Annotated in this window: 40 protein-coding genes, 2 tRNA genes, 2 rRNA genes and 8 pseudogenes (2 of these 52 running past the window's edge); 26 read left to right on the top strand and 26 right to left on the bottom strand. The window is 65.9% G+C overall.

Annotated elements, in window-relative coordinates:
* Positions 1-362 carry the 5' portion of a TonB-dependent receptor gene (locus tag QP181_RS09115; RefSeq protein ID WP_333928329.1) on the bottom strand. Its footprint begins 2,194 nt before the window's first position, so only the first 362 of its 2,556 coding nucleotides appear in the window; its start codon is at positions 360-362; the stop codon falls past the left edge of the window.
* Positions 363-475: 113 nt separating this feature from the next.
* On the opposite strand from QP181_RS09115, the gene QP181_RS09110 reads away from it, so the two are divergent.
* Positions 476-1,594 carry an ROK family transcriptional regulator gene (locus QP181_RS09110; RefSeq protein ID WP_333928328.1) on the top strand — a complete coding sequence of 373 codons (1,119 nt, stop codon included), beginning with the start codon at positions 476-478 and terminating at the stop codon, positions 1,592-1,594.
* Here the strand turns inward: QP181_RS09110 and QP181_RS09105 are convergent.
* The 3 genes from QP181_RS09105 to QP181_RS09095 all read right to left on the bottom strand — a co-directional run bounded on the left by QP181_RS09105 (position 1,569) and on the right by QP181_RS09095 (position 4,291).
* On the bottom strand, positions 1,569-1,856 hold the full coding sequence (locus tag QP181_RS09105; RefSeq protein ID WP_333928327.1) for a hypothetical protein: 288 nt from the start codon (positions 1,854-1,856) through the stop codon (positions 1,569-1,571). The genes QP181_RS09110 and QP181_RS09105 overlap by 26 nt on opposite strands.
* A 10-nt stretch (positions 1,857-1,866) precedes the next feature.
* Complete coding sequence (locus tag QP181_RS09100; RefSeq protein ID WP_332754458.1) at positions 1,867-2,643, bottom strand: SDR family NAD(P)-dependent oxidoreductase; 777 nt, start codon at positions 2,641-2,643, stop codon at positions 1,867-1,869.
* A gap of 88 nt (positions 2,644-2,731) precedes the next feature.
* Positions 2,732-4,291: a GH39 family glycosyl hydrolase gene (locus tag QP181_RS09095; protein WP_333928326.1), complete on the bottom strand. Its 1,560-nt coding sequence runs from the start codon at positions 4,289-4,291 to the stop codon at positions 2,732-2,734.
* A 258-nt stretch (positions 4,292-4,549) separates the two neighbouring features.
* Here QP181_RS09095 and QP181_RS09090 point away from each other — a divergent pair, with 258 nt between their 5' ends.
* A complete protein-coding gene (locus QP181_RS09090; RefSeq protein ID WP_333928325.1) occupies positions 4,550-5,455 on the top strand; it encodes an SMP-30/gluconolactonase/LRE family protein in 906 nt (301 codons plus the stop codon).
* Positions 5,456-5,596: 141 nt separating this feature from the next.
* On the opposite strand, the gene QP181_RS09085 is transcribed toward QP181_RS09090, so the two are convergent.
* The 4 genes and pseudogenes from QP181_RS09085 to QP181_RS09070 all read right to left on the bottom strand — a co-directional run bounded on the left by QP181_RS09085 (position 5,597) and on the right by QP181_RS09070 (position 13,495).
* Positions 5,597-6,070, bottom strand: coding sequence for a cupin domain-containing protein (locus QP181_RS09085; protein WP_333928324.1), 474 nt, complete (start codon positions 6,068-6,070; stop codon positions 5,597-5,599).
* Positions 6,067-7,068, bottom strand: a pseudogene (locus tag QP181_RS09080) (Gfo/Idh/MocA family protein); the annotation flags it as partial. The pseudogene QP181_RS09080 and the gene QP181_RS09085, both read right to left, overlap by 4 nt.
* 159 nt (positions 7,069-7,227) lie before the next feature.
* Positions 7,228-10,245, bottom strand: a pseudogene (locus QP181_RS09075) (TonB-dependent receptor domain-containing protein); the annotation flags it as partial.
* Positions 10,246-10,411: 166 nt separating this feature from the next.
* Positions 10,412-13,495, bottom strand: a complete 3,084-nt coding sequence (locus tag QP181_RS09070; protein WP_443027532.1) for a glycosyl hydrolase family 28-related protein — start codon at positions 13,493-13,495, stop codon at positions 10,412-10,414.
* A 230-nt stretch (positions 13,496-13,725) separates the two neighbouring features.
* On the opposite strand from QP181_RS09070, the gene QP181_RS09065 reads away from it, so the two are divergent.
* Complete coding sequence (locus QP181_RS09065; protein WP_333928323.1) at positions 13,726-14,253, top strand: gluconokinase; 528 nt, start codon at positions 13,726-13,728, stop codon at positions 14,251-14,253.
* 32 nt (positions 14,254-14,285) lie between these two features.
* Here QP181_RS09065 and QP181_RS09060 read toward each other — a convergent pair whose 3' ends face one another.
* A complete protein-coding gene (locus tag QP181_RS09060; protein WP_132741607.1) occupies positions 14,286-14,963 on the bottom strand; it encodes a FadR/GntR family transcriptional regulator in 678 nt (225 codons plus the stop codon).
* A gap of 43 nt (positions 14,964-15,006) precedes the next feature.
* On the bottom strand, positions 15,007-16,365 hold the full coding sequence (locus tag QP181_RS09055; RefSeq protein WP_333928322.1) for a GntP family permease: 1,359 nt from the start codon (positions 16,363-16,365) through the stop codon (positions 15,007-15,009).
* Positions 16,366-16,658: 293 nt separating this feature from the next.
* Here QP181_RS09055 and QP181_RS09050 point away from each other — a divergent pair, with 293 nt between their 5' ends.
* Together QP181_RS09050 and QP181_RS09045 are read left to right on the top strand one after the other, a co-directional pair.
* Positions 16,659-16,928 (top strand): helix-turn-helix domain-containing protein, encoded by a 270-nt coding sequence (locus QP181_RS09050; protein ID WP_243643467.1) that lies wholly within the window; start codon positions 16,659-16,661, stop codon positions 16,926-16,928.
* A gap of 146 nt (positions 16,929-17,074) precedes the next feature.
* Positions 17,075-20,082, top strand: a pseudogene (locus tag QP181_RS09045) (glycosyl hydrolase family 28-related protein).
* Here QP181_RS09045 and QP181_RS09040 read toward each other — a convergent pair.
* Together QP181_RS09040 and QP181_RS09035 are read right to left on the bottom strand one after the other, a co-directional pair.
* The gene (locus QP181_RS09040) at positions 20,083-20,985 is read right to left on the bottom strand and encodes an SGNH/GDSL hydrolase family protein (protein WP_333928321.1); all 903 of its coding nucleotides are present in this window, start codon (positions 20,983-20,985) and stop codon (positions 20,083-20,085) included. It lies immediately after the preceding pseudogene.
* Positions 20,986-21,327: 342 nt separating this feature from the next.
* Positions 21,328-22,464, bottom strand: coding sequence for an endo-1,4-beta-xylanase (locus tag QP181_RS09035; protein WP_333928320.1), 1,137 nt, complete (start codon positions 22,462-22,464; stop codon positions 21,328-21,330).
* A gap of 266 nt (positions 22,465-22,730) precedes the next feature.
* Between QP181_RS09035 and QP181_RS09030 the strand changes: the two genes are divergently transcribed.
* Positions 22,731-22,934 (top strand): hypothetical protein, encoded by a 204-nt coding sequence (locus QP181_RS09030; protein WP_333928319.1) that lies wholly within the window; start codon positions 22,731-22,733, stop codon positions 22,932-22,934.
* 109 nt (positions 22,935-23,043) lie between these two features.
* Here the strand turns inward: QP181_RS09030 and QP181_RS09025 are convergent, their stop codons facing one another.
* Positions 23,044-23,688, bottom strand: coding sequence for a PfkB family carbohydrate kinase (locus QP181_RS09025; protein ID WP_333928318.1), 645 nt, complete (start codon positions 23,686-23,688; stop codon positions 23,044-23,046).
* 46 nt (positions 23,689-23,734) lie between these two features.
* Complete coding sequence (locus QP181_RS09020; protein WP_333928317.1) at positions 23,735-25,858, bottom strand: alpha-glucuronidase family glycosyl hydrolase; 2,124 nt, start codon at positions 25,856-25,858, stop codon at positions 23,735-23,737.
* 154 nt (positions 25,859-26,012) lie between these two features.
* On the opposite strand from QP181_RS09020, the gene QP181_RS09015 reads away from it, so the two are divergent.
* The 5 genes and pseudogenes from QP181_RS09015 to QP181_RS08995 all read left to right on the top strand — a co-directional run bounded on the left by QP181_RS09015 (position 26,013) and on the right by QP181_RS08995 (position 33,779).
* Positions 26,013-28,382: a glycoside hydrolase family 3 N-terminal domain-containing protein gene (locus QP181_RS09015; RefSeq protein ID WP_333929602.1), complete on the top strand. Its 2,370-nt coding sequence runs from the start codon at positions 26,013-26,015 to the stop codon at positions 28,380-28,382.
* 10 nt (positions 28,383-28,392) lie between these two features.
* A complete protein-coding gene (gene manD / locus QP181_RS09010; RefSeq protein WP_333928316.1) occupies positions 28,393-29,604 on the top strand; it encodes a D-mannonate dehydratase ManD in 1,212 nt (403 codons plus the stop codon).
* Positions 29,601-30,882, top strand: a pseudogene (locus QP181_RS09005) (MFS transporter). Before manD ends, QP181_RS09005 begins: the two are co-directional and overlap by 4 nt.
* Positions 30,879-32,289: pseudogene (uxaC, locus tag QP181_RS09000) on the top strand (glucuronate isomerase). Before QP181_RS09005 ends, uxaC begins: the two co-directional pseudogenes overlap by 4 nt.
* Positions 32,286-33,779, top strand: coding sequence for a mannitol dehydrogenase family protein (locus QP181_RS08995; RefSeq protein WP_333928315.1), 1,494 nt, complete (start codon positions 32,286-32,288; stop codon positions 33,777-33,779). The pseudogene uxaC and the gene QP181_RS08995 overlap by 4 nt, the downstream one beginning before the upstream one ends.
* A 29-nt stretch (positions 33,780-33,808) precedes the next feature.
* On the opposite strand, the gene QP181_RS08990 is transcribed toward QP181_RS08995, so the two are convergent.
* Positions 33,809-34,174, bottom strand: coding sequence for a DUF4440 domain-containing protein (locus QP181_RS08990; RefSeq protein WP_132741704.1), 366 nt, complete (start codon positions 34,172-34,174; stop codon positions 33,809-33,811).
* A 238-nt stretch (positions 34,175-34,412) separates the two neighbouring features.
* On the opposite strand from QP181_RS08990, the gene QP181_RS08985 reads away from it, so the two are divergent.
* Positions 34,413-35,339, top strand: coding sequence for an L-lactate dehydrogenase (locus QP181_RS08985; protein ID WP_333928314.1), 927 nt, complete (start codon positions 34,413-34,415; stop codon positions 35,337-35,339).
* Positions 35,340-35,404: 65 nt separating this feature from the next.
* Here QP181_RS08985 and rpsU read toward each other — a convergent pair whose 3' ends face one another.
* A complete protein-coding gene (rpsU, locus tag QP181_RS08980; protein WP_031393196.1) occupies positions 35,405-35,605 on the bottom strand; it encodes a 30S ribosomal protein S21 in 201 nt (66 codons plus the stop codon).
* A 317-nt stretch (positions 35,606-35,922) separates the two neighbouring features.
* Here rpsU and QP181_RS08975 point away from each other — a divergent pair, with 317 nt between their 5' ends.
* The 4 genes and pseudogenes from QP181_RS08975 (at position 35,923) to QP181_RS08955 (ending at position 40,542) form a co-directional block, all read left to right on the top strand.
* Positions 35,923-36,606: an NAD(P)H-dependent oxidoreductase gene (locus tag QP181_RS08975; RefSeq protein ID WP_333928313.1), complete on the top strand. Its 684-nt coding sequence runs from the start codon at positions 35,923-35,925 to the stop codon at positions 36,604-36,606.
* A 115-nt stretch (positions 36,607-36,721) separates the two neighbouring features.
* Positions 36,722-39,116, top strand: a pseudogene (locus tag QP181_RS08965) (phosphoketolase family protein).
* The gene (locus tag QP181_RS08960; RefSeq protein ID WP_333928310.1) at positions 39,104-40,129 is read left to right on the top strand and encodes an acetate/propionate family kinase; all 1,026 of its coding nucleotides are present in this window, start codon (positions 39,104-39,106) and stop codon (positions 40,127-40,129) included. The pseudogene QP181_RS08965 and the gene QP181_RS08960 overlap by 13 nt, the downstream one beginning before the upstream one ends.
* 128 nt (positions 40,130-40,257) lie before the next feature.
* Positions 40,258-40,542 carry a hypothetical protein gene (locus QP181_RS08955; RefSeq protein ID WP_333928309.1) on the top strand — a complete coding sequence of 95 codons (285 nt, stop codon included), beginning with the start codon at positions 40,258-40,260 and terminating at the stop codon, positions 40,540-40,542.
* Positions 40,543-40,613: 71 nt separating this feature from the next.
* On the opposite strand, the gene QP181_RS08950 is transcribed toward QP181_RS08955, so the two are convergent.
* The 5 genes from QP181_RS08950 to QP181_RS08930 form a co-directional block, all read right to left on the bottom strand.
* A complete protein-coding gene (locus QP181_RS08950) occupies positions 40,614-41,051 on the bottom strand; it encodes a response regulator transcription factor (RefSeq protein ID WP_333928308.1) in 438 nt (145 codons plus the stop codon).
* 69 nt (positions 41,052-41,120) lie between these two features.
* Positions 41,121-41,753 carry a response regulator transcription factor gene (locus QP181_RS08945; protein ID WP_333928307.1) on the bottom strand — a complete coding sequence of 211 codons (633 nt, stop codon included), beginning with the start codon at positions 41,751-41,753 and terminating at the stop codon, positions 41,121-41,123.
* Complete coding sequence (locus tag QP181_RS08940; RefSeq protein ID WP_333928306.1) at positions 41,746-43,320, bottom strand: PAS domain-containing sensor histidine kinase; 1,575 nt, start codon at positions 43,318-43,320, stop codon at positions 41,746-41,748. Before QP181_RS08940 ends, QP181_RS08945 begins: the two co-directional genes overlap by 8 nt.
* 123 nt (positions 43,321-43,443) lie before the next feature.
* Positions 43,444-43,578: a hypothetical protein gene (locus QP181_RS08935; protein ID WP_279388908.1), complete on the bottom strand. Its 135-nt coding sequence runs from the start codon at positions 43,576-43,578 to the stop codon at positions 43,444-43,446.
* Positions 43,579-43,581: 3 nt separating this feature from the next.
* On the bottom strand, positions 43,582-44,400 hold the full coding sequence (locus QP181_RS08930; RefSeq protein ID WP_333928305.1) for a universal stress protein: 819 nt from the start codon (positions 44,398-44,400) through the stop codon (positions 43,582-43,584).
* Positions 44,401-44,572: 172 nt separating this feature from the next.
* On the opposite strand from QP181_RS08930, the gene QP181_RS08925 reads away from it, so the two are divergent.
* Both QP181_RS08925 and QP181_RS08920 read left to right on the top strand, forming a co-directional pair.
* A complete protein-coding gene (locus QP181_RS08925; protein ID WP_332754432.1) occupies positions 44,573-45,223 on the top strand; it encodes a BON domain-containing protein in 651 nt (216 codons plus the stop codon).
* A gap of 9 nt (positions 45,224-45,232) precedes the next feature.
* Complete coding sequence (locus QP181_RS08920; RefSeq protein WP_333924225.1) at positions 45,233-45,925, top strand: VIT1/CCC1 transporter family protein; 693 nt, start codon at positions 45,233-45,235, stop codon at positions 45,923-45,925.
* A gap of 30 nt (positions 45,926-45,955) precedes the next feature.
* Here QP181_RS08920 and QP181_RS08915 read toward each other — a convergent pair whose 3' ends face one another.
* The 3 genes and pseudogenes from QP181_RS08915 to QP181_RS08905 all read right to left on the bottom strand — a co-directional run bounded on the left by QP181_RS08915 (position 45,956) and on the right by QP181_RS08905 (position 48,266).
* Positions 45,956-46,498 carry an amidohydrolase family protein gene (locus tag QP181_RS08915; protein WP_333928304.1) on the bottom strand — a complete coding sequence of 181 codons (543 nt, stop codon included), beginning with the start codon at positions 46,496-46,498 and terminating at the stop codon, positions 45,956-45,958.
* Between the two features lie 16 nt (positions 46,499-46,514).
* Positions 46,515-46,982: pseudogene (locus tag QP181_RS08910) on the bottom strand (amidohydrolase family protein); the annotation flags it as partial.
* 501 nt (positions 46,983-47,483) lie between these two features.
* Positions 47,484-48,266 (bottom strand): annotated as a pseudogene (locus tag QP181_RS08905) (FadR/GntR family transcriptional regulator).
* A gap of 109 nt (positions 48,267-48,375) precedes the next feature.
* Here QP181_RS08905 and QP181_RS08900 point away from each other — a divergent pair.
* The 4 genes from QP181_RS08900 to QP181_RS08885 are packed head-to-tail and all read left to right on the top strand — an operon-like array spanning position 48,376 to position 52,119.
* On the top strand, positions 48,376-48,534 hold the full coding sequence (locus QP181_RS08900) for a hypothetical protein (protein ID WP_333928303.1): 159 nt from the start codon (positions 48,376-48,378) through the stop codon (positions 48,532-48,534).
* A gap of 57 nt (positions 48,535-48,591) precedes the next feature.
* Complete coding sequence (gene araD1, locus QP181_RS08895) at positions 48,592-49,584, top strand: AraD1 family protein (protein WP_333929601.1); 993 nt, start codon at positions 48,592-48,594, stop codon at positions 49,582-49,584.
* 2 nt (positions 49,585-49,586) lie between these two features.
* Entirely contained in the window at positions 49,587-50,513 is a 927-nt protein-coding gene (locus QP181_RS08890; RefSeq protein WP_333928302.1) for a Gfo/Idh/MocA family protein, read from the top strand.
* A gap of 7 nt (positions 50,514-50,520) precedes the next feature.
* Positions 50,521-52,119: an alpha-N-arabinofuranosidase gene (locus QP181_RS08885; RefSeq protein WP_333929600.1), complete on the top strand. Its 1,599-nt coding sequence runs from the start codon at positions 50,521-50,523 to the stop codon at positions 52,117-52,119.
* A 109-nt stretch (positions 52,120-52,228) separates the two neighbouring features.
* On the opposite strand, the gene QP181_RS08880 is transcribed toward QP181_RS08885, so the two are convergent.
* A complete protein-coding gene (locus tag QP181_RS08880; protein WP_333928301.1) occupies positions 52,229-52,561 on the bottom strand; it encodes a hypothetical protein in 333 nt (110 codons plus the stop codon).
* Positions 52,562-52,591: 30 nt separating this feature from the next.
* Entirely contained in the window at positions 52,592-53,485 is an 894-nt protein-coding gene (locus tag QP181_RS08875; protein ID WP_443027587.1) for an alpha/beta hydrolase, read from the bottom strand.
* 905 nt (positions 53,486-54,390) lie between these two features.
* Here QP181_RS08875 and QP181_RS08870 point away from each other — a divergent pair.
* The 4 genes from QP181_RS08870 to QP181_RS08855 form a co-directional block, all read left to right on the top strand.
* Positions 54,391-55,881: ribosomal RNA gene (locus QP181_RS08870) — 16S ribosomal RNA — on the top strand.
* Positions 55,882-56,111: 230 nt separating this feature from the next.
* Positions 56,112-56,188, top strand: a tRNA-Ile gene (locus tag QP181_RS08865).
* Between the two features lie 15 nt (positions 56,189-56,203).
* Positions 56,204-56,279: transfer RNA gene (locus QP181_RS08860), tRNA-Ala, on the top strand.
* A 463-nt stretch (positions 56,280-56,742) separates the two neighbouring features.
* Positions 56,743-57,671 (top strand): 23S ribosomal RNA (locus QP181_RS08855) (it continues 1,867 nt past the right edge of the window).
* Together the 16S and 23S rRNA genes with 2 tRNA genes alongside form the textbook arrangement of a ribosomal RNA operon.

Raw genomic sequence — 57,671 nt, 5'->3', positions numbered from 1 at the left:
ATGATGTTCTGAACCTCACCGCCGGTGTTCTCGACCGCGAAGCCGGGCAATTTGCCGAGCAGGTCGGCGAAGTTGATCGGCGCTAGCTTCTGGATGTCGGCGTTGCTGAGCGAGTTGACCGCGTAGGAGACGTCGAAGCGACGCTGCTGGCGGGCGGAGCCGGTGACGATGATGTCGCCGCCGGCGTCAGGCGCGGCGGCGTCGGGTGCGGATGCTTCCGGGACTGTATCAGCCGGAACTGCATCGGCCGGGGGCGTGGCCGCAGGCGGCGTGGTGGGGGCGGTCTGGGCCCAGGCCGGCGACTGCGCGGCGATGCTCAACGCGAGAATGGCGCAACCCGTGCGCAAGCCAAATTTGGTCATCTGTTCGTCCCCAACCCTGTTCGTTGCCACGCCGCTGGACGTGGAATATGACGATTTTAATTAATTTCACGAAATAAACTAATCGACTATCGGCAGCGTCAAGGGAGCGGGCGATGGCTTATGCGAAGCTGAGACTGGACGATGACGAGCGGCGGATCATCCAGGTCCTGCGCTCGGTCGGTGCACGATCGCGCAAGCAGCTCGCCGCCGATCTCGCGATGAGCGCGTCGAAGCTGACGCGGCTGTCGAGCAACCTCCTCGCGCACGGACTGATCGAGGAATGTCCGAGTTCGGAGCCGGTGACGCCCGGTCGGCCCGCCGTGCCGCTGCGGATCTCGCCCGATGCCGGCTATGCGGTCGGTGCGATGCTCCACCGCGGGCTGATGGAGGTGGCGCTCGTCGACTATGCGGGCGGGGTGATCGCGCACAGCTCGCAACCGTTCGACGATCCCGATCCGCGTGTGTTCGCCGCACGCGTGACGGCGGCGATGCACGCCATGGCGATAGAGAACCGCCTGCTCGGACGGCGGCTGCTCGGGGTTGGGATCGGCGTGCCCGGGTCGTCGCTATCGCCCGAGGGGAACCGGCGCTGGACCGTCGACAGCCTTGGGGCATGGCGCGGGATCGATCTGAAGACGCTGTTCGAGGAGCATATCGGCCACCGGATCTGGATCGAGAACGATGCCAACACCGCCGCGCTGGCGGAATATTATGTCGGTGGGCTGATGCGGCGCTGCTCGACCGCGGTGGTGATCCTGCTCGGCCACGGGATCGGCGCGGGGATCATCGTCGAGGGGCGCATCCTGCGCGGCGCGATGGCGAGCGCGGGGGAGATCGGCTGCCTCTATCCCAACGACCGGCCACGCCCCTCGACGCTCGACCTGTTGATGACGTTGCGTGAAGCCGGTTGCGATATCCACTCGCTGGTCGATTTCGAGGCGGTGGTCGCGGGGTACGAGGACGTTGTCGATGCCTGGGTGCGCCGTGCCGCCAGCCAGATCGCGCCAATCATAAACTGGGGGTTGGCGTGGATCGATCCGGGCGAGTTCGTAATCTCAAGCCCGCTGCCGAACCGCATCCTGCGTGCGCTCGTCGAGCATATCGACTTCGGCGCGATGCACATCGGCGATCATGTCAGCGGCGTGCCGATCATCTCGGTGTCCACGCTGGAGGGTGCCGCCGCGACGATCGGTGCGGCACTCCTGCCTATCCACGCGACGGCGGTGGCGTGAGCCGCACCGGATCGGGCGTGTAGCCGAGTATGAAGGCGATCACGGTTTCGGCGGGCATCTCGCAGGGGCGTAGCAGGGGCCGGTCCGCCAACCTGTAAAGGTTGAAACTGATCCGTGCCTTGCCGCCCAGGTGTTCGCCCCAGACCCAGCACCGCCGACGATCCGCCGAAAGATCGACCGTGACGCCCCAGCGACGGCCAGCGAACAGACCCTCGCTATAGCCGGTCGGCAACCGGTCGAGCGCAGCGAGAAACGGATCCACCGGTGCCGTGTCAGAGCGTGTCGATCACGCCGCCATCGACGCGCATCGCTGCCCCCGTGGTGGCGGAGGCAAGCGGGGAGGCCAGATAGACGACCATGTTCGCGACCTCCTCGACCGTGGCGGCACGGCGGATGATCGAGCTTGGTCGATGCGTCTGGACGAATGTCGCGGCGACCTCGTCGATCGGCTTGCCGGTCTTGGCGCGCTCGTCCTCGAGCATCGCCTCGACGCCTTCGGACAAGGTCGGGCCGGGTAGCACCGAATTCACCGTCACGCCGGTGCCTGCCATCCGCTTGGCGAGGCCCCGTGCGAGCGCGACGTCGGCGGTCTTGCTGACGCCGTAGTGGATCATCTCGACGGGAATGTTGAAGGCGGATTCGGACGACAGCAATACGAGGCGTCCCCAGCCGTTCGCCGCCATGCCCGGCAGGTATGTACGGGCCAATCGGACGCCGGCCATCACGTTGACCTGCCAGTGCCGGTCCCAGGTCGCGTCGTCGACGTCGAAAAAGTCGGCGGGTTGGAAGATGCCGAGGTTGCTGACGACGATATCGGCGTGCGGCACCGCGGCGACGAGCACGTCATGACCGTCGGCGTTGCCGAGGTCTGCGGCCACCCCGCGCGCATTGCCGCCGATCTTCTCGACCGCCATGTCGACCTTCGCCTGCGTACGGCCATTGACGATGACGGTCGCGCCCGCCCGTGCGAGCCCTTGCGCGATGCCGAAGCCGATGCCTTCGGTAGAGCCGGTGACGAGCGCGGTCTTGCCGGTAAGATCGATGCGCATGACGGTGTCCTGTGGTCTGTGCGGGGTGGTGCTCCAATCCTCGAACGCGACGAAAGTGTCCGACTGTTTGGGCCGGATCGCGCTCGGTTCAGGCCGGTGTCAGCTCGATCATCACGACATCGTGATCGCGCATCGGCAGGTCGATCGTCGCCTTGCCATCGGCGCGGACCCGAAGCGTGCTGGTGGTCGGCAAATCCCGCGTCGCTGCCTGCAACTGCGCAAGCTGCGCCCCGGTCAGCGCCGCGGGCCTGCCCATTTCGAGATACGCGGTATAGGCATCGTTCTGGCGAAAGCCGGTGCGGCGTACCGTGACGCGGTACGATCCCGGCTTCAGGTTGCCGAGCTTGATATCGAGCGGCGCCGCGGCGGCGGGAACGCGGACCTTGGTGAAGAACGGGCGATTGCTCACGGGCTGATCGGGCAGGACGTCGCGCCATGCGAGCAGCTGGATCGTCCGCCCCTTGATCGCGGCGATGCTCTGGGCGTCGCCGGTCGGCACTTCACGGTCGCCTAGCTCGGCGAGGTATTTATAGGCGAACCACGTCGCTTTGCGCACACCCTGCGGCGTCATCAGCCCGAAGCCGCCCTCGAACGGCTTGGCCTGCGGCCCGGGTTCCTCGAACAGGTCGCTGAATGTCCAGTAGCTCATGCCCTGCGCCAGCCCCTCGGTGCGCCGCAGCTTGGAGAGCACATAGGCCGCGCCGAGATAATCGTCGTGGATCGGATCGCGTGGATTGTAGCTGGTGCTCCACTCGGTGAAGAACAGCGGCAGTCCGGGGCGGCCGGCGGCATCGATCTGCGCGCGCACGGCGCGGACGTCCTTCACGACGGCATCGGGATCGCGCGACAGTTTGTTGTCGCCTTCGCCCTTCTCGTCGAGAAAGCCGCCCTCGACGCCGTAGGTATGCGTGCTGACGAAATCGACCGGGAGCGCATTGGCTTTCGCATAAGCGAGAAATTCGGGCACCCAGCCAGCGCCTGCGGTTGCCGGTCCACCGACGCGCAACGCCGGGTCGATCGCCTTGATCGCGCGCACGGTGCGTTTGTAATAGTCGAAATAGGCGGCTTGATCGGCGCCTTCCCAGAAGCCGGCGAGATTGGGTTCGTTCCAGAATTCGAAATACCAGCTGCGGACTTCCTTGGCGCCATAGCGGTCGATCATGTGACGCGTGAACGCATCGACCAGTGCGGTCCACTTCTCCGGCTGGGGATGCGAGGTGTTGCCCTTCCAGTAGAAGATCGTCTGGTCGGACGTTTTCATCGCGTCGGGCGTGAAACCGAGTTCGACGAACGGCTTGAGCCCCATGCCGAGCAACCGGTCGTAGAGCCGATCAAGCTTGCGCCAGTCGTAGACCGGCTTGCCGTTCACCTCGCGGTACACGCCCAATTGGTCCGCAAAGACGTTGTGGAAACGGATGTAGCGGAAGCGCAGGTCCTTCTGGACGAGCCCGAGCTGCGCCAGACTGTCCTCGCGTTGCAGCGTGCCGGGAAAATCGGCGCCGATGGAAAGCTCGGCCATGCGGTCGCGCGGCGTCGTCGGTGCCTGTACGTCGACCGCGATCGTACGCGCGGTGGCCGCGAAGACCGGGCTGGCGAGAACGACGCTGACTCCGAACGCCGTGGCGTATCCCCATTTCGGTATCGACACAGTGATCCTCTCGCTTTTATCGTAGCATCTTGGGCGATAGCGCTACCAAGTGCAACGCGGAGGATGACGGCATGACGTGGGAACCAACCGGACAGGGTCGTTCGTCGTCCGAAGTGCGTAACGGCATCGCGCTGGATCGACGCAGCGTCATGATCGGCGGACTGGCGCTGCTCGGCTCCGCGCGCCGCGACGGCTGGCGCTGCGGAGGCGCGTGCCGTCGTCCCGCGGATCGTCCGTCTGTCGCCGGCACTCGACCGCATGATCGCGCCGAACGCGGTCATCGAGACGATCGCCACCGGGATTCGCTGGGCAGAGGGGCCGTTGTGGGTCGAGGCCGGCCAAGACTCGGGAGCGTATCTATTGTTCTCCGATCCCGCGGCCAATATCGTCCGGCGCTGGCGCAAGGGTGGCCGTGCGACGCCGTTCCTCGATCCGTCCGGCGCCGGTGGAGCCGATCCCAGACGAGTCCGAGAGCCGGGCGCCAATGGTCTTGCGCTCGATCGGGCGGGCAAGCTTCTGATCGCGAACAGCGGCGGCCGCTCGATCGACCGCGTCGACCTGGTCACGCGCCGTCGCGAGGTGCTGATCGACCGGTATCGCGGCAAGCGCTTCAACAGCCCGAACGACCTGCACGTCGCGCGCGACGGTGCGATCTACTTCACCGATCCGCCTTATGGACTGGTCGACGGCGACGCCTCGCCGGACAAGGAGATGACGATCAACGGTGTCTATCGCTGGACCCGCGGCGGCGGCGTCGAACTGCTCGACGGCGGCCTGACGCGCCCCAACGGTATCGCGCTGTCACCCGACGAACGGCGGCTCTACGTGTCGGTATCGGACGAAACCGCGCCGCGGATCATGGTCTATGATCTCGACGCCAGCGGGCGACCACGACGCGCGCACGTCTGGCTCGATGCCAGGCCGATGCAGGCGCGCGGTGGCGTAGGGCTGCCCGATGGCATGAAGGTGGCGCGCGACGGTACGCTGGTCTGTTCGGTGCCGGGCGGGATGATGATCCTCACGCCCGAGGCCGAACCGTTGGGGCTGATCTCGACCGGGGCGCCGATCGCGAACTGCGCGTTCGGCGAGCGGGGGAGGGCGCTGTACCTGACTGCGAACGACCGCGTCCTGCGCGTGCCGCTGCGGCCTGGTTGGCAGGGGTGACCTTGATCCCTGAATTTTTCCCGTGGCGGGGGGGCGAAGCGGCGGAGGGGGAGGCCTACGCAACCGAAGCCATTCCTTACCGCCCCCTCCGTCAGGCTGCGCCTGCCACCTCCCCCTGGCGGGGGAGGATTAGAAGGTCCCTCACCGCCGCACGGGCAGCTTCGTGCCGAGCAGGACGAGGCGGCCGCCGGTGATGCCGAACCAGTGCGGCACGCCCGCCGGGATCAGCATGACGTCGCCCGGCTTCAACGTGCGCGTGGTGCCGCCGACGATGCGGTCGCCTTCGGTGAGGTCGGGCTTGACGGATTTTGCTGCCTCTAGCGTGCCACCCGATATCAGCGTCCCGGCACCGGCGATGACGATCGCGTATTCGGCCTGGTCCGGATGCACGGCAGGGCGTCCCGGCGTCTTCCAATATTCGAGCGCGGCCACCGTTTCGCCGTCGCGCACCAAGGGCTGCCACGCAAAGCCCTGTCCAGGCTTCATTGCCTTCGCCATCGCCGCGACCTGCGCCGTCACGTCGGCACCCGAAGCGAAGGCGGTGGGATCCGTGGTCTGCGCCGTTGCAGCAACCGACACGAGCGCGAGGGCAACGGCCACCAGACGCGCGATCATGCGCGACCGTCCAGGCGGATGGTCCGCCCTTCGCGCGCGGAACGGTAGATCGCCTCGACGATGCGCATGTCGCGCAGGCCCTCTTCGCCCGACACGATCGGTTCGCGCCCGGTGCGGACGCAGTCGACGAGGTGATCGAGTTGCCCTGCGAACTGCGTCTTGCCGGGGCCGGGCGGCGGCGTGACCGCGCGCTCGCGGCCGTCCTTGCCGACCCACATCTGGTTGCCGTCATAGCGCGTTGCCGGCTCGAGCTCGATCCGGCCGGCGTCGCCCATCAACAGGATGTGGTTCTGGTTGGCGCTGTACATCGACTGGCACCCGGCAATTGCGCCCGAGGGGAATTCCAGCGTCCAGTCGATCATGTCCTCGACCTCGGTAAAGCGCGGATCGCGGCGGTCGGTGGATTCGCGTGCGGTCACCGCGATCGGTTCCTCGCCGGTCATGTAGCGCGCCGCCTGGAGGCTGTAGATGCCCATGTCCATCAGCGACCCGCCGCCCGACAGCGCGCGTTTCAGCCGCCATTTCGACGGATCGCGCTGGACGAAGCCGTGCTCGGACCGGACATAACGGATCTTCCCCGCGGCGCCGGTATGCGCCAGCCGCATCGCCTCGAGGTTATAGGCCTCGAAATGGCAGCGATAGCCGATCATCAGCTTGCGGTTCGCGGTCTTGCACGCGGCGATCATCGCCTCGCATTCCGCGACCGAGACCGCCATCGGCTTTTCGCACATCACGTGCTTGCCCGCCTTCGCCGCGCGGATCGTGTACTCGGCGTGCAGCGCGTTGGGCAGGCAGACATAGACGATGTCGACATCCGGATTGTTTCGGATCGAGTCGAAATTGGCGTAGGAATAGACCGCGCTGGCGGGCAGGCCGTGCTCGGCGGCGACCCGCTTCGCCTTGACGGGATCGCCGCTGACCACGGCGGCCAGCCGGCTGTGCGTGCAATTGGCGAACTGGGGTATGATGACGTCGAGCCCGTACGAGCCGAGCCCGACGATTGCATAGCCGAGCTTGCGGTCGGGCCGCCCTGCGCCGCACGCCGCCGAACTGAGCGCCAGTGCGGCGGCGGACAGGATGATATCGCGTCGTGCAAAATCCATGAAAGAGCGTCCCGGCGTTTGGAAGGATAGGCGATCCGGACCCGTCAGAACCGCGCGTACGCCGATCCGGTAGAACCGGCCCAATGTGTCGTACAATGCCGGGTTCACGTCGAGCCCCGTATTGGTCTGTGGCGACGGTTCGGGATCGTGATCGAACAGATTGTCGACCTTGAAGAACATGCTGACCTGCTTGGTGACGTTCAGCGCGCCGCCGACGTCGAAATAGAATGCGCCCTTCATCTTATTATAGTCGATCGTCGGGTTGTTCGCGGTCGATACCGGGCAGTTGCCGGGCTGGCAGACGACATATTGATGGCCGATCACGCCATCGCTGAACCAGCGCTGCTGCAGCGTGAGACTGAACTGATCATTGTCGTAGCTTTCGGTCGCGAGCCATTTCCAGTCGGGGGTCGCACCCGAATTGGCACCCGCCGTATCCACGGGAATGGTACCGGGCAGGCCGGGATCGGTTACGTACTTCATGACGTGGGTGGCAAGCGCCCGGACCGTGAAATTGCCGTCGATCCCGAGCGGCTTGCGCCACTGATAGCTGCCCTCGATGTCGAAGCCGTTGGTCTTGATCGACGCTAGGTTGAAGGACTGCACGTTGACGAAGTTCGGCCCGGCGGTGTTCTGAAGATTGAACGCGCTGCAGGTGTCCGTATTGCCCTGGAAGCAAAGATTGACGATCTGCGCCGCGGTCAGGCTGGAGACGACGTCCTTCAGCTTGATCGTGTAATAGTCGAACGACAGGCTGAGCCCAGGCAACCATGTCGGCCGCGACAGGACGATGCCCGCCTCGGTGCTGCGCGCGATCTCGGGGCGGAGCGCCGAATTGCCGATCGTGTTCTGGATGATCAGCACCTGCGTGTTGCGGAACGGGTCGGTGAAGTTGGGGACGGTCGTGGTGGTCGGCGCGGCGAACAGCTCCGACAGGTTCGGTGCGCGAACGTCACGCGACGTCACCGCGCGCAGGCGGAAGCCGTCGAGCGGCGTCTCCCACGTGCCGCCGACCTTCCAGGCATAGACCACGCCCGAGGTCGAATAGCGCGTGGCGCGTCCCGCGGCGTTGACGTTCGCCCGGCCCAGCGTCTTGGAATCGAGGATCGGCAGGTTCATCTCGAGGAAGCTCTCGAGAACCGTGTATTTGCCCGTCCCGTTCTTGTAATTGCCCGCGTACCAATTGCTGCCGATCGTCGAATTGAGGTTCGGATCGGACGGATACAGCGTCGAATTCGGACTGACGTCGGAAACGCCCGCGCCATACGGATCTGCGTTGACGCGGTAGAACTCACGGCGCCATTCGATACCTGCCGCCAGCGCGAGCGGACCTGCCCACAAGGTGATCGGCTCGCCCGAGATGCTGCCCGCGGCGGCATCCTGGGTCTGCTTGGTATGCTGGAACGGTCCCGCGGCCGGCGTGATGTACGCCAGCGCCGCCGCCGACGGCGTGGTGCCGCCGAAGATGTTGATCGGCTGACACCCGGCGGCGCGCGCGGCCGCATCGGCGCAGACGATCTGGCCGTTGATCCGCGTCGCGTTGATCGCCTGGTTGTAGCGTCCGGTCAGGCTGACATTGTCGACGTTGATGTCGGTGATATTGATGCCGTGCTCGTACGATGCGTCATAGGTCCAGCTGGTACCCAGCAGATCGGACTTGCCCTTCAGGCCCCCGACGAAGCGATATTGGCGACGATCGGTGTTGACCTGGATGTTCGGCAGGATCGCGTTGCTGAGGCCGTACTGGAAATTGGTGATGCCGTTCGCCGCACAGGCTGCCGAGATCGACGCGGGCAGATACGGGTTGGCGCACTGGATGGTCAGCCCGGTCTTGGATGCGCCAGGATTGGGCTGGTTGTGCGTCTTCACCTGCGCGACGTTGGCGGTCATGTAGACCTCCATGTCGGGCGCGACGTCGTAGCTGATGCGCGTATAGCCGTTGAGGCGCTGGATCGCGGATTGCAGCGACGTGCCCGATCCGACATGCCCCGACTGGTCGCCGCCGACGCAGAAGCCGACATAGCAGCCGGTGACGTTGCCCGCCGCGTTCTTCGCCGGCACGCCGTTCGAGCCGTAATTGAACGCGAACGGCTGGCCGTTGACGTCGAACGCGGTGCCTTGCAGCGGCCCGGCGCTGATCAGCCCGTATTTGGTGTATTGATAGGCCTGGCCGTGGTCGCGGTAGAGGAGCTGCGGCGAGCCGTTGTTGCGGATGCCGGTGTCGACCAAGGTCGTCGCGCGGTACCAGTCGCGGCTGCCGGCGAGATCCTCGCCGAAATTGCCGGGGCCGACGCCCTGCTCCTTCGAATATTCCCCGCTCAGGATGACGTGGAGCTTGTCGTTGGCGAAGCTCTTGCCGACCGCGGCCTGGAACAGCACCTGGCCGTCATCGCCGTAGGTGGTCACGCCGGTCTGGACGTTGGCCTTGAACCCGGTGAACTTGGTGTCGGTGATGAAGTTGATCACGCCGCCGACCGCGTCCGAGCCATAGGATGCCGAGGCGCCGCCAGTGACGATGTCGACGCGCTTGATCAGCAATTGGGGGAACTGGCTGATGTCGGGAACGCCGGTGACGTTGGCGCCGACGACGCGCTGGCCGTCGAGCAGCGTCAGCGTGCGGATCGTGCCGAGGCCGCGCAACGAGAACGAACTCAACCCCTGCGATCCGCTCGATGTGCTGAAGGTGCCCGTGGTGGCACCGGTCGAGCCCTGCAGCGAGGGCAATTGCGCCACCGTCGTGAAGATGTTGGGTTGCGCGTTCTTGAGGATCTGCTCCTCGCCGATCACCGTCGTCGGCGTCGGCGCGTTGAAGCCGCTCGACGTGATGCGCGTGCCGGTGACGACGATGTCGTTAACCGAGGCGGGGGCCTGCGCGTCACCGGCGGGGCTGGCGGGGGAGGCTTGCGGCGCAACCGGATCGAGTGTCGGCTCGGCCTGGTCACTGACCGGGGCAGGCGGCGGTGCGACGGTCTGGGCCGATACAGGCGTACAGGCCAGCACGGTCGCCAGCGCGACCAGGCTGGTAGCGATACCATCAAATCGTCCAAACGATAGTCGGTCGCGCGTCGCCATTGTCATCGATCCATCCCCTGTGCCCACGGTACGTGCCGGTGATCCGGCTTGTCAGTCCATCGTGTCTACCGGGGTCTACCGCATCGTGACCGGCGCGGCATCTACGACCAAGGTCGCAATCTGCGCCCTATCGACGGAGCACAGGGTCGCGAGGGAAGGGCGGGGCTCAGGGGCGGGCGGTATAGAGCGCGTGATGCGTCAGGATGAACAGCGTGCGGCCGTCCTCGCCGCCGAACAGCAATTGCAGCGGGCGGTCGGGCACGTCGATCCGTCCCTGCTCGCGGCCGTCCGCCGCGTAGACGAAGACCTGACCATTGGCGACGTAGACGCGACCGTCCGGCCCTGCCGCGACGCTTTCGCCGCCACGCGAGGCGAACGGTCTCAGGTCGGTGATCGCGCCGCCGCTCCCAAGCAGCCCGCTATAGGTTCGATCCTCCGATCCGTTGACCAGGTACAGACGCTCGCCGACGCGTCCCGTGACCAGCCCGTAGGTGTCGAGCGTATCGGAAAAGCGCCAGCCAAGATGATCGGCCGGTCCCTGTTGCCAGACCCGGTAGGCGGGCAGGGCGAGGCTGCCATCGGCCGATACGTATTCGAGCGGCTTGGCGACCCCGACATCGCGCGCAAACATCTCCGCCAGGGTCGTGAAGTGATCGCGCGTCGCGTCATATTGATCGCGGAACTCGCCATTGTTCCATACGCTCCCTGGGAGCACGACCCGCGCGTTGGCGTGGGGCCCGACCGGCGTCGGCGTGATGACCTTGATCGCCTGCGGAGCCTCGGGTCGGAGGCCGTATACCGTCGCGGCCGGGCCCGCCGAGGACAGCACCAGCAAGCCCCCCGAACGGTCCACCGCGAGATTGACGGGATCGAGCGGCGCATCCGCGACGATCGACAGACCCTCCGTCTCGGACCAGCCATGGATCCGGTGGAACTGGCGATCGACGAAGTACAGCTTGCCTTTCGCATCGACCGCGCCGCCGCCCAGCGAGTAGAAGCCGTCCGCAACCTTGCGGACGTCTGCCAAGGGCGACGCGGCGGCGGGGATTGGTGCGGTCGTGACGTCGAGCACGGCAAACTCGCGTTCGCGCATCACGCGACCCTGCGTGATGTCGACGATCGCATTCTCGTACGGATATTTGCTCGCACGCAGATAGGTCCCGCAGCCGTTCGCGTCGCACGTCGAGAAGCCGCTTTCGGCGTTCACATGGACATTGCGGAAACGAATGTCGGTCGATCCGTACAGAGTCACCGCCGCGGGTGCCGGTTCGAGCGACCGCGTCACGCGGTAGGCATGGAGGTTGGCGAACAGGATGTCGCGCGAATTGCGCACCTCCAGCGCGACCGCGGCGCGGCTTTCACCGGCTTCCTCCTCGGTCTGCGGGGCGAGGAACTGCCAGTTGCGGACGCCGTCGAGGACGATCTCCGCCCGCCGGTGATGCTCGGCCGACATCTGGTACACATAGCCCGGCGTGCTCGTGTTCGAGACGTGGAGCCCGGCCTGCGCGTAGGTGTTCGGCGTCCACACGCCATTGAACGTGCCGCCGCCGCCATCCGTCACCCACAGGCTCGCATATTGCCCGTCCCAGCGCTTGGCCGGATCGAGGTCGGCGGTATGCGTCGCGTTGTAGGGATCGAAGCGCGTGCCGTCGGCGCGAAAGCTGCCATGCCCGCCGCCGAACTTGACGTCGTCGACCAGCGATTGTTCGCCGGCGCGCCACAGCAAGGCCGTCGCGCGCGGATTGCGTCCACCGGTCGACAGCCCGAGCCCGGAAACGATCGCCGCGCCGCCTTTCGCACTTTCGATCAAGGCACGGGCGCTACCGACGCCGCGATAGGCGGGGCTGTCCTCCGCGAGCACGATCTGCGTCAGGCTGGGGTGGAGGCCGATCAGGACAGTGTCGGCGCGTAGCTTCAACGTATCGGTGACGCGGTAGAAGCCGGCGGGGAAATACAGCACGCGGTGCGTATCGATCGCGCGCTGCAGCGCCGCGGTATCGTCGCTGGCATCGTCACCGCGGGCACCGAGATCCTTGACGCTCGTCCAGGCCGAGACCGGCGGCAATGCACGGATGGCCGGTTTGCGCGACGGCGCAGGCGAGGACAGCGGCTTCGGATCGAACCGTGTCGCAAAACGCCCCGTGGTACCCAGTGCGGGCAGGGTCAGTCCGGCGGTGAATTCGCCGACCCGGTATCGCGCCGTCGGGCCTGCCAATGTCCGACCGCTGACGCGAAACTGCGCGAACACTGGTGTCGCGTTGGCCACGGCATTGTCGAAACCGATCTGCGTATAGGCGCTGCCTTCGTTGCTTATGATGATCCCCGCCTTGGTCACGCCATCGAACCGGACGTCCTTGCCCCACAGCCAGTCGCCATAGCCGCGGTCGATCTCGACCCCGACGGGCGTGTTGCGGAACACCGTGTTGACCAGAGTGAGCCCCGCTTCGTGTTCGCGGATACCGGCGTCGCGCTGGCCATCGAAGACCGAGTCGAGCAGCGTGTACTGCCAGGCGGGGGAGGTCTTTTCGGTCAGGATCCCGTACCGCCCGCCATAAAAGCGCAGGTCCTGGCCGAGATTTCCGACCTGGTAGATCCCCGCGAGCGCCGAGCCGAGGTGGAAATCGATATGGCTCAGAAACGCATGCTGTGCCGCATGCGCGCGGACCGCGGTGGCAGCGGGATTGCCGTCGCCGATCATGAAGTCGATATTGGACAGCGCCGAATAGAACGTGCCCGAATTCGCATCTGCGATATCGGGCGCGAACGGAACGCTGGTCGGTGGCGGGACCGCCACGGGTGGGGCAGGGCGCGCGCCCGGCGGTGGCGGCAAGTTGCCGGTGAACATGACCATGCTGCCCACGCCACGCTGGAAACCGGGCGTCGCGCTGGCCAGCATGAGCACCGGACGCGTCTTGCCGACCCCGAACAGGCGGACGCCGGGACGCAGATACAGGGTGCGGGTGATCCGGTAACGCCCGGCGGGAAGGAAGACGAGGCCGCCGGCGCCGCTGCCCTTGGTCGTCGCCGCGGCGGCATCGATCGCGCGCTGGATCGCCGGGCCGTCATCGGTGACTCCGTCGCCGCGGGCGACGACGGTGATCGCGCGCGGATCGCTGGGGGCGGTCGCGTAGACCGATCGCGACGGCACGGCGAGGGCGCTTGTGGAAACGCTCGCGAGCAGCAGCGCCGCTGCCACACGCGGCAGGGCCATGAGCGGCGGAAAGGGCATGATCGCAGGTCTGGCCGTCATCATCGGTCCCTTTCGGCGTGCGCGTGAAGTTTCGGCACATCATGCCCGATAGGCGGTCGCGTCGGCTAGGACGACTGCGACAAAGGTCGTAATGGCCAAGCCCGTTGCGCCGTCCGATAGCGTCGTAGCGGGACAGTCGACGAGGGCGCGTGGTGCAAGCAGAGCGAGATACTTCCGGAAATCCGCATGACGGCCTTGGCAGGGGCATTCTTGGCAGGGGCATTGTCGTCATGGGCGTCAGCGGCAGCGGTAAGTCGACGCTGGCGGCGTATTTGGCGGAGAGGCTTCATTGCCCGCTGCTCGAAGGCGATATGTTCCACACGCCGGCAAGTATTGCCAAGATGCAGTCGGGGCACCCGCTCGACGATGCCGACCGCTGGCCGTGGCTCGACCGCCTCGGGGCTGCGCTCGGCGATGCTGCGCTGGGGGCTCGGACCGAGCAGAGTGGCCTCGCGGTGGCCGCCTGTTCCGCCCTGAAACGCAGTTACCGCGAGCGTCTGTCAGCGACCTCTGCCGTGCCGCTGTCATTCGTGCTGCTCGATACGATGCCCGCCGAGATCGCGCGTCGGCTTGCCGCGCGGTCTGGACATTATATGCCGGCAAGCCTGCTCGACAGCCAACTCGCTACGCTCGAGCGGCCGGCAGCGGATGAAAACGCGCTGATCCTCGATGCGAGCCGGACGCCGGATGCGCTGGCGACAGAGGTGCTGGCCTGGCTAGGGATCACGACGCCCCTGCAGGAGCAACGGCGCGGCTGACCTGCGCACCGAACGAACCGACAGGTACCGCATCACGGCATCAGCCGCTTGCGCCCCTGTGACAAATGCCAGCGCATCGCGAGCGCGGCGCCGTCCGCATCTTCCGCACGGATCGCCTCGACGATCGCGTCATGCTCGTCCATCATCGCCCCGATGACCTCGGGCGGGCGCGAGCGGGAAATATCGACGCCGGCACGCAGGATCCGCATCACCTCCTCGTGGAGATGGTCGAACACCAGCAGGAACGCGGCGTTGGCGGTCGCCTCGACGATCGCGCGGTGCAGGACCCAGTCCTCGTCATGCGCGGGCGCGTTCGACAGCAATGCGCTGCGCAACGCCTCCAGGGCGCGTTCGATCGCCTCGAGCTGATGATGCGATCGGCGCGATGCGGCGAGCCGCGCGGCCTCGGCTTCCAGCACGAACCGCACTTCATAGGTGCCGAGTGTCGTCGCCAGCGCGTCCATCGGCATGTGTGTGCCGAGCCGTTCTGATGGGCGGCGCTTGACGTACGACCCCGCACCGCGCCGCGCCTGGGTGATTCCGTCCGACGCCAGCCGGGCCAGCGCCTCGCGGACGATCGTCCGTGACATCCCGAAGGTCGCCGCAAGCTGTGCTTCGGAGGGCAGCCGATCGCCGACCGCAAGCTTGTCGTCGGTGATGATCCGGACGATCGCCGTATAGGCGCGATCCGCGAGCCGTAATTCGGTCACGACCGCATTTCCTGCAGTGGCATATACCCTGATCCCGGCATCGTCAGACGACATAGCTCAGCGCCATCACCAGCGCGAGGCTGACCACCGAGATCGCGGTCTCGAGCAGCGACCAGGTGCGGAACGTGTCCGCGGTACTGGTCCCGACATAGCTCTTGACCAGCCAGAAGCCCGGATCGTTGACGTGGCTGAAAAATACCGACCCGGCGCCGATCGCCAGCACGACCAGCTCGGGCGATACCCCCGAGCTGGCGACGACGCCGGGCATGATGCCGACCGCGGTGATCGTGGCCACCGTCGCCGAGCCCGCAGCGAGCCGGATCGCGACCGCCACCAGCCAGCCGAGCAGCAACGGCGAGATCGCGTACATCATCACCGTCCGCGCGAGCAGGTCGGACAGGCCGGCGGTCACCAGCACCTGTTTCAGCGCACCGCCGGCACCGATCGCGAGCAGGATCGCGCCCGCCGCGCCCATCGTCTCGTGCCACACCGCATCCTGGATCGCCGCCTCGCGCAGCCGCCGTCCGAACAGCAGCGGCAGCGCGAGCAGGTTCGTCAGGAGCAGCGCGACGACCGGATTGCTCGCCGCGACCAGGCCGGGCGCGCCCTTCAGCGTCGGGATCATCTGACCCAGTTCGCCGGTTGCGATCAGCACGACCGGCAACAGCACGATCACCAGCGACAGCAGCCGCGAGGGCGTGGCGATCGCCAGTCCGGTATCGCGCAGCACCGGCGATGCCAGTCGCACGCCGCGGGTGGTGAATTTGGCCAGCAACGGTCCGGCGACGATCGCCGTCGGGATCGCGATGAGGATTCCGTAGAGCATCGTCAGCCCGAGGTTCGCGCCGAGTGCCTCGACCGCAAGCAGCGGGCCGGGATGCGGTGGCACCAGCGCATGCACCACGCCGAGACCCGCCAGCGCGGGCATGATCAGCCGCAGCTTGGCCTGATCGCGCGCGGCATCGCTGGTTCCCGCGGTCATCGCGGACATTTCCTCCGCAGCCGCAACGACGATCGGCAGTAGCAGGACCAGCCCGGTCTCGAAGAACAGCGGCAGTCCGATGACGATCGCGATGCCGAGCGTCGCCCATGGCGCAGCGCGGGTGCCGGTCAGGTTCAGCGCGCCCTTCGCAAGCGACGCGGCGGCGCCGGACAGATGCAGCATTGCCCCTAATGACAGCCCCAGCGCGACCACCAGACCGGTGCCGCCGATGATGTCGCCAACGCCCTTCTGGACCGCCTTGGCGACGTCCGGCAGCGGCAGCCCCGCCAGCAAACCAACCGTGAAGGCGCCGCACAACAGGCCGATAAAGGGATGTAGTCGTCCGCGGACGATCATCACCACGGCAAGCAGGATTCCCGATAGCGCGGCAATGATCAGCCTCAGGTCGCCGCCGATCATCGGCGAAGATCCCTGGGTCGTACGAGACGCGTGCATGGTGGCGACATCGGCATCCTTCCCTGCGATCCGACGGTGTGTTCACCTGTCGAGTAGACCCGATCTGTAGGACAGGTATTTGCGATCTGCCAACAGAAAAGGCTTGATACGGCGATGAACAGCGGAGCATAGTATAAACCTGTCCAACCGAATCTGTATAAAGCGGAGCGGCGGATCGAAAACTACGAGCTTGTTACCGCGGCGTCAGACTGCGGGAGAAGACGGCGGCGTGACAGCCGAAACAGTGGAGGATGATCATGGAAGCGACTGTTCGGGACGATTACCGATCCCTGCGCGGCAATGCCGCTCCGGCACTGGCGACGCGCCCTCCGCAACTCACCCCGACCCAGATCAAGGTCCTGCGCGGCGTCCATTCGGGACTGCTCAACAAGCAGATCGCCTATGATCTCGGGATCGCCGAGGCGACGGTAAAGGCGCACATGACCGCGTTGATGCGCAAACTGAACGTGCGCAATCGCACGCAAGTGGCGATCGTCGCGCAGACCCTGGTGCTGCACCCCGCCTGATCAACCTGCGCTACAAGTCGAGCGCGCGTGCGCGTGCGCGCATCCGGCGACCGGGTTCGACTTGTGAGCGGACAATCCCGCTACCGGGCCGGCGACCGCAAAATCGTTATCCGCAACTACGGCCCGTCATCGGGGATAGGATCGACATGACCATGAAATGGCTGCTGAGTGGTGCGGTATTGCTGCCAATGCTGTCCCCCGTCGCGGCATTCGCGAAGACGAATTCGGTCTATCTCACCCGTCCCGACGATCCGCGCGCGATAACCGTCAAGGGCGTTGGCGACGGGCGCGCCGATGACAGCGTCGCGCTGCAACAGGCGATCGATGCGGCGGCAGCCGGCGGCCAGGGTGGCGTCGTGTTCGTGCCGTCGGGACGGTACCGGATCAGTCGGACGATCTTCGTCCGCTCGGCGGTCCGGCTCTTCGGCATCGGACCGACGCGTCCCGAGATCGTCCTCGCCGACAATAGTGCGGGCTACGCATCGGGCGTCGCGGCGATGCTGAGTTTCACCGGCGAGGATCAATACCGGGTCGGCAAGGCGCCGGTGCCGCCGCCCACCAGCGTGCCGTTCGACCCGGCGATCTTCGATGCCACCTCGAGCACGTTCTATTCGGCGCTGTCGAATATCGATTTTCGGATCGGCGACGGCAATGCGGGGGCGGTCGCGGTGCGCTTCCGGGTCGCACAGCATGGCTATCTGCGCCACACTGATTTCCACATCGGTTCGGGGCTCGCCGGGGTCTATCAAGCTGGCAATGAATTCGAGGATCTGCGGTTCTTCGGTGGCCGCTACGGAATCATCTCGGAGAAGACGTCGCCCGCGTGGCAGTTCACGCTGATCGATTCCGAGTTCCAGGGCCAGCGCGACGCCGCGATCCGCGAGCACGAGGTCGACCTGACGCTCGTCAACGTCGCGATCCGCGATACGCCGGTCGGCATCGAGATCGATCGCGGCCATTCCGACTCGCTATGGGGCAAGGACGTCCGGTTCGAGAACGTCACGCGCGCCGGAGTCGTCGTTTCGGCCGAGAACAGCGTCTTCACGCAAATCGGTTTCGACAATGCCGTCGGGGTCAATACGCCGACTTTCGTCCGTTTCCGCGACAGCGGCAAGACGGTCGCGGGAGCCGGGCCGCGCTACCGCGTCGCCGATTTCTCCTATGGGCTAAAACTGCCCGCGCTTGGCACGATCGGCGCATATGCGACCGACGTCACGATGGCGCCGTTGGCCCGCGTTCCGGTCCGCGCGACACCGGCGATCCGTGCGCTACCGCCGGTCGGAGACTGGGCGAACGTCCGCGATCTGGGCGTAAAGGGCGACGACACCACCGACGACACGGCGGCACTCCAACGCGCGATCGACACACACCGTGTGCTGTATTTCCCGACCGGCCGCTACCGCGTGTCCGACACGGTGAAGTTGCGCGCCGATACCGTCTTGATCGCGCTACACCCAGGCCTCACTCACCTCTACCTCGTCGATCAGACGGCGGGCTATGCCGGGGTTGGCCCGCCCAAGGCACTGGTCGAGAGCGCCCGGGGCGGCAATGCGATCGTCTCCGGACTTGGCCTGTGGACCGGCGGCGTCAATCCGCGCGCGATCGCATTGCTGTGGCGCGCCGGCGCGGCCTCGATGGTCAACGACGTGAAGATCCAGGGCGGCGGCGGTACCGCGCTGACCAAGGGAAGCCCGATCGGCTTTGGCGATCCTCGCGCGCGGTTCGACGGACAGTCGCCGAGCATCTGGGTGACCGATGGCGGCGGCGGGACGTTCGCGGCGATCTGGTCGCCCAACACGCTGGCGTCCTCGGGCTTCCACGTGTCGAACACCAAGACGCCGGGACATGTGTACCAGCTGTCGGCCGAGCATCATTACCGCGCGGAAATCGTCCTCGACCATGTCGAGAATTGGGAGTTCCTCGCGCCGCAGACCGAGCAGGAGGTGCGCGACGGGGTCGATGCGATCTCGACCGAGATCCGACATTCGCGCAACATCCTGTTCGCCAATTACCATGCCTACCGCGTCACCCGCTCGATCAAGCCGATGGATGCCGCGGTAAAGTTGTATGATTCGGGCGATATCCGGTTTCGCAACGTCCACGTGAACGCCGAAAGCGGGTTTGCGAGCTGCGATGCGAAGGGCTGCGGCACGTATCTCCGCGCCAGCAAATACCCGTTCGAGACCGCGATCAAGGACCTCACGCGGCGCCAGGAGGTGCGCGAACGTGAGTTTGCGCGCCTGGACGTGCCGCCTGCAGTCACAAGCGCCGCGCTTGCCTCCGCCATCCCGGTGTCGACCGACGTCAGGAAGCTTGCGGACGGCTTTTATTCGATCGCCGGTGGCGCCGTCGATGCGCACGGCAAACTCTATTTCATCGACCGGCATTTCCAGCGGATCCATGGCTGGACCAAGGCCGAAGGGCTCTCGATCGTCGCCGACGCGCCGCTCGATCCGGTCAATCTCGCGGTCGATCGGTCGGGGCATCTGCTCGTGCTTTCCTCGGCAGGGCGCGACGCTACCGTGTACAGCCTCGATCCCGCCAAGCCCGCAGCTGTTCAGGTGATCGCACCTACGCCTGCTGCCGGGGAAAAGGGGCAGCGACTTTGCTCCCGGTCAATGTCTGGGCGAACGGCGAATTCGCCGACCGTATCGATCCCACGACCTATCAGTTCCCGACCATGGCTGACATGTTCGCGACCAAGATGGCAGAGCCCAAACCGGAGGAATATCGCTCACCCGATGGATCGCTGTCGCTGCCTGCGTTCCGGGTCTGGAACCAGGGACCCGACGACCACCAGGGCTGGCGCTGGTCCGACACGCTCGATGCCTATGGTCTGGTGTCCGCCGCTCCCGGCGCGCGCGTCGTCCTGACCAACGCGTCGGAAAACCGAACCTATGACGGTCTGGTCGGCGATCAGGGGCGTGTCACCGACCTCAAGATCGTCGCCGACCGGGGTGGCGAAAGCGCGGTCCGCGATGCCGCCGGGCAACTCTACGTCGCGAACGGCCAGGTGTTCGTCTACGCCGCCGACGGCACGCTGCGACGGCGCATCGACACGCCGGAACGCCCTTTGCAGCTCGTCATCGGCGGCGACGACAATCATACGCTCTTCATCCTGACGCATCACGCCTTGTACGCGGTAGCGATCTGATCAGCGCCGCCCGCTACCGAACAAGGCCAGCGGAACTGCCTCGCCCATCCGGCGATAACCGGCTTCGGATGGGTGAAGGTGGTCGCCTGAATCTACGGCGGGATCTAGCCTGGCCGGTTGCGCCGGGTCGCGCATGACACGATCGAAATCGATTACCGCATCGAACAGGCCGAATGTGCGAATGAACGTGTTGATGGCCTGGCGATCCGCTTCCGAGGCCGGTCCCGGGTGGTAATAGTCGTTTCCGCCGAACGGCGTGATCGTCGCCCCAATCACCTTGATGTCGTGCGCATGCGCGCGCGTCACGAGTTCGGTGTAGGCGGTGATGATCTGCGTCACGAGCGCGGCGTGCTGGGCGGGTGTCGCTGGCGCCTCCCGCGTGAGTACGCCCAGATCGTTGACCCCTTCGAGCAGGATCGCCCAGCGCACGCCGCTGCGCGCGATGACGTCGCGGTCGAACCGCGCCATGAGATTGGGACCCAGCCCGTCGAGCAGGATACGGTTGCCGCCGATCCCGGCATTGACGACGCCGGTACCGCGGGTGGCGGGCGTGCGCCGCAACCGTTCGGCGAGAATGTCGGTCCACCGCGTATTGCGGCTTGGCTTGACGCCATAGCCGTCGGTGATCGAGTCCCCGATCGCGACGATCGACCCCGCGTTGGCCGGACCCGCTACTTCGACATCGGCGAGTGCGTACCAATGCGGGGTTTGCGCAGCGCCTGCCAGGCTTGCGTCGGCGACATGATTGCCCGCGAGCGCGAAGCTGATCGCGCGCGCCGGGATGGCCGGTCTGTGGGGTCGCGGCCTCGGGCAGATACAGGCTGACGGCGAGATCGGCGCCGGCCGCGACCGGCATCGCGACGGGATCCGAATAGAGTTCGGCACCGGCGGGGATGACGGCATCGGCATGGCCGGCAAAGGTCAGTGGCACCCCGCCGACGATCTCGCCAGTCTGAGGCGACGGACTGCGCGCGACGTGCCCCGCAGCGATCGTGAGCGGCCGCGTTCCGAATGCGTTGGACAGGCGGACACGGAGGCGATCGCCCCCGGCCGACAGCCGGATCACCTGGCGCAGCGTGACCGCGCGTGCGCGATCCGCGGGCAACGCATTGTCGCCGTCCGCGATCATCTGCGACGAGCCCCAACTCGCGATCCAATGACGCGCGGGCGCAGTGTGGGCAGCATCCCGCGCGCCCGCACTGGCCGCGAGCAGGGCGGCTGGCAGAAGCGCTATCGCCCAGCGACTCATCGGCGCGACCCCTCGCGGGCAACCGTCTTCGACGTCGCTCGCATCGGGGCGGCGGCAATCGCGCCCGCGATCGCCGCACGCATCGGCTTGGCGACGAACCTGTCGTCATAGGGGCAGGGGCGGCGGCGGGCCTTGTCGGGGCGAGGCTCGAAACCTTCGATCCAGCTGTAGCGATCGGACATGCCCCATAGCAGCACGTCGCGGACCGACGGGTATGACAGCATGAGATCGAGATACCCGCGTGTGAAATCCGCCACCGCGCGATCGCGCGCGGCGATGTCGCCCGGCAGCTTGTTGTCGCGAACGTCGAGTTCGGTGATCACGAGGCCATACCCCATCGCGGTCACCGCATCGAGGAAGCGACGCCATTCGCCCTCAAGCGCGGTGATCGCCGCGCGCGTATCGGAGCCCTGCGTCACGAGGTGAGACTGCACCCCGAGCGCGTCGACGGGCACGCCGCGTCGCTTTAATCCCTCGAGCAAATTCAGCACGCCGGCCCGGTGTTTGGCGTTGCCGGGTTCCCAGCTCATATAGTCGTTATAGACAAGTTGCGCGTGCGGGGCGGCGGCGCGTGCGGTGTGGAAAGCGAGATCGATCGTCGCCTCGGGACCGCCCAGCGCGCGCGACAGGGCCGTCTGGTACAGTGTCGAATCCGCCGGATTCACCGCTTCGTTGACGACGTCGTAACTGCCGATCTGCGTGCCGTAGCGGCGGCAGACGGTGGTGATATGCTCGACCAGCAGACGCTCCGCCGCCTGTGCCGGGTTCGCGCCGAAATCATGGCTTTCTTCCCACCGCGGCATCCATTTCGGCTGATGCCACAGCAGATTATGGCCGCGCACCGGCAGCCGATTGGCCTTTGCCCAGGCCATCATCGCATCCATATGGGCGAAGTCGAAGCGGGTCGCGCTTGGCCGGATCGCCTGCCACTTCATCTCGTTTTCCGGCACCAGCAGCCCGCAATCGCGCGTCAGCAGCGCGGCATAGGCCGGGTTGGCGAACGATCCGCGATCCGCGCCGGGGCGTCCCCAGGCAAAGCACGACCCTAGCCGCATCCCCTTGGTTGCCGCGATCGACTGCAAGCTGGCGACACCGCCGTCCAGCGACGGGATCGCGGCCCCAGTTTGCGCCAAAGCCCCCCGCAGTGCCCGCAGCGACGGCGAGACCGCCCAACATCGCCAGCCCGTCGCGTCGCGTGATATCCACCGAACTCTCCTATTTTATCATTATGATAGCGATATCATTTGCGCGCTTGGAGATGCTGTCAACGGGGGCATCGCGAATTTTCGACGCCGGGCTCTGGTGACGTGCCGCCCGCGTCGATCAACGCCGGACGTCGAACCCGCCCTCGCGGAACGTCGCCAGATCGCGCGGGGTGGTCTCGCTCTGGTCGCCCGGGGTGGCATGTTTCAAGACGGCCAGCGCCAGCCCGGTTTGCGCCGCGCGGGCTGCCTCCTCGGCTGCCCCTTCGCCCCCCGACGCCAAGCTCGGCGAGAACACCGGCGGCGAACGCGTCCCCGGTGCCGATCCGGTCGACGATGCCCGAAACTTCGATCGCGTCGGTCTCGATGATGTCGGTCGGCGTGTCGATCCGGGCGCGTAGGACGTTGCATCCGGCGTCGCGGACCTCGCGGGACATGGACGCGATGTGGCGGAGGTTCGGGAGCCGGTCGAACGCCGCCAATGCTGCCTCGCGACGACCCTGTGGCGTGCTACCATCCAGCGGACGCCGCAGCAGCAATGCGATGTCGCGGTGATTGCCGAACAACAAATCGGCATGGTCGACGAGCGGAAGAAGGATCGCGGCTGGGTCCGCACACCATTTCGCCCACATGCTCGCGCGGTAATTGCCGTCGAACGACACCGGTACGCCGATCGCGCGCGGCGGTCATCGCTGCCAGACAGATGTCGGCCATCGCTGAACCGATCGCCGGATTGATCCCCGACAGATGCAGCCGCGCCGCGCCGGCCAGCAGCGCCGGCCAGTCATAGGCAGTCGCTGCCCTGGTCGCGAACACGCTGTTCTGACGGTCGTAGACGATCGCCGATGCGCGCAGCCCTGCGCCGGGTGCAAGGTAATATAGGCCGAGTCGCCCGTCGCTGCGCGCGATCCGCGACACATCGACGCCGGACCGGCGGAGCGCGTCGATCGCCGCATCGCCGACAACATCGTCAGGCACCGCGGAAATGACGCCGCTGCTCCTGCCGAGGCGGGCGAGCGCGACGGCGACATTGGCCTCCGCGCCGCCGAAATTCGCGTCCAGTCGCGACTCCCTGAACAAGGGGCCGTGCCCCGGCGGGGAGAGCCTGAGCAGCAGTTCACCGAAACACAGTATCGGCCCGTCGGTGCGCGTCATCGATCAGCCTCTTGCTTGGCCGCTGCGTGGACAGGCGGCCGGGGAATCATTGCGGGTTGCCGGGGGCATAGGGAAAGCGTTGCGCCTTGTACCATGCCAGGTCGTGCGCAGGCGCCGTGGCACCCGTCGGCAGCGGCAGGCCGTTGACCGACATCCAATAGGCGAGGCTCGCGTCGCGCCACCATCTGGCCTCACGCTGCTGGACCGCGAGATAGGTCGCGGTCTTCGCCCAGCGCTCGGCGTCGATCGATGGTTTCAAGGCACCCCATTGCCGCTGCATGTCGCCGACATAGCCGACGCCGGAATCATAATCATGGACCATCTCCGCCCATAAAGTCCGGCCTGACGTCATCCGCCGATCCCACGCGACATGGTGGAACCACAGCAGCTCGCGCTCCGGCGTCATCGAGGGATCGGCGAGCGTGCGGGCGAGGGCGGGAGCATATTGCGCGACCGCGTTGCTGCCCGTCTTCGTCCGGTCGAAGCCGATCCCAGCCTTGTCGGCGCGGTGGTAATAGACCGGGTTCCATTCGGGGCGCTTGAGATCCGAGACCCAGGGGGCGGGACCGTAGTGATGCCCGGTCGCCATGACGTGCGCGAGGCCGAGCGGCGTCATGTAATCGACCACCGCCTCACGCGATCCCATCATCATGGCGACGACTGGATCGACGATTTTGGGCGAGGGAGCGAATGTCATCGCGGCCCATTCGCGCGCGACGGGTGCGGCGCCGAGCGTCGGATCCCACGCCATCCGCCCGAACGCGTACCAGTTCGCCTGGTTGAACGTCGAGCCCGCCCAATCGCGGTCGCGCCCGATGTTCGCGACACCGGCCATGCCCGTCAGCGTATGACCTTCGACCGATCCATCGACGACATCGGCAACGGTCTCGCCGGGCGTCCGCATCGTCTCGCTCGCCAGCGTCTCGGCGAACATCGGCCCGAGATAGGCGAGGTGAGTCGCGAAGCCGAGATACTCCTTGGTGATCTGGAATTCGATCATCAGCGGGGTCTTCGGCATCGCGCCGAACAGCGGGTGGAACGGCTCGCGCGGCTGGAAGTCGATCGCGCCGTTCTTGACCTGGACGATGACGTTCTTGGCGAATTTGCCGTCGAGCGGCTTGAACTCGGTATAGGCCTGTTTCGCGCGGTCATCCGGGTCGGTCTCGGCATAGACGAACGCGCGCCACATCACGATTCCGCCATGCGGTGCGACCGCGGCGGCGAGCATGTTGGCGCCGTCCGCGTGGCTGCGGTGGTAATCGCGCGGGCCGGGCTGGCCCTCGCTGTTCGCCTTGACGAGAAAGCCGCCGAAATCGGGGATGCTGCGATAGATCTCGTCGGTCTTCGCCTTCCACCACGCCGCGACCTGTGGGTCGAGCGGGTCGGCGGTCTTCAAGCCACCGATCTCGATCGGGGCCGAGAAGCGCGCGGAAAGGTACACTTTGATCCCGTACGGGCGGAACACGTCGGCAAGCGCCGCCGCTTTCGCGATATACGGCGCGGTCAGGCTGTCGGCCTTCGCGTTGACGTTGTTGAGGACGGTGCCGTTGATCCCGATCGATGCGTTGGCGCGCGCGTAATCGGTGTAGCGCGAATCGCGAAAATCGGGGAGCGTCCACCAGTCCCACAGCGACACGCCGGCATAGCCGCGCTCGACCACGCCATCGAGATTGTCCCAATGGTTGAGCACGCGCAGTTTCACGCGGGGGCTCGAGGTCAGCGCGATGCGGTCGAGGCTGCCACCGGTCTGGAGGTGCCGCAGCAGCGCGAAGCTGCCGTAGAGCACCCCGCGATCGGTGTTGGCGGTGACGAGGAGGACGCGGCGGCTGCCGAGCGTGACTTGGTCGACCCGGTATCCTTCGTCGCCGAGTGCCGCCAGGGGCAAGCGGAGTGCCGCGACGTCGCGATCGTTGGCGGTGGCCAGCAGGATCGGCGGCGTGCTCGTCCCCAACAGGCCCGCGCCGCGGCGCAATTCTTCGGCGGCTACGCGCAGCGTTGGCGTATCGCCGCGCGCTTCGATCGTCGGGATACCGCGCGTGGGCGCTGTCGCAGGGACGTGATAGCGTAGCCAGAGGTCGTAGCCGTCTTCGGCCTGCGCCGGTCCGGTCAAACCAATTACCGCGCCGAACAGCAGCGCGAACTTACCGATCCATCGGCCGAATTGCGTCATAATCCTCTCCCGCCGTTCCGCGCTACATTGACAGGATCGCGGATGATCAGCCATGTTATCGCTATCACGACGACGGCTTCGACAGCAATGCCGCGTTTCATATTAGGAGATAATCGTGGCCGATACGGAGACAGCAGGGATCGTACCGACCAGAATGCCGACCCGGCGCGACCTTTTCGGGTTGCTCGGCTCCGTCTCAATCGTGGGGCTAGTTCCCGGTGTCGCGCAGGCCGCGGCGGCGACCCCGATCTACCGTGACGCACGCGCGCCGGTCGACCTTCGGGTCCGCGATCTGATGGCGCGGATGACGCTCGAGGAGAAAGTTGGCCAGACCATTTCACTGTGGGCGACCAAGGCGGACGTAATGACTGCCGGCGGTCTTACGTTCGACCCTGCGCGGGCGACCGCGGCGTATCCGGCGGGGTTCGGGCAGGTGACGCGGCCCTCGGATCTGCGCGGCGGGCCATCGGTGGCGGCGGTGGCAGGCGGCACCGGTGCACGGTTCCGCGGCTCGGCGTCGACGATCGCGTTCGTCAACGCAGTCCAGCGCTGGGCGCGCGGTACGCGGCTCGGCATCCCGGTGATCTTCCACGAGGAATCGCTGCACGGCTATATGGCGCCCGACGCGACGATGTTCCCGCAGGCGATCGGCATGGCGGGTGCGTTCGACCGCGACCTGATGCGGCGCGCGCAGGCGATCATCGGTCGCGAAGTGCGCGCGCATGGCAGTCATCTCTCGTTGTCGCCGGTCGTCGATATCGCGCGCGATCCGCGCTGGGGCCGGATCGAGGAGACGTTCGGTGAGGATCCGTATCTGTGCGGCGAGATGGGGGTCGCCGCGGTTGAGGGCCTGCAGGGCGACAGCACGACGCTCGCCCCCGGCAAGGTGTTCGCGACGCTGAAGCACATGACCGGCCACGGCCAGCCGCAGGCGGGCAACAATATCGGTCCCGCGCCGATCGGCGAGCGCGAACTGCGCGAGAGCTTCTTCCCGCCGTTCCGCGCGGTCGTGACGCGCACCGGGATCGGCGCGGTGATGCCGTCGTACAACGAGATCGACGGCGTGCCGAGCCATGCGAACCACTGGCTACTTGGCGACGTGCTACGCGGCGAATGGGGCTTTTCGGGCGCGATCGTCAGCGATTACGGCGCGATCGAGGAACTCGACACGATCCACCACGTCGCGCGCGACCTGAACGGTGCGGCGCGGCTGGCGTTGGCGGCGGGCGTCGACAGCGCACTGCCCGACGGGATGGCGTTCCGGACATTGCCCGCGCAGGTGCGGGCGGGGACGGTGCCGACCGCGCAGGTCGACGCGGCGTGCGCGCGGATGTTGGCGTTGAAGTTTCGTGCTGGGCTGTTCGAGGACTCGGCGGTCGATCCACGCGCCGCCGCTCGCCTGACCGGTAATGCCGAAGCGCGGGGCGTCGCACTGGACGCAGCGCGCAAATCGATGTGCCTGCTGGCCAACGACGGCACGCTGCCGCTCGCGCCGAAGGGCAAGATCGCGGTGATCGGCCCCAATGCGGCGATCGCGCGGCTGGGCGGCTATTCCGCGCCGCCACGCCAGACGGTGTCGCTGCTCGATGGCGTGCGCGCGCTGGTCGGCGGCGGCGCGACCATTGTCCATGCGCAGGGGGTGTTCATCACGCAGAGCGAGGACCGGTCGCAGGACGAGGTGCTGCTTGCCGACCCCGCCAAGAACCGCGCGCTGGTCGCCGAGGCGGTCGAGGTCGCGCGCGGGGCGGACACGATCATCCTGGCGATCGGCGATACCGAGCAGACCAGCCGCGAGGGGTTTTCCGCGAACCACCTCGGCGATCGCACCACGCTGGACCTGCTCGGCGAGCAGAACGTGCTGTTCGACGCGCTGCACGCGCTCGGCAAGCCGATCGTCATCGCCGCGATCAATGGCCGTCCGCCGAGCTGGCCGACCGTGATGGCGAAGGCGAACGCGGTGCTCGAATGCTGGTATCCGGGGCAGGAGGGCGGCACGGCGATGGCCGAGGCGCTGTTCGGGCGGATCAATCCGGGTGCCAAGCTGCCCGTCACGGTGGTGCGCGAAGTCGGGCAGGTGCCGTTCTATTACAACCGCAAGCCGTCGACGCAGCGCGGCTATCTGTTCGCGGAGACAGCGCCGCTGTTCCCGTTCGGCCACGGCCTCAGCTACACCCGCTTCGACATCAGCGCACCGCGACTGTCGGCGGCGAAGATCGGCATCGCCGGCAGCGTCGAGGTCGAGGTCGACGTCGCCAATATCGGGCAACGTGCTGGCGACGAGGTCGTCCAGGTGTACGTCCGCGACCAGGTGTCGTCGGTCGCCCGGCCGGTGATGGAGCTGAAGGGGTTCGAACGCGTGACGCTGGCGCCCGGCGAGCGAAAGACGCTGCGCTTCACGCTCGGGCCGGACGCGTTCGCTTTGTGGGACGTCGACATGCGCGAGGTGGTCGAGCCCGGGCTGTTCACGATCATGGCCGGGCCGAGTTCGGCACAGCTGAAATCCGCCATTCTTGAAATCGCCTGAAGGACCCGCGATGCCGAAGATCGTTTCCGCCCGCGTTATCGTCACCTGTCCGGGGCGTAACTTCGTCACGCTGAAGATCGAATGCGACGACGGCACCTACGGGCTCGGCGACGCCACGCTGAACGGCCGCGAACTCAGCGTCGCGAGCTACCTGACCGATCATGTCGTGCCGTGCCTGATCGGCCGCGATGCGCACCGGATCGAGGACGTCTGGCAGTATCTCTACAAGGGCGCGTATTGGCGGCGCGGCCCGGTGACGATGGCGGCGATCGCTGCGGTCGATACCGCGCTGTGGGACATCAAGGGCAAGCTCGCCGGGATGCCGGTATACCAGTTGCTCGGCGGCGCGGCGCGCGATGCGTGCATGGTCTATGCGCATGCCAACGGCACGACGATCAAGGATACGATCGCGGTCGCCAAGGTCGAGCAGGCGAAGGGGTACAAGGCGATCCGGCTGCAGTGCGGCGTACCGGGGCTCGCCTCGACCTATGGCGTCGCCAAGCACGGCGCGCGCTACGAACCCGCCGATGCCGACCTGCCGAGCGAGAGCGTGTGGTCGACCGAGAAATACCTCCGCGTCGTGCCCGAACTGTTCAAGGCGGCGCGCGAGGCGATGGGGTGGGACGTGCATCTGCTCCACGACATCCACCACCGGCTGACGCCGATCGAGGCGGGGCGGCTTGGCAAGGCGCTCGAGCCGTACAATCTCTTCTGGATCGAGGACCCGACGCCGGCCGAGAACCAGGAGGCGTTCAAGCTGATCCGCCACCACACGACAACACCGATCGCGGTGGGCGAGGTGTTCAATTCGGTCTGGGACGCGAAGGACCTAATCCAGAACCAGCTGATCGACTATATCCGCGCGACCGTCGTGCATGCCGGCGGGATCACGCACCTGCGCCGGATCGCATCGCTTGCCGACCTGTATCAGGTGCGGACCGGCTGCCACGGCGCGACCGACCTGTCGCCGGTGGCGATGGCCGCCGCGCTGCATTTCGGGCTGTCGGTGTCCAATTTCGGCGTGCAGGAGCATATGCCGCACACCGACGAGACCGACGCCGTCTTCCCGCATGCGTACAGCTTCGACGACGGCATGATGCATCCGGGGGAGGCGCCGGGGCTGGGCGTCGACATCGACGAGGATCTTGCCGCGACCTACGACTATAAGCGCGCCTATCTTCCGGTCGCGCGGCTAGAGGATGGCACGCTGTGCAACTGGTGACCGCCGCCGCCGTCGCGAGCGAGAAACCACGGGGCAAAGTGCGGTGGATCGTCTGCGCGCTTTTGTTCGCCGCGGTCGCGCTCAGCTATATCGACCGGCTCGTGCTGCCGGTGCTCAAACCCGAACTCCAGGCGCGCTACAATTGGAGCGAGCAGGGCTATGCCGATCTCGCGATCGCATTCCAGGCCGCATACGGCATCGCCTATGTCCTGTTCGGGCGGTTCGTAGACCGGGTCGGCGCCAAGATCGGCTATGCGGTCGCGGTGACGCTATGGACGATCGGTCATGTCGCGCATGCGCTGTTCACCAGCGCCGGCATGATGATCTTCGCGCGTATCCCGCTCGCGATCGGCGAGGCCGGGGCGTTCCCGGCCGCACTCGCCGCGGCCAACGAATGGTTTCCGCAACGCGAGCGCGCGCTCGCGATCGGCATCTTCAACGCCGGCTCGAACGTCGGTGCGATCCTCACGCCGTTGATCGTACCGGTGATCGCGGTGACGTTCGGCTGGCGGATGGCGTTCATCGCGACCGGCGCGCTGACCGTGCTCTGGCTGGTCGCCTGGCTCGCCTTCTACCGGTCGCCGCGCAAGCATCCGCGCGTCACGCCTGAGGAACTGGCGTGGATCGAGGCCGATCCGGTCCCCGCCGCCAAGCCGGTCCGCTGGCGCACGCTGCTGCGCCTGCGGCAGACCTGGGCGTATATGCTCGGCCGCTTCCTGATCGATCCGGTGTGGTGGACGTTTCTGTTCTGGCTGCCCGATTTCTTCAACCGGCAATACGGCGTGAAGATGCTCGATTTCGGGCCGCCGCTGGTCGCCGTGTACGTGCTGGCCGATGTCGGATCGGTCGCGGGCGGCTGGTTCTCGTCGCGGTTGCTGGCGAAGGGGGCGACGCCGAACCGCGCGGAAAACGGCGTTGTTCGCGTGCGCGCTGTTCGCGCTGCCGATCATCTTCGCCGCGCAGGCACCCGGACTCTGGTGGGCGGTAGCGGCGATCGGACTCGCTTGCGCGTGTCACCAAGGTTTCTCCGCCAACGTGTACGCGATCCCCGGCGATCTGTTTCCGCGCGGCATGGGCGGATCGGTGATCGGCCTGGGCGGACTTGCGGGGGCGTTCGGCGGCATGCTGATGGCCAAGTTCGCCGGCACGATCCTCGCTGGCGTCGGCAGCTACGGCCCGATCTTCGTGGTCGCCGGGTGCGCCTATTTCGTTGCGTTGCTGGTTATCCACCTGCTCGTCCCGCACTATACCCCCGTCGATCCGGAACGCCTCGCATGACCCATCCGCTACGCCTTCACCCCGATCGCCTGTTCCCCAGCGACGGCCGTACCCGCGACATCGCCCGCGCGCTGCACGCGGGCGTGAAGGACCTGCCGATCATCAGCCCGCACGGTCATACCGATCCGGCATGGTTCGCCCGGGACGAGGCGTTCAGCGATCCCGCCTCGCTGCTGATCGTCCCCGATCATTATGTGTTCCGGATGCTCTACAGCCAGGGCGTGCCACTCGACGCGCTTGGCGTGCCGACCGTGGATGGCAGTACGACCGAGACCGACCCGCGCAAGATTTGGCGCATCTTCGCGGAGAACTACCCTCTGTTCCGCGGCACGCCGTCGCGGATGTGGCTCGACTGGGTGTTCGCCGAGGCATTCGGGATCGACGTCCGCCTCGAACCCGCGACCGCCGACCTGTATTACGACACGATCGACGCCGCGGTGAAGACGCCAGCCTTCCGCCCGCGCGCTGTTCGACCGGTTTGGTATCGAGCTGATCGCGACGACCGAAAGCCCGCTCGACCCGCTCGAGCACCATGCCGCGATCCGCGCGAGCGACTGGAACGGCCGCGTCGTCACCGCCTATCGCCCCGATCCCGTCGTCGATCCGGAGACGCCGGGCTTCGCCGCCAACGTCCGCCGCTTCGGCGAGACCGCTAACGAAGATGTCGGCAGCTATGCGGGCTATCTTGCCGCGCACCGTTTCCACCGCGCGCGCTTCCGCGATGCCGGGGCCACCTCGACCGATCACGGCCACCCGTCGGCGGCGACCGCGGATCTGACACCCGCCGAAGCCGAGGCGCTCTACGCCCGCGTCATGGCGCAGCCGACCGCCGCGGAGTCCGAACTCTTCCGCGCACAGATGCTGACCGAGATGGCGGCGATGTCGGTCGAGGACGGCATGGTGATGCAGTTGCACCCTACCGTATCGCGTAGCCACAACGCCTCGGTGCTCGCGCGTTTCGGCCGCGACAAGGGTGGCGACATCCCGCTGCCCGGCGAGTTCGTCCGCGCGCTGAAACCACTGCTCGACCGGTTCGGCAACGACCCGGCGCTGACGCTGATCCTGTTCACGCTCGACGAGGATACCTACTCCCGCGAACTCGCCCCGCTCGCCGGCCACTACCCGTCGTTGCGGCTTGGGCCGCCCTGGTGGTTCCACGATAGTCCCGAGGGTATGCGCCGCTTCCGCGAACGCGCAACGGAGACCGCCGGCTTCTACAACACGGTCGGCTTCAACGACGACACCCGCGCCTTCCTCTCGATCCCCGCGCGGCACGACGTTGCGCGCAGGATGGACTGCGCGTTCCTTGCCAAACTGGTCGCCGAACACCGGCTCGAAGAGGACGAAGCGCATGAGGTCGCCCGCGCGCTCGCTTATGATCTCGTCAAACAGGCGTACCGGCTGTGAGGCTGTCTACCGCCACGTTTGACCGGTTGCCCGCCGCCGTTGCACGTCCGACCTACGACCGGTCGCGCGTCAAGCGCGGCGTGGTGCATCTCGGCATTGGCGCATTCCACCGCGCGCATCAGGCGGCGGTGTTCGAGCAAGCGCTGGCAGCCGGCGATCTGCGCTGGGGCATCACCGGCGTATCGCTGCGATCCGCGGGCGTCCGCGACCAGCTGGCGCCGCAGGATGGTCTCTACACGCTCGTCGTCCGTGACGGCGAAGGGGAGCGCTTGCAGGTCATCGGCGCGGTCATGGACTTGCTCGTTGCGCCGGAGGATCCGGCCGCGGTGGTTGCCGCGCTGGCGTCGGCGCACACGCACATCGTGACGCTGACGATCACTGAAAAAGGCTACAAGCTCGACCGCGCGACGGGCAAATTGCAGGCCGGCGATGCCGATGTCGCGCACGATCTGGCCTCGCTCGACGCGCCGCGGACCGCACCCGGGTTCTTCGTCGCCGGGCTCGCGGCGCGCCATGCGGCGGGCACCGGCCCGCTGACGATCCTCTCGTGCGACAATCTGCCGCACAACGGCACGCTGTTGCGCGACGCGGTGCTGGCGATGGCGGCGGCGCACGATGCGGACCTGCGTGACTGGATCGCTGCCACCGTGACGTTCCCGCAGACGATGGTCGACCGGATCGTGCCCGCCACCACGCCCGCCGATATTGCCGCGCTAGCGGGTAGGCTGGGGGGCGAGGACCACGCGATGGTGAAGGCGGAGCCGTTCACCCAGTGGGTGATCGAGGATCGCTTCGCCGGCGAACGGCCCGATCTGGCGGCGTTCGGCGTCCAACTTACCGACGCGGTGGCGCCGTGGGAGGATGCCAAGCTGCGGCTGCTCAACGGCGCGCACTCGGCGATCGCCTATCTCGGCGGGCTCGCCGGGTTCGACTTCGTCCATGAGGTCGTCGCGCAGCCCGCGGCGCGCGCGTTCGTCGAGGCGTTGTGGGACGAGAGCGCCACGACGCTCGATCCGCCCGCCGCGCTCGACATCACGCAATACCGGGCCGCGTTGATGGCGCGCTTCGCCAACCCTGCGCTCCAGCATCGCACCCGCCAGATCGCGATGGATGGCTCGCAGAAGCTGCCGCAACGGCTGCTCGCGCCAATCGCGGACCGTCGTGCAGCCGGGTTATCGGTCGACGCCCTGGCGCTGGCCGTCGCGGCCTGGATGCGGTGGCAGTCGGGCGTTACGGATACGGGGGAGGGCTTCACGATCGACGATCCGATCAGCGACCGTCTCGGAAAAGCGGTTCGCGACGCGACGACTACCCAGGAGCGGGTCGATGCGCTGCTGGCTTTGCTGTCGTTCAGGCCCGACCGGGATTTACGGAACGCGATCGTGGCAAACCTGGCAAACCTCGAAAACTCGGGGGCAATATCGGCGATCGACGTCGTTCTTGGCAGCCCCGCCCAGCGCGGAAAGGGCGAGGAAATCACCTCGCCCTGACCTAGACCGTCCGGATCCTGACGCGGCTGTCAGGCGACGGATGCCTTGAGTGCGGGCGTCTGCTGATGCTGCACCACGCGCCATTCCTCATGCTCAAGCCGGCGCATCGTCGTGGTGCAATAGGCGGTATAGCCGTCCGCGCCCTCACGGCGGGCTTCGGCCTTGTAGGCGATCGCGATCAGGCCCTCCTGCGGGCGCATGATCTGTTGCTCGCTGAACGTCACGCTCGACCACCGCGGTGTATCGGCGACGGCCTCGATCGCCTGAGCGCCGGTGAGGACGAACGGCTGTTCCGGCAAGACCATGACGCACTCGTCGTCGATCAACGCGTGATAATGGGCCGCGTCGCCGGTCCACAGGCTTTCCTCGAATTCCCAGATCCTGGTGTCGTCCATCGTTGCGTCTCCTTTGCTGATAGGGGAGCGCCAGGGACTCCAAAACGTTCCGCGAAGCTGATGATAACGTGACGTCTTTTTCGAAAGCAGCGCTGCGGATCGGCGATATTCGCCCGATCGAGAACGCGCCTATGCGTCCATGTCATTCGATCGATGGTTGGCGCAGGCAAGACCAGCGTGTCGTCGCCGATAGTTTGCGCCGATAGTCTGCGCGGCGCCCCGAATGTGGAGTTCTCCAATGCCTGTTTCATCTCGTATCGCTATCGTCGGTGCCGGCAACGTCGGCGCCACGACCGCCTATGCGCTGATGCTCCGCGGGCTGTTCGCCGAGATCGTGCTGATCGATACCGATAGCGATCGCGCCACCGCCGAAGCGACCGACATTGCCGACGCCAACGCGATCGCGCGGCCAGCGCGGATCTGGGCGGGCGACTATGCCGATGCCAGGGACGCAAGCATCCTCGTGATCACCGCGGGAGCCGCGACTGCCGATGGAGAGGCCCGGACGTCGGTTGCCGGCAAAAGCGCGGTGATCGTGCGCACGTGTGTCGACGCGGCGATGGCGGCCGGGTTCGACGGCATTCTCGTCGTCGCATCCAATCCCGCCGACGCCATGGCGCAGGTGGCGCAGGCGACCTCCGGACTGCCGGCGGCGCGGGTGATCGGCACAGGCACGCTGCTCGACAGCAATCGTTTCAGGAAGCGCGTGGCGGACCAACTCGCGATCGCTCCCGGCGCGGTCGAAGGCTTGGTTCTGGGCGAGCATGGCGACAGCGAGGTCATGGCCTATTCCAGCGTGCGCATCGGCGGCCTGGATCTCGACGCGTATCTGGATGGGGCAGCGTTCGATCGGGCTTCGGTCGCGCACGAGGTGGTGCGTGCCGGCTACACCATCAGTCACGGCAAGGGGCACACGTCGTTCGGCGTCGCGACCGCGATCGTCCGGATCTGCGAGGCGATCCAGCGGGACGAACATATCATACTGCCGGTGTCGGCCAAGCTCGACGGTCAGTTCGGGATTTCAGACCTGTATCTGAGCTTGCCATGCCTCGTCGGCGCGGCCGGGATCATGCGTATCCTGACGCCCGACCTGACGAGCGAGGAGACGGCCGCGCTGCATGCGTCGGCCGACGCGCTGCGCCGCACGCTATCCGAATGCAAATAGGGCCGCGTCGATCGACGCGACCCTGCCGGCGCTATCTCAAATAGACGTCGCGCCGTCGGCGTGACTTAGTTGTCGCGCTCGGCGCGCTTGCGGTCTGCCTTGCGTGCGCGGCTGACGGCGGCAGCGTGTTCACGCGCACGCTTCTCAGACGGCTTTTCGTAATGCCGGCGCAACTTCATTTCCCGATAGACGCCCTCGCGCTGCAATTTCTTCTTCAAAGCGCGGAGGGCCTGGTCGACGTTGTTGTCGCGAACGATGATCTGCATGGTAGAAAGGCTTTCGGCGCGCAGTGGCGCAATGGTGAGTCGCCGCCGCTTTATGGCGCCGACGAGTATAAGCCAAGCCCGGAAATGCATAGCCATGCGCTGATCGCTACAATGCGGCACGATCCAGCTTGAGCCGATGCCCGATACTGGTCGCGTTCCAGGGCGGGATGCCGGGGACAAACGCCGCGCCCTGCGTAGTTCCCGAGGGTCACCGGGCTGGCGGTGAATCGATAGGCCATGCGGGACCCCCGACGTCGAAGCCATCCGCTGCTGCGGGGCGGACGGCGCGCGGAAAGCCTTTCTGCAAGGACGTTGCGATGATCGTCGACGAACGAATGCCAACCGACCGCAGGCACGCGGTGATCGTGTGCCATCCCGATCCGTCGAGTTTCAATCATGCGATCGCGCATACCTACCGCGACGCGGTCCGCGCGACGGGGCAGGGGGTCGTGCTCCGCGACCTGTATGCGATAGGCTTCGATCCGGTGCTGACGGCGGCAGAGCGACCGACGGATCGTATCGCGACATACCGCCAGGACGTGCTCGACGAGATCGCGGCTATCGAGGGCTGCGACGTGTTCGTGCTGATCTACCCGATCTGGTTCGGCACGCCGCCGGCGATGCTCAAGGGGTATGTCGAACGGGTGTTCGGCGCGGGCGTGCACCCCGACGCGCTGCAAGGCCGGGCGCGGACCAGCCTCCTGGGCGGCAGGCGCCTGCTGAGTTTTTCGACGTCGGCGGCCAGCAAGATCTGGCTCGACGAACAGGGCCAGGGGCAAGGGCTGAACAGCGTTTTCGACCAGTATATCGTCCATGCCTTCGGAATGCGGTCGCAGGAGCATCGGCGGTTCGCGCATATCGTGCCGGGTCTGAGCCCACACCTTGCCCGCGGGTATCTCGAAGAGGTTTCGGCACAGGCGCGTCGCACCTGTGCGCAAGTCGCGTTCGGCGACGAGGCTCTGCTGTCCGACCCCGGTCTCGTCGCGCAGATGGCGCGCTGACCATGGCGTATTTCGAAGGAAATCGCATGACCCGCATGGTGCACGCCGGCGTCATATCCACGCCGATCGCGATCGGCGGCTCGACGTGTCCGATAGTGAAAAAGGAGCGTCGAGCATGACCGTATTAGCGATGCCATCGTCCGTTGCGGCGCCTACCAAGGCACATCCGCTGTCTCCCGACGTGTTGCGCCGGATGGACGCGTATTGGCGGGCGGCGAATTACCTGTCGGTCGGGCAGATCTACCTGCGTGACAATGCGTTGCTCGATCGGCCGCTGACGATCGCCGACGTGAAGCCGCGGCTGCTCGGGCATTGGGGGACGACGCCGGGGCTGAATTTCCTCTACGTCCACCTCAACCGGCTGATCGTCGCGCATGATCTCGACATGATCAACGTCATCGGGCCGGGGCATGGCGGGCCGGGGCTGGTGGCCAACACCTATCTGGAGGGCTCGTACACCGAGCGCTATCCGGCGATCGAGCGCAGCCGGAGCGGGATGCACCGGCTGTTCCGGCAATTCTCGTGGCCGGGCGGTATCCCGAGCCATGTCGCGCCCGAGACGCCGGGATCGATCCACGAGGGTGGCGAGCTCGGGTATTCGCTGGCGCATGCCTACGGCGCGGCGTTCGACAATCCCGACCTGATCGTCGCCTGCGTGGTCGGCGATGGCGAGGCGGAGACCGGCGCGCTGGCGGCGAGCTGGCATTCGAACAAGTTCCTCAACCCCGCGCGACGGGGCGGTGCTGCCGATCCTGCACCTCAACGGCTTCAAGATCGCCAACCCGACGGTCCTGGCGCGGATCGATGGGCATGAGCTCGACGCGTTGCTGCGCGGCTATGGGCATGAGCCCTATTATGTCGGCGGCAGTGATCCGGCGGCGGTCCACCAGCAGCTCGCGGCGGCGCTCGACAAGGCGCTGTCGAAGATCCAGGCGATCCAGGCGGCGGCGCGGATCGAGGGCGTGACGCCCGAACGACCGCGCTGGCCGATGATCGTGTTTCGCACGCCGAAGGGCTGGACCGGGCCGAAGTTCGTCGACGGCAAGCCGGTCGAGGGGACGTGGCGCGCGCACCAGGTGCCGATCGCGGACTTCAAGGATCCCGAGCATCTGCGCCAGCTTGAGGCTTGGATGCGGAGTTATCGGCCGGAAGAGCTGTTCGATGCGAACGGCAAGTTCCTGGACGAGTATGCCTCGCTCGCGCCGACCGGGCATCGGCGGATGGGATCGAACCCGCATGCCAATGGCGGCGAGTTGATGGTGTCGCTGTCGCTGCCCGATTTCCGGAGCTTTGCAGTGCCGGTGGTGACGCCGGGCAAGGTGAAGGCCGAGGCGACGCGGGTGTTTGGTCGGTATTTGCGCGACGTGATGAAGCTCAACCTGGCGACGGTGAACTTCCGGCTGTTCGGGCCGGACGAGACCGCGTCGAACCGATTGGCCGACGTGTACGACGTGTCGGGCAAGGTGTGGATGGCGGAGGTCGAGGCGGTCGATGAGAATCTCGGGCCCGACGGTCGGGTGATGGAGGTGTTGAGCGAGCATCTCTGCCAGGGCTGGCTCGAAGGGTATCTGCTGACCGGGCGGCACGGGCTGTTCTCGTGTTACGAGGCGTTCGTCCACATCGTCGACTCGATGGTCAACCAGCATGCCAAGTGGCTGAAGACGACCAGGACGATCCCGTGGCGGCGGCCGATCGCCTCGCTCAATTATCTGCTGACGTCGCATGTCTGGCGGCAGGACCATAACGGGCTGTCGCATCAGGATCCGGGGTTCATCGATCACGTCGCGAACAAGACCGCGGACGTCGCGCGGATCTACCTGCCGCCCGATGCGAACTGTCTGTTGTCGGTCGGCGATCATTGCCTGCGCAGCCGCGGCTATGTGAACGTGATCGTCGCGGGGAAGCAGCCGGAGTGGCAATGGCTCGGGATCGACGCGGCGGTGCGGCATTGTACCGCGGGCGCCGGGATCTGGGACTGGGCGGGCGACGATGCGGACCCCGACGTGGTGATGGCGTGCGCGGGTGATGTGCCGACGCTGGAGACGCTCGCGGCGGTGACGCTGTTGCGCGAATACGTGCCCGATATCCGTATCCGAGTGGTGAACGTGGTCGACCTGATGAGCTTGCAGCCGCGGTCGGAACATCTCCACGGGCTCGACGAGCGCGAGTTCGATGCGCTGTTCACGACGGACACGCCGGTGATTTTCGCGTTCCACGGGTATCCGGCGATGATCCACAAGCTGACCTACCGGCGCGCGAACCACGCGAATATCCACGTCCGAGGGTATAAGGAAATGGGCACGACGACGACGCCGTTCGACATGGTCGTGTTGAACGATCTCGACCGGTACCGGCTGGCGCTCGACGCGATCGAGCGGATCCCGCGCTTCCACGACCGGGTGCCGCGTGAGACGGCGCGCTATTGGACGACGATGGAGCGGCACAAGTTGTACATCGCCGAGCAGGGCGACGATCTGCCTGAGGTGCGTGACTGGCAATGGTCGCGGTAGTTCTTGCGCTCAATAGCGGATCGTCGTCGCTGAAATACGGGCTGTACGCGGTGGACGCCGAGCCGGTCCTGCTGGTCGGCGGGACGATCGAGACGGCCGAGCATCATGGCGACGATCACGCGCGGTTCTTCGACACGATCGAGACGGCGTTGCATGCAGGGCCGACGCCGACTGTGATCGGCCACCGGATCGTTCATGGCGGCCCGCACCGCGACGCGCATTGCCGGATCGACGCTGCGGTGATGGCGGATCTGGAGGCGGGGTGCGCGTTCGCGCCTTTGCATGGGCCGGCGTCGCTGGCGCTGATCCGGGCCGCGGGTGCGCGCTATCCGGGCGTGCCGCAAGTCGCGTGCTTCGACACGGCGTTCCATGCGGGGATGCCGGACGTTGCGAAGACATTGCCGATCGCCAAGGAATACCTTGCCGGCGGCGTCCGGCGTTACGGCTTCCACGGGCTGTCCTGCGAGTCGATCGTCTATCAGCTCGGTGACAAAATCCCCGCACGGCTGGTGATCGCGCATCTCGGCAATGGCGCGAGCGTGACCGCAGTGCGCGATGGCCGATCGATCGACACCAGCATGGGGCTGACCCCGTCTGGCGGCGTGATGATGGCGACGCGGACGGGGGATCTCGATCCGGGCATCCTCTTGTATCTACTACGCGAGGCGGGGCTCGATCAGGACTCGCTGGCAACGCTGGTCGACCACCGATCGGGGATGGCTGGCGTATCGGGACTGTCGGGTGACATGCGGGTCCTGCGCGCTGCCGCAACGGGTGACGCCGACCTCGCGATCCGGATGTTCGAGAGGTCGGTGTGCAAGCAGATCGCTGCGATGATCGCCTCGCTCGGCGGCGTGGACACGCTCGTGCTCACCGGCGGCATCGGCAAGAACGACGCGGCGACCGGTCGGGCGATCCGTGCGGGTCTGGCCTGGGTGGCGGGGCTCGATATCCGCATAATGTCGTCGCAGGAGGATGCGCGGATCGCGTTCCACGCCGCCGCGCTGGGCTGACAAACTCGCGAAGTACGTGCTTTCCGAGTCCCGACGCCTTCGCCTGCCCGCGCTACTGTCTTGATACGGATCAGCCCTTCGACACCCGCATCGTGCGGCAGCGAGGACGAGCCGGCGGGGACTTCGCCATGAACGCAATCCATACCGAGATGCTCTATTTCCAGCACCGCCTGAATGCCACGCGAGCGATGGCCGATGCCGCTGCGGGGCCGTGCGCGCGGGTCGCGCATGAGACGCTTGCCCGTCTGTATGGCGAGACGCTGGCGGCACTTGCCGCGACGCTCCCGTGTTTGATGGCCGAACCGGTGGCTGCGATCCCGCGGCGTGCGTTGCGTGTCGAGCGCGCGGTGACGCCACCGACGCTGCGCAAAGTGACGGCCCGGCCTCGCCTGACGCTAAAGCTCGCCTGCTAGTGTGCGAGCGACGAGCCTCTCGACGTTAACCAGGGAAAGGTCGGTGGGCATCCCACCGCCTTTCCGTCGTCTCACCCCTCGGCATTCCAGGTGGACCAGCCGTGGTCGATCGAGGCGGCGATCGCGGTGAGGAGGGGGCGTCGCCGGTGGTGCGGTCGAGGATGCGGTCGCCGTGGCGTTCGGCGGCGTGGATCAGCGCGGGGGCGGGACGGTGCCGTCGAGCAGGATCGCCTTCCCCGCCAGCCCGATGCGCGCATGGCATAGAGCGTATCCATGCCGCTGCCCCCATCACCATCGACACCGCCTGCGACATCGACGACGATGCAGGGGACGTCGCGCGAGCGGGGATCGGCGAGCAGCGCCGCGCCGGTCGCGTAGGAGCGGACGTCGTAGCGTTCGGATAACAGCATGATCTGCCGCGCGCGGCGTATCACCGGGTCGCCGTCGACCAGCGAAACGCCGATTCCGAAATGGGGTGGGGCAGGGGATTGGATCGGGTGGTCGGTCATCGAATGTCCTTGTCCTGACCTTCGATGACACCCCTCCGTCGCCGTGTCTGTACGTAGAAGACGAGGGCGTCAGGCGGGTTCGGCGGTCTCGCCAAGGCCCGCCGAAAACGCGATGCGCAGGACGTCCGACAGGCTGCGCGCGGCGAGTTTCTCCATCAGATTTGCGCGGTGGACTTCGACGGTGCGGGTGGCGATGGCGAGGTCGTAGGCGATCAGCTTGTTGGGGCGGCCGAGCACCATGCCGTCAAGCACGTCGCGTTCGCGCGGGGTGAGCGCGGCAAGCCGGACGAGCGCGTCGGCGGCGGCGAGGTGTTCGCGGTCGGACCGGGCGGCGTGGGCGAGCGCGGTTTCGATCGCTGCGAGCAAGGCACTGCGTTCGAACGGCTTTTCGAGAAACTCGATCGCGCCGGCCTTGATCGCGCGGACCGCGAGCGTCACGTCGCCGTGGCCGGTCAGCATGATCACGGGCAGCGTGATGCCGGTCTGCGCCAAGCGCGCCTGCACCGCGAACCCGTCGAGATCGGGCATCCGGACGTCGAGCAGCACGCAGCCGCGCGTTTCGCGCGTGACGGCTTTCAGGAAGTGCGTGCCGGTGGGATAGGTTTCGACGGCGTAGCCCGCCTTGCGCAACAGGAAGCCGACCGATTGGCGGATCGCTTCGTCGTCGTCGACGATGTGGACGATGCGAAGTGGATCAGACATCGGTGTCGCCTTCCTGAAGCGGGGCTAGCGGCACGGTGAAATGGAACGCGGTGCCGCCGCTCGGCACGCCGTCCGCCCAGATCCGCCCGCCATGCGCCTCGACGATCGTCCGGCAGATCGATAGGCCGAGCCCCATGCCGTCCTCCTTGGTGGTCGCGAACGCTTCGAACAGGCGCGCGCGGACGTCGGTGTCGATGCCCGTGCCGGTGTCGGCGACGGTGATCTGCATCCAGCCCTCGCGCTCGGGCACGGTGGCGATCGATAGCGTCCGGATCGGCGAGGCGGCCATCGACTGGATCGCGTTGCGGATGAGGTTGACCAGCACCTGCTGGATCTGGATGCGGTCGACGCGGACTATGGCGGGGCTTGGCGATGCCCTGTTGACGACGGTGATACCTGCCTCGTGCGCGCCGAGCAGACCGAGACTGGTCGCTTCCTCGACGAGCTGGTCGAGCGCCTCGTCGCGGAACCCGGTGTCGCCGCCATCGACGAAAGCACGCAGCCGCCGGACGATCGTGCCAGCCCTGAGCGACTGTGCCGCCGCCAGCTCCAGCGCCTCGGCTACATCGGCTAACAGCGGGGCGAGTACTGGATCGTCGCCGTCGGCGATCATCGCGCGCGTCGCTTCGAGATAGTTGGCGATCGCGGTCAGCGGCTGGTTGATCTCGTGCGCAAGCGTCGACGCCATTGTCCCCATCGCGCTGACGCGGGAGACGTGGATGAGCTCGGACTGGAGCTCCTGCAACCGGCGTTCGGTCGCGTGGCGGTTGGTGAGATCACGGATGAAGCCGGTGAAGATCCGTTCGCCGCCGATCGACGCCTCGCCGACCGCGAGTTCGATCGGGAACGTCTCGCCGTTTTTGCGCATCGCGCGTTCGAGGCGGACATTACCGATCACGTGGCGCTCGCCGGTTTGGCGGTACTTCCGGAGGTGCGCATCGTGGTCGCGCGCCTCGGTCTGCGGCATCAGCATCGCGACGTTCTGGCCGATCACTTCGCTCGCCGCATAGCCGAAGACGAGTTCGGCGGCGGCGCTGAACGAGGCGACGATGCCGTTCTCGTTCATCACGATCATCGCGTCGGGAACGGTGTTGAGAATCGAGCGGAGGTGATGTTCGCGCCGCACGATCGCGGCCTCGGCGGCCTTTTCATGCGTGATGTCGCGGATCACCTTGCCGAACCCGCGCAGCGCGCCGGCGTCGTCGTGGAGCGCGGTGATCGTGACGTGCGCGAGGAATTCGGAGCCGTCCTTGCGGACCCGCCAGCTTTCTTCCTCGACCCGGCCATCGCAGTGCGCGCGGGCGAGGTCGGCGGCGGGTTTGCCTGCGGCGATATCGTCGGCGGGGTAGAAGATCGCGAAATCGCGGCCGATGATCTCCGCCTCGGCCCAGCCCTTGATCCGTTCCGCACCGCGGTTCCAGATCGTGACGCGGCCGCTGCGGTCGAGCATGTAGATTGCGTAGGTGGTCGCGCCGTCGATCAGCAGCCCGAGTTCCTCCGCCAGCATCGCATCGCCGCGCGCCACCGCCTGGGGGTCGGTCTCGTGCGGCGACTGCGACGCGATCATGCGGGCGGTGCGGTGGCTCGGGGGGCGCAAAGGCAAATCATCGAGACGCGGGCCTTGTTCGACACACTGATCCGATCCGTCGGGGGCAAGACTTCGACGCCCGCGTTCGGAACATGACGCATGTTAAGCCAAGGATCCGCTATATGCTAATAGTCCTTCGATGATCGCGACGATCGACAGGATCGTGCCGCCGACGACTATCCTTCGGTTTGCGGTTACGACCGGGCCGAAATACTTGCGGATCGCGTGGCCCGTCATGGCTCAGTGCGACAGCAACGTGCAGCGCCGGTCGCGCAGCAGCAGGTCGCGGGTGACGCCGCCGAACGCCCATTCGCGGATCCGGCTGTGGCCATAGGCGCCCGCGACGACGAGGTCGGCCTCGATCTCGTCGGCGATTGTGGCGAGCGTGTCGATGCTGGTGTGCTTCATCCGCGCGACGATCTTGTCCGCGTCGACGCCGTGGCGCGCGAGCCAGGCAGCGACATCGTCGATCGGCTTCCGCGCCTCGATCGCGTCGATTGAGACTTCGACGATCACGACGCGGTCCGCGGCCTGGAGCATCGGCAGCGCATCGGCGATCGCGCGGCGGCATTCGCGCGTGTCGGTCCACGCGACCAGGATGGTCGCGAAGCGCGCGGTGGTGGCGCCATCAGGAACGACCAGTATCGGGCGGCCGGCGCGCAGGATCAGGTCGCCGGTGTCGGCGTGCGTCGCGAGGTCGGCGAAGCCCGGCCCGGCGCTGGTGATGACGAGATCGGCGGACCGCGCATGCTCGGCGACGACATGCGCGACGTTGACGAGCGTCGGGATCGAGCGCCAGTCGAGCACATGCCGCGCGAGCCGTTCGTGCGCGTGAAACTCGGTCTTCGCGCGGGCGAGTTCGCCGGCGACGATATCGCGCTCGATCACCGCATATTCGCCACCGAGATAGCCGTCGCACGTGCCGATCTGGACCGGCTGGCAGGCGGCGATGCCGATCACCGCGGCATCATATTGGTCGGCAAGCGTGGCGGCGACGTCGAGCAAGGCGACGTTGGGACGCCCGCCATCGAGATGCACCATCAGGGTCGAATAGGTCATGCGCGGTCTCCCTCTTTCGCACTGCTGTCGGCGTTCGGATGGAGCAACGAAAGGATCGGAAAGTACGCAGTCGGGCGGCATGCGTAGTTCCCGACGCTGTCGGCGATCGGCCATATCGGTAGGCTCGCGACCATCGGCTCGGGCCTCTCCGCGCTGTTCTCAGGAGCCTGTCATGTCCCACGACGCAAGATTGCAGAAAGCCGTGCTCGCCGAACTCAACTGGGATCCGAGCGTCCCCGCCGGGCATATCGGCGTTACCGCGAACAACGGCGTCGTGACGCTGAGCGGCCACGCCGGCAGCTATGCGGCGAAATACGCCGCCGAACGCGCCGCCGCGCGGGTCGACGGCGTCAAGGCGGTCGCCGAGGAGATCGAGGTACAGCTCGAAGACCGGTTCAAGCGTGGCGACGAGGCGATCGCCAGCGCGATCGTCGAGCGACTGTCCTGGGATACGACGGTGCCGCACGACAGCGTCAAGGCGCAGGTCGAGGACGGCTGGGTCAGCCTGCGCGGCGAAGTGCGCTGGCATTTCCAGAAGGACGCGGCCGAGGCGGCGGTGCGGACGCTCGCGGGCGTGGTCGGCGTGATCAACCACATCGTGTTAAAACCGCGGGTCGACGTCACCGACGTCAGCAACGATATCCGGACGGCGCTGCACCGGTCATGGTTCTTCGATGGCGACACGATCAAGGTGTCGGTCGACGGCGGCACGGTGCGGCTCACCGGCTCGGTCGACTCGCCGCACGACCGGATGGTCGCCGAGCGCACCGCCTGGGCGGCGCCGGGCGCGGTGAAGGTCGAGAACATGCTCGAGATCGCCTGAGTGCGCGCGCTGTCGTCGCACCGCGAACGCCATGTCACCGATCGGATCGGCTGGCTGCGCGCAGCGGTGCTAGGCGCCAATGACGGGATCGTCTCGACCGCGAGCCTGATCATCGGCGTCGCGGCGGCCGGTGGCCAGGTCGGCTCGATCGTCATCGCGGGAACCGCAGGGCTGGTCGCGGGGGCGATGTCGATGGCGGCAGGCGAATATGTCTCGGTCAGCGCGCAGGCCGATACCGAGACGGCCGAACTTGCGCGCGAGCGGCGCGAGTTGGTCGACGATCCCCGCGGCGAACTGGCCGAACTCGCGGCGCTTTACGTCGTCCGTGGGGTGGATGCCGCCACCGCGGAGACGGTGGCGGCGCAGTTGATGGCGAAGGACGCGCTTGGCGCGCACGCGCGCGACGAGTTGGACATCACGCCGGGTGCGCGGGCGCGCCCGGTCCAGGCGGCGTTCGCGTCGGCGGCGAGCTTCACGGTCGGCGCGGCATTGCCGTTGCTGACCGTGTTCGTGGTTCCGTCCACCTCGCTTGTCAGGGCGGTTGCAGCGGGATCCTTGCTGTTTCTTGCGGTGCTCGGCGCTGTCGGCGCGAAGACCGGCGCGGCGGTCGTCTGGCGCGGGTTGGTACGCGTCACGTTCTGGGGTGCGTTCGCGATGGCGGTGACCGCGCTGATCGGTCGGCTGATCGGTGGCGCGGTGTAACCCGCGCCAAGACGTAGCGCGGCCTACACGCTAGCGGAGGCCCCCGATTGCCGGCTTTGCGACGACGCCGCGGTGCATGACGAACGTCACGTGTTCGAGCTGCGCGACGTCGTTCAGCGGCGAAGTCGCGACGGCGATGATATCCGCCGTCTTGCCGGGCGTGAGCGTGCCGATATCGTCGCGACCGAGCAGGTCGGCGGCTCCGACGGTGGCTGCCGCGATCGCCTGTGTCGGGGTGAGGCCGTTCTTTACCATCAGCGTGAACTCGGTCGCGTTGTCGCCATGCTTGGAGACACCGGTATCGGTCCCGAACGCGACCTTGACCCCGGCGGCATAGGCGCGGCGGTGGCTCGCGGCCATGGCGGCGGCGGCGGCCTCGGCCTTGACGATCGTGGCAGGCGGCAATGCGCCGCCGCGCGCCTGTGCGAGTGCAGCGACCGGCGCGATCTCGGTTGGCACCAGATAGGCACCCTTCGTCTTGAACAGCCGGATCGTCTCGTCGTCGAGGAACGTGCCGTGCTCGATCGAGATCCACGCCGGCTTCCAGCGCCGACCGGGTCCCCTCGGCAGCATGACTATGCGCGGCGACCTTGCGGCCGAGCGCATGCGCGGTCTCGATGATCGCGCGCATTTCCTCCGGTGTCATCGCCCGGCCCAGTCCGCCGCTGACGTTGGACAAGACACCCCCGGTCGCGGCGAATTTGATCACGCGCGCGCCCAGCGCAACCTGTGCCCGCACGGCGCGGCGACAATCGTCGGGACCATCGCACAGGTTCACCTCCCTGGCATGGACCATGTCGGCGAACTCCTCGGCGAGCCCGTTGCCGCCATCGCCGTGCCCACCGGTCACCGAGATCATCTCGCCGGCGTTGGTGATGCTCGGCCCCCCGACCGTGCCGGCATCGATCGCATCACGCAGCGCGCGGATGCCGCGCGGGTCGCCGCCGAGATCGCGGACCGACGTGAAGCCTGCGGCCAATGTCGTCCGGGCGTTGGCGACCGCGGTCATCTCGTCGTCGAACCGATCGCGGTTGAGCGCCTCGAGCCGCGCACGCATCGGATCGCCGCCGATACCCCAGAGATGAACGTGCATGTCGACCAGTCCCGGGAGCACGAACGCCGTCCGCAGATCGACCAGCGTTGCGCCCGGTTCGGGCGTGACAAAGCCATCGCGCACATCGACGACCTTGCCGTCGCGAACGATGATCGTGCTGTTGCCCCGCGGCGCCTGGCCTGGTCGATCGAGCAGCGTTCCCGCCTGGATATAGGTTGTCGGCGATGGCTTGGCCTGACCCCATGCGGGTATCGCGATGGCCATCGATGCGGCCAGTGCGCTAGCCACCAAGACTGTCGTTGGCAGATCGATCAGACGTATTTTTTTCATTGTCATCTCCCCCGTTGTGCCATGCTTGCCGAAGCGCGGCACGGCGGCAAGGGAGCATCGCGCCGATATCGGGCTGCCGGTGACGTCTAGTCCGACAAAATCCTATCATACAGTCTGCGGCTAACCGGCAGCGTAGCGGGGATGCACGGGTAGGAGACCCCGATCGACGGCGCGTCAGCGCGCCATCGCCAGTTTCGTATCCTCCAGTGCCAGATCGACCAGCGTCCGCATCGCCGCGCTGGCGCCGGCAGCATCGCCTGCAGCGATCGCATCATAGACCAGCATGTGATCGGGGATCGGATTGCGGGGCAGGGCGCGCGCGCATCTTGAACTGGGTGGTCCAGTTGACCGCGGCGCCGATGCTCGCGCTCAACACGATCAACGCATCGTTGCGCGTCGCGGTCAGTATGGCATGGTGGAACTCGCGATCGGCAGCGCGACCGGCTTCGGTCGCCAGCGTCAGCCGCCGCATCGCCGCCAACGCATCCTTCATGAGCTTGAGGTCGGTTCGGTCGCGGCGCTCGGCTGCGAGCGCGGCGGCCGCCGGCTCGACGATCGCGCGCAATTCGAACAGCCCACGGACGAACGCGATGTCGGGTTCGCCGGCAAACGCCCAGGCGAGCACGTCGGGATCGAGCAGGTTCCACCGGCTGCGCGGCAGGACGCGGGTGCCGATCTTGGGACGGCTTTCGACCAGCCCTTTGGCGGTCAGGACCTGCACCGCCTCGCGATAGGCGCTGCGCGAGACGTCGAGCGTCTTCGAGAACTCGACCTCGCCTGACAAGGTATCGCCGGGCGCATACTCCCCGACAAGATCGCGGTGCCAAGCTTGTGCGCGACCGCCCCGTGCAACCGGCGTCCCGTCCCTCGCCCGACGCGCGGCGTGATGACGTCGTCGGTCCCAGAGCTGATCCCAGCGCCATCTTCAATACCGTCCACACCGTCAGTTGTCGTCATCGTGCCCGCTCCCAGCGCCAGACGTAACAGCCCGGCCTCGATCAAGGAACGACAAAGATTGCAAAAGCCAAACGGGGCTAATATGTCCGAGTATAGGGGGAGGGGCGCTATGTCCGACAGCAATGAGAGTGCGCACGTCCACGCGGCGACCGCCGAGCGGATCCTCGCGAACGGCTGGCCGACCGGTGGCGAGGTCGCGCTTGCGATGCTCCACGGCGGTGACGGCACCACCGCACCGCGGCTGATCGATGGCGCTCCCGCCAACTGAATCGAAAGATCGGGGACGAACCGTAACAACGGCGTCTCGCTTAGGAGAGAGTGTGTGATGACTTTGCGCCTGTTGCAGCATGTTGGCGTCGACGGCACGCGATCAGTGATCGCCGCCACCAACGAGGGGGCGGCGTTCGTCAGCGGCGTCGACAGCGTCCGCGCGCTGGTCGAGCGCGCGATCGCCGACGGTACCGATCTCGCCGCCGCGGTCGCGGCCTGCGGGACGGGCGACAGCGTCGACATCGCCGCCGAACTCGCCGCCGGCCGCCTGACCTCGCCGATCGATCATGTCGATCCTGCGCGCCTGATCATGACCGGCACCGGCCTGACGCATCTCGGCTCGGCCGAGGGCCGCGACAAGATGCACCGCGCCGCGGCGGATGCCGAGACGCAGACCGATTCGATGCGGATGTTCCTCGAAGGCGTCGAGGGCGGCAAGCCCGCAGCGGGGACGCGCGGCCAGCAGCCCGAATGGTTCTACAAGGGCGATGGCTCGGGTCTCGTCGCACCGGGCGCTGCGCTGACGATGCCCGACTTCGCCGCGGATGGCGGCGAGGAGCCCGAGCTTGCCGGGATCTACCTGATCGGTCCGGACGGCACGCCGTTTCGCCTGGGCCTCTGCCTCGCCAACGAGTTCAGCGACCACGTCACCGAGCGCCACAATTACCTGTGGCTCGCGCATTCGAAGCTGCGCCAGGCGTCGCTCGGGCCCGAACTGCTGGTCGGCACGCTCCCTGCGCATATCGAGGGTGCGAGCCGCATCCATCGCGACGGCGCACTGCTGTGGGAAAAGCCGTTCCTGTCGGGCGAGGCGAACATGTCGCACAGCATCGCCAACCTCGAGGCGCATCATTTCAAATATGATCTGTTCCGCCGTCCGGGCGACGTCCACGTCCATTTCTTCGGCACCGCGACGCTGTCGTTCGCCGACGGCGTGACGACGCGTGAAGGCGATGTGTTCGAGATCGAGGCCGCACCGTTCACGCTGCCTTTGCGAAACACGCTGACCAAGGCCGCGCCGCAGCCCGTCGTCGTGAAGGCGCTCTGAGCATGGCCGCTATCAGAATCGCCGTCGTCGGGATGGGCAAGATCGCCCGCGACCAGCATCTACCCTCGATCGCCGGGAATCTGGACTTTGAGTTCGTTGCGAGTGTCAGCCCGCGCGATCCTGGCGTCGAGGGTATCGCCAACTTCAAATTACTCGAAACGCTGCTCGCCGACGGTCCGCCGATCGACGCGATCGCGCTCTGCACGCCGCCGCAGGTGCGCTACGAGCTGGCCGCCATGGCGCTCGCCAAGCGCGTCCACGTGTTCCTCGAAAAGCCGCCCGGCGCGACGCTCGCCGAGGTCGATGCGCTCGAAGCGCAGGCTGCCGAAACGAGCACGACACTGTTCGCCGGCTGGCATTCGCGGTTCGCGGCGGGGGTCGCGCCGGCCAAGGCCTGGCTCGCCGAGCGGAAGATCGAGCGTGTGTCGATCGTCTGGCGCGAGGACGTCCGGGTCTGGCATCCGGGGCAGGCGTGGATCTGGGAGCCGGGTGGGCTCGGCGTGTTCGATCCCGGTATCAACGCGCTCTCGATCGCGACCGAGATCCTGCCGCAGCCGTTCTTCCTGACGTCCGCGACGCTGTCGACCCCCGCCAACCGCGGCGCGCCGATCGCCGCCGACCTGACGTTTCGCAGCGCTGGCGGCACACCGATCAGCATGGACCTCGACTGGCGCCAGACCGGCCCGCAGAGCTGGGACATCACCGTCGAGACCGATGCCGGCACGCTCCGCCTCGCCAAGGGCGGCGCGGTGCTCACTTTGCCGAGCGGCACGGTGGACAATGACGACGAGGAATATCCCGGCCTCTACACGCGCTTCGCGTCGCTGATCCGCGGTGGTCGCAGCGAAGTCGATACGACCCCGTTCACCCTCGTCGCCGACGCGTTCCTGCGCGGCACCCGTACATCCGTGGAGGCTTTCGATGATTGAGGCAAAAATGACCCGCACGCTGAGGGGCCTCGCCGCCGTACTCCTGCTGTCGACTTCGCGCATCGGTGCCGCACAGACCGCCCCACAGACCGCCCCACAGACCGCAGCGCCAGCGGAGGCGCCAACGTCGGCGGCGGCAACCGTGACCGTCCACGCCGATACACCCGGCCCGATCTATGACCGCCACATCTTCACGCAGTTTGCGGAACACCTCGGCACCGGCGTTTATGGTGGGCTGTGGGTCGGCGAGAAGTCGAAGATCCCCAACGTCCGCGGCTTCCGCACCGATGTCGTCACCGCACTCCGCGGGATCGCGGTACCGGCGGTGCGTTGGCCGGGCGGCTGTTTCGCCGACGAATATCACTGGCGCGAGGGGATCGGTCCCAAGGCCAAGCGTCCGGTCAAGATCAACACCAATTGGGGCGGCGTGACCGAGCCCAATGCGGTCGGCACGCACGAGTTCATGGATCTGGTCGGCCAGATCGGCGCGCAGGCGTATATCTCCGGCAATGTCGGCAACGGCACGCCGCAGGAAATGGCGGATTGGGTCGAATACATGACCTCGCCCGCCGGCACACTGGCCGGCGAGCGCGCGAAGAACGGCCACAAGGCGCCGTGGGCGGTGCCGTTCTTCGGGATCGGCAACGAACTGTGGGGCTGTGGCGGCAACATGCGCGCGCCCTACGCCGCCGACGTCACGCGGCGCTACGCCACCTTCATCAAGGCGCCGGCAGGCACCAAGGTCACCAAGATCGCGAGTGGCGCGAACTCGGCCGACTATGCGTGGACCGAGACGATGATGCGCGAGGCCGGCGACCAGGTCGATGCGCTGTCGATGCATTACTACACGGTGGCCGCGCCTTGGGAACACAAGCTGTCGGCAACCGTGTTCGGCGAGGAGGAGTGGGCGCACGTGCTCGCCGAGACGCTGAAGATGGACGAGATGCTCACCAAGCACAGCGCGGTGATGGACAAATACGACCCGCAGAAGAAGGTGTGGCTGGCGGTCGACGAATGGGGCACCTGGTATGCACCCGACCCCGGCACCAACCCCGGCTTCCTGCGCCAGCAGAACACGCTGCGCGATGCGATGGTCACCGCGATCAACCTCAACATCTTCGCCAAGCACGCCGACCGCGTGAAGATGACCGCGATCGCGCAGATGGTGAACGTGCTGCAGGCGATGATCCTGACCGACGGCGCCAAGATGGTGCTGACGCCGACCTATCACGTGTTCGCGATGTACAAGCCGTACATGGACGGCACGGTCCTGCCGATCGACATCAAGTCGCCCTGGTACAATAAGGACCAGTGGACGATGCCGTCGGTCAGCGCGTCGGCCGTCCGCGGCAAGGACGGCGTCGTGCGGATCGCGCTCGCCAATCTCGATCCGAACAAGGCGACGAGCGTCTCCGCGGCGCTGCCCGGCGTCACCGCGCAAACCGTCACCGGTCAGGTGTTGACCGCGCCGGCGATGACCGCGCACAACACCTTCGACGCGCCCAACGCGGTCGCGCCGACGGCGTTCAATGGCGCGCAATTGCGTGGTGGAACGCTTGCGGTAACGCTGCCGCCCATGTCGGTGGTGATGCTCGAGCTGAAGTGATCATGACGCCCGCCGGATCAACCGGCGGGCGCGTAAACCCAGCGAACGGATCGGTTTTTCGCCAATAGGCGGCCGCGCGGCGGGATCTCGCGGGGGTGGATGCTCGCGATCACGACCCTGCCGCCAACGCGGCGCGAGATCGCTCATAGGCTTCGACGAATGGCGTCATGCGTGCTGCGTAGGGGGCTGCGGCGCCGATCGCACGTCGATACAGCGGCTCGCGGACTTGCGCGACGCTGGCGGTCGCGACCGGGCGCTTCAATCGATGAAAATCGAGCATCGCGGGTTCGAAGGCGAGCCCGACATGGGCGGCAATCCGCGGCACCCAGGCGGCGATGTCCTCCACCAACGCTTCATACGGCACGACCAGCAGACGAGCGCCGAGCGTGCTACGCCAATAATCGCGTTCAAGATGTGTCGATCGGATTTCCGTTCGACGCACCCTGCCAGCGGCGTGCTGGTCCGCAGAGTATCACCGCGTTCGTGTAAGAAGGCCGTGCATGGCCATCCAGCGGGTGAATTCCTCGAACCACCCCGTACTCGTGGTAGGCTTTGGGTACATGCCGAAGCCATGGCCACCCTGCTCGAACAGATGGAACTCGACCGGACGTTTTGCCGCGCGCCAGCTCTCGATCAGCTCGAACTTGCCAGCGCCGAAGAACGGATCGTCGGCGGCCAGCGCGACAAACATCGGCGGCGCGTCGGCTGGCGCCGTCATTGCTGCCAGCGGACCATAGATATTGCCGATGAACGCCGGCTTTGCATCGCCGCCGGCAATCGTGGTGGCCATCGTCAGCATCGCCCCGGCGGAAAAGCCGATCATGCCGATGCGCGATGGGTCGACATGCCATTCGCCGGATCGTTGCCGGACCAGAGCAAAGGCGGCGCGCGCGTCGGCAATCTGCGGCGCCAGGCCCGCGATCATCGCATCGGGCTGGGCGCGGGGCGGCTGCCGGCCGGGGGCGAACATCTCGGCCATCGATCGCTCGAATGCCGGCATCGCGACCGGTGTCGGGTTCAGCCGATATTTCAGGACGAACGCCGCCACGCCCTTGGCGGCCAGCGCACGGGCAACGTCCCACCCTTCGTTCTGCATCGATAGTGTCTTGAACCCACCTCCCGGGGCAACAATCACCGCAGTGCCGGTCGCGATGGCCGGATCGGGCAGGAATGGTGTCAACGTGGCGAATGTGACGTTGCGGACGAAGACGCTGCCATATTGACTATGCCATGCCTCGGGCGCGGTTGACCGGGGCAACTTGCCGGTCCCAAGTGGGACCGCGTCCGACTGCGCAGGGGCTGCGATCGGCACCATCTTGTCGTTCTGGGCAGAAATGGGCGCCGCCATCAGCAGCGCGGCAACCATGCCGATCCGGGTAAACGGGACGCGCGCGTACAGGCCTCTGGCGGTTACGCTCGTTATGCGACTCATGCTCGCTCTCCCTGTGTCGTGTTCTTGGCGGACACAGTAAAGAGAGCGCTATCATTGTCTACTGTGAGCGGGGGCAGGGCGATCGTTGTCGGAAGAGGCGTCTCATGCGAACGATCGAAAGCATCGTTAGGCAGCAGTATCGACCGCTACTCCGAGGGTCTCGTTCGCTCGACCTGTTGATACGGGATTGCGCGCGGTTTCCATCAAAGCCGGAAGCGGAGAGCGAAACCCAATCGTTGCGTTCGGCACTGGTCGTTCATGTCGACGGCAATCGTCATCCAAGTCAGTGGAGCCGCTCGGCGGCGCTGACCGCTCAACTGCGTACGGTTCGCCGAGTTGGCCTTAGGTTTGGGTCCGTTCTGTATCTCCGACGACCCGTTGGTGCGGGCACGAAGCCCGCTGAGCGCTCGCCGGCCAATTTTCCGAAAACCGACCCGAAACTGTAAAATAGTGTTTGACGGTGTGGCGAGGTGGTCTTAGAGGGGTGTCACCGCAGCGGAGTGCCTTAGTGGTTACCGCGGTGGTCGCAAAAAACCAGATGCTGCAAGCTTTCTCGGAAGGGGAGGTTATGCGAGTGTCGGTATTTTTGTCGGCTCTTTGACATTGTAGGTTAAGATGAAGGGACATGTGGGCGGCGGCTTGCGGTTCTCGGGCTCCTCAAGGGTTCGGGGTATCGTTTAAAGCTAAGTCGTTCTCATATGTCCTTCACATATTCCATATGTAATGGACGGTCGTTTTGGTGTTCGCACTGGGGCGGTCGTCTGAAAGATATTGTGCAGAGCGGCTCCTTGAGATGAACTGGTTGATCGTGGAATTCCACTGCGATTGGCTGGTGACATAAACTTGAGAGTTTGATCATGGCTCAGAATGAACGCTGGCGGCATGCCTAACACATGCAAGTCGAACGAATTACCTTCGGGTAGTTAGTGGCGCACGGGTGCGTAACGCGTGGGAATCTGCCCCTTGGTTCGGAATAACAGTTGGAAACGACTGCTAATACCGGATGACGACGTAAGTCCAAAGATTTATCGCCGAGGGATGAGCCCGCGTAGGATTAGGTAGTTGGTGTGGTAAAGGCGCACCAAGCCGACGATCCTTAGCTGGTCTGAGAGGATGATCAGCCACACTGGGACTGAGACACGGCCCAGACTCCTACGGGAGGCAGCAGTGGGGAATATTGGACAATGGGCGAAAGCCTGATCCAGCAATGCCGCGTGAGTGATGAAGGCCTTAGGGTTGTAAAGCTCTTTTACCCGGGATGATAATGACAGTACCGGGAGAATAAGCTCCGGCTAACTCCGTGCCAGCAGCCGCGGTAATACGGAGGGAGCTAGCGTTATTCGGAATTACTGGGCGTAAAGCGCACGTAGGCGGCTTTGTAAGTAAGAGGTGAAAGCCCAGAGCTCAACTCTGGAATTGCCTTTTAGACTGCATCGCTTGAATCATGGAGAGGTCAGTGGAATTCCGAGTGTAGAGGTGAAATTCGTAGATATTCGGAAGAACACCAGTGGCGAAGGCGGCTGACTGGACATGTATTGACGCTGAGGTGCGAAAGCGTGGGGAGCAAACAGGATTAGATACCCTGGTAGTCCACGCCGTAAACGATGATAACTAGCTGTCCGGACACTTGGTGTTTGGGTGGCGCAGCTAACGCATTAAGTTATCCGCCTGGGGAGTACGGCCGCAAGGTTAAAACTCAAATGAATTGACGGGGGCCTGCACAAGCGGTGGAGCATGTGGTTTAATTCGAAGCAACGCGCAGAACCTTACCAGCGTTTGACATGGCAGGACGACTTCCAGAGATGGATTTCTTCCCTTCGGGGACCTGCACACAGGTGCTGCATGGCTGTCGTCAGCTCGTGTCGTGAGATGTTGGGTTAAGTCCCGCAACGAGCGCAACCCTCGCCTTTAGTTGCCATCATTTAGTTGGGCACTTTAAAGGAACCGCCGGTGATAAGCCGGAGGAAGGTGGGGATGACGTCAAGTCCTCATGGCCCTTACGCGCTGGGCTACACACGTGCTACAATGGCGGTGACAGTGGGCAGCAAGCACGCGAGTGTGAGCTAATCTCCAAAAGCCGTCTCAGTTCGGATTGTTCTCTGCAACTCGAGAGCATGAAGGCGGAATCGCTAGTAATCGCGGATCAGCATGCCGCGGTGAATACGTTCCCAGGCCTTGTACACACCGCCCGTCACACCATGGGAGTTGGATTCACCCGAAGGCGTTGCGCTAACTCGTAAGAGAGGCAGGCGACCACGGTGGGTTTAGCGACTGGGGTGAAGTCGTAACAAGGTAGCCGTAGGGGAACCTGCGGCTGGATCACCTCCTTTCTAAGGATATCGGCAGAAAGCGCTGATAGGCTCGCATCTTATGGTGCCACCCTGTCGGAAGAGCTTCTTCCATTCCAAAGAACATTAGCCGCCGTCCTCATGTCCCTTCATCACTAGGTTAGTCCACGAGACGAATAGCTTTGCTATTTGGCACGTGGGCAAGCTCGGCCAGCGCGCGAAGCGCGCCTTTTGGGCGCAGTTCTGCTGCGTCTGACGGGCGCAGCGGGTGTGGGCCTGTAGCTCAGTTGGTTAGAGCGCACCCCTGATAAGGGTGAGGTCGGTGGTTCGAATCCACCTAGGCCCACCACACACAAGTGCGTTTGGGGCCTTAGCTCAGCTGGGAGAGCGGTTGCTTTGCAAGCATCAGGTCATCGGTTCGATCCCGATAGGCTCCACCATTTCGCAGGATACGAGACGAGGCAGCAAAGCTGCCGCGCACGTATCCAAGAACGGCCAGCGCCGAGAAGCGCGCCCACAAGGCGCGGCTTCGCCGCGACTGACGGGCTCGCGAGTAACGCACCATCAGCCACAACCTAGAGATGAAGAGAAACGGTTCGCCGTGCGAGAGCACGGTGATTGACGGGTACGCCCGTCGTATTTGACATTGTGAATGGGTTTTTAAAATCGATGCCGTGAGGTGCTCGATTTTGGGGACGAGGATTGCTTCGGCGGTTCGTGAGCGCTTCGGCGTCAGCGAGCCAAGCGAGCGGTTCGAGGCTCCAGATATCGACATCATCATAACTAATAATCTGGCTGAGATTATAATCATCCGCACCTGACAAAAGCTAACGCGCACTGCTCTGCCGAGTTGGTGACGTTCTTCGGAACGCACCCAGTGATGTCGTTGGTGGTGTGGACTCTCAAGCGTGAGGTAAGGGCAATTCGTGGATGCCTTGGCACATACAGGCGATGAAGGACGTGGCACGCTGCGATAAGCGTCGGTGAGCTGTGAGCAAGCTTTGACCCGACGATTTCCGAATGGGGAAACCCACCTATCCCGATTAATTCTACTTGCGCGGTAACGCACAGGTCGAGTTAATTAGGTTAGGTATCACTTAGCTGAATACATAGGCTTCGTGAAGCGAACCCGGCGAACTGAAACATCTCAGTAGCTGGAGGAAAAGACATCAACCGAGATTCCGTTAGTAGTGGCGAGCGAACGCGGACCAGGCCAGTGCCTGAATTTCAACTAGTAGAAGTCTCTGGAAAGTGACGCCATAGCGGGTGACAGCCCCGTATACGAAAGTGAGAATTCAGGACTCGAGTAGGGCGGAACACGTGAAATTCTGTCTGAACATGGGGGGACCACCCTCCAAGCCTAAATACTCGTATGTGACCGATAGCGAACTAGTACCGTGAGGGAAAGGTGAAAAGCACCCCGATGAGGGGAGTGAAACAGTACCTGAAACGGATTGCCTACAAGCAGTTGGAGGGCTTTTATGGCCTGACAGCGTACCTCTTGCATAATGGGTCTGTGACTTAATGTATCAAGCAAGCTTAAGCCGATAGGTGTAGGCGCAGCGAAAGCGAGTCTGAATAGGGCGCCAGAGTTTGATGTATTAGACCCGAAACCCGGCGATCTAGGCATGACCAGGATGAAGGTGCAGTAACATGCACTGGAGGTCCGAACCGATTAACGTTGAAAAGTTACCGGATGAGTTGTGTTTAGGGGTGAAAGGCCAATCAAGCCGGGAAATAGCTGGTTCTCCGCGAAAACTATTGAGGTAGTGCCTCGCACGAACACCTTAGGGGGTAGAGCACTGGATGGGCTAGGGGGTCGCGAGATCTAC

This window comes from Sphingomonas sp. LR55 (genome assembly GCF_036856015.1).
GTDB lineage: Bacteria > Pseudomonadota > Alphaproteobacteria > Sphingomonadales > Sphingomonadaceae > Sphingomonas.
Note: the sequence above shows the minus strand (reverse complement) of the source record. Positions and strands in the feature narration are given on the sequence as shown.

What these genes read in the sequence shown, in the direction of transcription:
- QP181_RS08930 (WP_333928305.1), bottom strand. Translation starts at nt 44,400, where the DNA reads ATGACCTATTCGACCCTGATGGTGCATCTCGATGGCGGGCGTCCCAAC.
- QP181_RS08990 (WP_132741704.1), bottom strand. Translation starts at nt 34,174, where the DNA reads ATGGACGACACCAGGATCTGGGAATTCGAGGAAAGCCTGTGGACCGGC.
- QP181_RS09015 (WP_333929602.1), top strand. Translation starts at nt 26,013, where the DNA reads ATGCCGACCCGGCGCGACCTTTTCGGGTTGCTCGGCTCCGTCTCAATC.
- QP181_RS08950 (WP_333928308.1), bottom strand. Translation starts at nt 41,051, where the DNA reads ATGACCGACCACCCGATCCAATCCCCTGCCCCACCCCATTTCGGAATC.
- QP181_RS09090 (WP_333928325.1), top strand. Translation starts at nt 4,550, where the DNA reads ATGATCGCGCCGAACGCGGTCATCGAGACGATCGCCACCGGGATTCGC.
- QP181_RS08985 (WP_333928314.1), top strand. Translation starts at nt 34,413, where the DNA reads ATGCCTGTTTCATCTCGTATCGCTATCGTCGGTGCCGGCAACGTCGGC.
- QP181_RS08900 (WP_333928303.1), top strand. Translation starts at nt 48,376, where the DNA reads ATGTCCGACAGCAATGAGAGTGCGCACGTCCACGCGGCGACCGCCGAG.
- QP181_RS08885 (WP_333929600.1), top strand. Translation starts at nt 50,521, where the DNA reads ATGACCCGCACGCTGAGGGGCCTCGCCGCCGTACTCCTGCTGTCGACT.
- QP181_RS08925 (WP_332754432.1), top strand. Translation starts at nt 44,573, where the DNA reads ATGTCCCACGACGCAAGATTGCAGAAAGCCGTGCTCGCCGAACTCAAC.
- QP181_RS09020 (WP_333928317.1), bottom strand. Translation starts at nt 25,858, where the DNA reads ATGACGCAATTCGGCCGATGGATCGGTAAGTTCGCGCTGCTGTTCGGC.
- rpsU (WP_031393196.1), bottom strand. Translation starts at nt 35,605, where the DNA reads ATGCAGATCATCGTTCGCGACAACAACGTCGACCAGGCCCTCCGCGCT.
- QP181_RS09110 (WP_333928328.1), top strand. Translation starts at nt 476, where the DNA reads ATGGCTTATGCGAAGCTGAGACTGGACGATGACGAGCGGCGGATCATC.
- QP181_RS08975 (WP_333928313.1), top strand. Translation starts at nt 35,923, where the DNA reads ATGATCGTCGACGAACGAATGCCAACCGACCGCAGGCACGCGGTGATC.
- QP181_RS09070 (WP_443027532.1), bottom strand. Translation starts at nt 13,495, where the DNA reads ATGACGGCCAGACCTGCGATCATGCCCTTTCCGCCGCTCATGGCCCTG.
- manD (WP_333928316.1), top strand. Translation starts at nt 28,393, where the DNA reads ATGCCGAAGATCGTTTCCGCCCGCGTTATCGTCACCTGTCCGGGGCGT.
- araD1 (WP_333929601.1), top strand. Translation starts at nt 48,592, where the DNA reads ATGACTTTGCGCCTGTTGCAGCATGTTGGCGTCGACGGCACGCGATCA.
- QP181_RS09065 (WP_333928323.1), top strand. Translation starts at nt 13,726, where the DNA reads ATGGGCGTCAGCGGCAGCGGTAAGTCGACGCTGGCGGCGTATTTGGCG.
- QP181_RS08940 (WP_333928306.1), bottom strand. Translation starts at nt 43,320, where the DNA reads ATGATCGCGTCGCAGTCGCCGCACGAGACCGACCCCCAGGCGGTGGCG.
- QP181_RS08955 (WP_333928309.1), top strand. Translation starts at nt 40,258, where the DNA reads ATGAACGCAATCCATACCGAGATGCTCTATTTCCAGCACCGCCTGAAT.
- QP181_RS08915 (WP_333928304.1), bottom strand. Translation starts at nt 46,498, where the DNA reads ATGCTGCCGAGGGGACCCGGTCGGCGCTGGAAGCCGGCGTGGATCTCG.
- QP181_RS09055 (WP_333928322.1), bottom strand. Translation starts at nt 16,365, where the DNA reads ATGATCGGCGGCGACCTGAGGCTGATCATTGCCGCGCTATCGGGAATC.
- QP181_RS08935 (WP_279388908.1), bottom strand. Translation starts at nt 43,578, where the DNA reads ATGACGGGCCACGCGATCCGCAAGTATTTCGGCCCGGTCGTAACCGCA.
- QP181_RS09025 (WP_333928318.1), bottom strand. Translation starts at nt 23,688, where the DNA reads ATGACGCGCACCGACGGGCCGATACTGTGTTTCGGTGAACTGCTGCTC.
- QP181_RS09040 (WP_333928321.1), bottom strand. Translation starts at nt 20,985, where the DNA reads ATGCCGTCATCCCCGCCGGTGCCGAACTCTATTCGGATCCCGTCGCGA.
- QP181_RS08945 (WP_333928307.1), bottom strand. Translation starts at nt 41,753, where the DNA reads ATGTCTGATCCACTTCGCATCGTCCACATCGTCGACGACGACGAAGCG.
- QP181_RS09085 (WP_333928324.1), bottom strand. Translation starts at nt 6,070, where the DNA reads ATGATCGCGCGTCTGGTGGCCGTTGCCCTCGCGCTCGTGTCGGTTGCT.
- QP181_RS09100 (WP_332754458.1), bottom strand. Translation starts at nt 2,643, where the DNA reads ATGCGCATCGATCTTACCGGCAAGACCGCGCTCGTCACCGGCTCTACC.
- QP181_RS08875 (WP_443027587.1), bottom strand. Translation starts at nt 53,485, where the DNA reads ATGGTTGCCGCGCTGCTGATGGCGGCGCCCATTTCTGCCCAGAACGAC.
- QP181_RS08960 (WP_333928310.1), top strand. Translation starts at nt 39,104, where the DNA reads ATGGTCGCGGTAGTTCTTGCGCTCAATAGCGGATCGTCGTCGCTGAAA.
- QP181_RS08890 (WP_333928302.1), top strand. Translation starts at nt 49,587, where the DNA reads ATGGCCGCTATCAGAATCGCCGTCGTCGGGATGGGCAAGATCGCCCGC.
- QP181_RS09050 (WP_243643467.1), top strand. Translation starts at nt 16,659, where the DNA reads ATGGAAGCGACTGTTCGGGACGATTACCGATCCCTGCGCGGCAATGCC.